The 53,260-nt window shown below is 58.9% G+C and carries 71 protein-coding genes and 1 tRNA gene (1 of these 72 cut by a window edge); 28 read left to right on the top strand and 44 right to left on the bottom strand.

All coding sequences use genetic code 11. The features are described 5' to 3' along the window. Positions 1–289, bottom strand: partial view of an AraC family transcriptional regulator gene (locus ICY20_RS24205; protein ID WP_194938790.1) — the start only. 476 nt of this gene lie to the left of the window's left edge; only the first 289 of its 765 coding nucleotides appear in the window; the start codon lies at positions 287–289; its stop codon lies off the left edge, out of view. Between the two features lie 176 nt (positions 290–465). Between ICY20_RS24205 and ICY20_RS24200 the strand changes: the two genes are divergently transcribed. From ICY20_RS24200 to ICY20_RS24190, 3 genes are read left to right on the top strand one after another with little or no spacing between them, the layout of a single operon-like run. Further along, the gene (locus ICY20_RS24200) at positions 466–1,392 is read left to right on the top strand and encodes a 4-hydroxyproline epimerase (protein ID WP_194938789.1); all 927 of its coding nucleotides are present in this window, start codon (positions 466–468) and stop codon (positions 1,390–1,392) included. Positions 1,393–1,429: 37 nt separating this feature from the next. Continuing rightward, positions 1,430–2,377 carry a dihydrodipicolinate synthase family protein gene (locus ICY20_RS24195; protein WP_194938788.1) on the top strand — a complete coding sequence of 316 codons (948 nt, stop codon included), beginning with the start codon at positions 1,430–1,432 and terminating at the stop codon, positions 2,375–2,377. 3 nt (positions 2,378–2,380) lie between these two features. Continuing rightward, a complete protein-coding gene (locus ICY20_RS24190; protein WP_159962847.1) occupies positions 2,381–3,631 on the top strand; it encodes an FAD-dependent oxidoreductase in 1,251 nt (416 codons plus the stop codon). 165 nt (positions 3,632–3,796) lie between these two features. Here ICY20_RS24190 and ICY20_RS24185 read toward each other — a convergent pair whose 3' ends face one another. The 4 genes from ICY20_RS24185 to ICY20_RS24170 form a co-directional block, all read right to left on the bottom strand. Next, positions 3,797–4,777 (bottom strand): GlxA family transcriptional regulator, encoded by a 981-nt coding sequence (locus tag ICY20_RS24185; RefSeq protein WP_159962878.1) that lies wholly within the window; start codon positions 4,775–4,777, stop codon positions 3,797–3,799. A 74-nt stretch (positions 4,778–4,851) separates the two neighbouring features. Beyond that, positions 4,852–5,520: a signal peptidase I gene (gene lepB / locus ICY20_RS24180; protein ID WP_194938787.1), complete on the bottom strand. Its 669-nt coding sequence runs from the start codon at positions 5,518–5,520 to the stop codon at positions 4,852–4,854. 338 nt (positions 5,521–5,858) lie between these two features. Further along, on the bottom strand, positions 5,859–6,467 hold the full coding sequence (locus tag ICY20_RS24175) for a LysE family translocator (RefSeq protein ID WP_159962844.1): 609 nt from the start codon (positions 6,465–6,467) through the stop codon (positions 5,859–5,861). Positions 6,468–6,745: 278 nt separating this feature from the next. Next, positions 6,746–6,910 carry a hypothetical protein gene (locus ICY20_RS24170; RefSeq protein WP_194938786.1) on the bottom strand — a complete coding sequence of 55 codons (165 nt, stop codon included), beginning with the start codon at positions 6,908–6,910 and terminating at the stop codon, positions 6,746–6,748. A gap of 176 nt (positions 6,911–7,086) precedes the next feature. Between ICY20_RS24170 and ICY20_RS24165 the strand changes: the two genes are divergently transcribed. Together ICY20_RS24165 and ICY20_RS24160 are read left to right on the top strand one after the other, a co-directional pair. Further along, positions 7,087–7,341 (top strand): hypothetical protein, encoded by a 255-nt coding sequence (locus ICY20_RS24165; RefSeq protein ID WP_194938785.1) that lies wholly within the window; start codon positions 7,087–7,089, stop codon positions 7,339–7,341. A 441-nt stretch (positions 7,342–7,782) separates the two neighbouring features. Next, on the top strand, positions 7,783–7,980 hold the full coding sequence (locus ICY20_RS24160; protein WP_194938784.1) for a hypothetical protein: 198 nt from the start codon (positions 7,783–7,785) through the stop codon (positions 7,978–7,980). 41 nt (positions 7,981–8,021) lie between these two features. Here ICY20_RS24160 and ICY20_RS24155 read toward each other — a convergent pair whose 3' ends face one another. The 35 genes from ICY20_RS24155 to ICY20_RS23985 form a co-directional block, all read right to left on the bottom strand. Continuing rightward, positions 8,022–8,279 (bottom strand): hypothetical protein, encoded by a 258-nt coding sequence (locus tag ICY20_RS24155; RefSeq protein WP_194938783.1) that lies wholly within the window; start codon positions 8,277–8,279, stop codon positions 8,022–8,024. Next, positions 8,276–8,647 (bottom strand): hypothetical protein, encoded by a 372-nt coding sequence (locus tag ICY20_RS24150; RefSeq protein WP_194938782.1) that lies wholly within the window; start codon positions 8,645–8,647, stop codon positions 8,276–8,278. The genes ICY20_RS24155 and ICY20_RS24150 overlap by 4 nt, the downstream gene beginning before the upstream one ends. After that, complete coding sequence (locus ICY20_RS24145; RefSeq protein WP_194938781.1) at positions 8,644–9,153, bottom strand: glycoside hydrolase family 24 protein; 510 nt, start codon at positions 9,151–9,153, stop codon at positions 8,644–8,646. Before ICY20_RS24145 ends, ICY20_RS24150 begins: the two co-directional genes overlap by 4 nt. Before the next feature lie 63 nt (positions 9,154–9,216). Continuing rightward, the gene (locus ICY20_RS24140) at positions 9,217–9,426 is read right to left on the bottom strand and encodes a hypothetical protein (protein ID WP_194938780.1); all 210 of its coding nucleotides are present in this window, start codon (positions 9,424–9,426) and stop codon (positions 9,217–9,219) included. A 4-nt stretch (positions 9,427–9,430) separates the two neighbouring features. Further along, positions 9,431–10,912: a hypothetical protein gene (locus ICY20_RS24135; RefSeq protein WP_194938779.1), complete on the bottom strand. Its 1,482-nt coding sequence runs from the start codon at positions 10,910–10,912 to the stop codon at positions 9,431–9,433. 10 nt (positions 10,913–10,922) lie between these two features. After that, positions 10,923–11,522 carry a YmfQ family protein gene (locus ICY20_RS24130; protein WP_194938778.1) on the bottom strand — a complete coding sequence of 200 codons (600 nt, stop codon included), beginning with the start codon at positions 11,520–11,522 and terminating at the stop codon, positions 10,923–10,925. Then, positions 11,510–12,550, bottom strand: coding sequence for a baseplate J/gp47 family protein (locus ICY20_RS24125; RefSeq protein WP_194938777.1), 1,041 nt, complete (start codon positions 12,548–12,550; stop codon positions 11,510–11,512). The genes ICY20_RS24130 and ICY20_RS24125 overlap by 13 nt, the downstream gene beginning before the upstream one ends. Then, positions 12,540–12,938, bottom strand: a complete 399-nt coding sequence (locus tag ICY20_RS24120) for a phage GP46 family protein (protein ID WP_194938776.1) — start codon at positions 12,936–12,938, stop codon at positions 12,540–12,542. Before ICY20_RS24120 ends, ICY20_RS24125 begins: the two co-directional genes overlap by 11 nt. After that, positions 12,935–13,444, bottom strand: a complete 510-nt coding sequence (locus ICY20_RS24115; RefSeq protein ID WP_194938775.1) for a phage baseplate assembly protein V — start codon at positions 13,442–13,444, stop codon at positions 12,935–12,937. Before ICY20_RS24115 ends, ICY20_RS24120 begins: the two co-directional genes overlap by 4 nt. Then, entirely contained in the window at positions 13,441–14,556 is a 1,116-nt protein-coding gene (locus ICY20_RS24110) for a phage baseplate assembly protein (protein WP_194938774.1), read from the bottom strand. The genes ICY20_RS24115 and ICY20_RS24110 overlap by 4 nt, the downstream gene beginning before the upstream one ends. Positions 14,557–14,559: 3 nt before the next feature. Continuing rightward, entirely contained in the window at positions 14,560–15,810 is a 1,251-nt protein-coding gene (locus tag ICY20_RS24105) for a DNA circularization protein (protein WP_194938773.1), read from the bottom strand. Positions 15,811–15,813: 3 nt separating this feature from the next. After that, positions 15,814–17,862 carry a phage tail tape measure protein gene (locus tag ICY20_RS24100; protein WP_194938772.1) on the bottom strand — a complete coding sequence of 683 codons (2,049 nt, stop codon included), beginning with the start codon at positions 17,860–17,862 and terminating at the stop codon, positions 15,814–15,816. Positions 17,863–17,992: 130 nt separating this feature from the next. Continuing rightward, positions 17,993–18,289: a phage tail assembly protein gene (locus ICY20_RS24095; protein ID WP_194938771.1), complete on the bottom strand. Its 297-nt coding sequence runs from the start codon at positions 18,287–18,289 to the stop codon at positions 17,993–17,995. Further along, positions 18,286–18,633: a phage tail tube protein gene (locus ICY20_RS24090; RefSeq protein ID WP_194938770.1), complete on the bottom strand. Its 348-nt coding sequence runs from the start codon at positions 18,631–18,633 to the stop codon at positions 18,286–18,288. Before ICY20_RS24090 ends, ICY20_RS24095 begins: the two co-directional genes overlap by 4 nt. Before the next feature lie 72 nt (positions 18,634–18,705). After that, positions 18,706–20,202 carry a phage tail sheath subtilisin-like domain-containing protein gene (locus ICY20_RS24085; protein WP_194938769.1) on the bottom strand — a complete coding sequence of 499 codons (1,497 nt, stop codon included), beginning with the start codon at positions 20,200–20,202 and terminating at the stop codon, positions 18,706–18,708. Continuing rightward, entirely contained in the window at positions 20,202–20,396 is a 195-nt protein-coding gene (locus ICY20_RS24080; protein WP_194938768.1) for a DUF2635 domain-containing protein, read from the bottom strand. Before ICY20_RS24080 ends, ICY20_RS24085 begins: the two co-directional genes overlap by 1 nt. Further along, positions 20,393–20,983, bottom strand: a complete 591-nt coding sequence (locus tag ICY20_RS24075; RefSeq protein WP_194938767.1) for a phage tail terminator protein — start codon at positions 20,981–20,983, stop codon at positions 20,393–20,395. Before ICY20_RS24075 ends, ICY20_RS24080 begins: the two co-directional genes overlap by 4 nt. A gap of 58 nt (positions 20,984–21,041) precedes the next feature. Beyond that, on the bottom strand, positions 21,042–21,563 hold the full coding sequence (locus tag ICY20_RS24070; protein WP_194938766.1) for an HK97 gp10 family phage protein: 522 nt from the start codon (positions 21,561–21,563) through the stop codon (positions 21,042–21,044). Next, positions 21,556–21,918: a phage head closure protein gene (locus tag ICY20_RS24065; RefSeq protein ID WP_194938765.1), complete on the bottom strand. Its 363-nt coding sequence runs from the start codon at positions 21,916–21,918 to the stop codon at positions 21,556–21,558. The genes ICY20_RS24070 and ICY20_RS24065 overlap by 8 nt, the downstream gene beginning before the upstream one ends. 2 nt (positions 21,919–21,920) lie before the next feature. Continuing rightward, the gene (locus ICY20_RS24060; protein WP_194938764.1) at positions 21,921–22,472 is read right to left on the bottom strand and encodes a hypothetical protein; all 552 of its coding nucleotides are present in this window, start codon (positions 22,470–22,472) and stop codon (positions 21,921–21,923) included. Between the two features lie 3 nt (positions 22,473–22,475). Beyond that, positions 22,476–22,784, bottom strand: a complete 309-nt coding sequence (locus tag ICY20_RS24055; RefSeq protein WP_194938763.1) for a hypothetical protein — start codon at positions 22,782–22,784, stop codon at positions 22,476–22,478. Between the two features lie 48 nt (positions 22,785–22,832). Further along, positions 22,833–24,152, bottom strand: coding sequence for a phage major capsid protein (locus ICY20_RS24050; RefSeq protein WP_194938762.1), 1,320 nt, complete (start codon positions 24,150–24,152; stop codon positions 22,833–22,835). 62 nt (positions 24,153–24,214) lie between these two features. After that, positions 24,215–25,159: a S49 family peptidase gene (locus ICY20_RS24045; protein WP_194938761.1), complete on the bottom strand. Its 945-nt coding sequence runs from the start codon at positions 25,157–25,159 to the stop codon at positions 24,215–24,217. Beyond that, entirely contained in the window at positions 25,156–26,427 is a 1,272-nt protein-coding gene (locus ICY20_RS24040; protein WP_194938760.1) for a phage portal protein, read from the bottom strand. Before ICY20_RS24040 ends, ICY20_RS24045 begins: the two co-directional genes overlap by 4 nt. 2 nt (positions 26,428–26,429) lie before the next feature. Continuing rightward, positions 26,430–26,609, bottom strand: coding sequence for a hypothetical protein (locus ICY20_RS24035; RefSeq protein WP_194938759.1), 180 nt, complete (start codon positions 26,607–26,609; stop codon positions 26,430–26,432). After that, entirely contained in the window at positions 26,606–28,429 is a 1,824-nt protein-coding gene (locus ICY20_RS24030; RefSeq protein WP_194938891.1) for a terminase large subunit, read from the bottom strand. The genes ICY20_RS24035 and ICY20_RS24030 overlap by 4 nt, the downstream gene beginning before the upstream one ends. After that, a complete protein-coding gene (locus ICY20_RS24025) occupies positions 28,392–28,925 on the bottom strand; it encodes a phage terminase small subunit P27 family (RefSeq protein ID WP_194938758.1) in 534 nt (177 codons plus the stop codon). The genes ICY20_RS24030 and ICY20_RS24025 overlap by 38 nt, the downstream gene beginning before the upstream one ends. Before the next feature lie 152 nt (positions 28,926–29,077). Continuing rightward, positions 29,078–29,446, bottom strand: coding sequence for an HNH endonuclease (locus ICY20_RS24020; protein ID WP_194938757.1), 369 nt, complete (start codon positions 29,444–29,446; stop codon positions 29,078–29,080). Next, on the bottom strand, positions 29,446–29,736 hold the full coding sequence (locus ICY20_RS24015) for a phage holin family protein (RefSeq protein WP_194938756.1): 291 nt from the start codon (positions 29,734–29,736) through the stop codon (positions 29,446–29,448). Before ICY20_RS24015 ends, ICY20_RS24020 begins: the two co-directional genes overlap by 1 nt. Then, positions 29,729–30,094 (bottom strand): putative holin, encoded by a 366-nt coding sequence (locus ICY20_RS24010; protein WP_194938755.1) that lies wholly within the window; start codon positions 30,092–30,094, stop codon positions 29,729–29,731. Before ICY20_RS24010 ends, ICY20_RS24015 begins: the two co-directional genes overlap by 8 nt. Positions 30,095–30,282: 188 nt before the next feature. Next, positions 30,283–30,765, bottom strand: a complete 483-nt coding sequence (locus ICY20_RS24005; RefSeq protein ID WP_194938754.1) for a hypothetical protein — start codon at positions 30,763–30,765, stop codon at positions 30,283–30,285. A 328-nt stretch (positions 30,766–31,093) separates the two neighbouring features. Further along, positions 31,094–33,784 (bottom strand): bifunctional DNA primase/polymerase, encoded by a 2,691-nt coding sequence (locus tag ICY20_RS24000; RefSeq protein ID WP_194938753.1) that lies wholly within the window; start codon positions 33,782–33,784, stop codon positions 31,094–31,096. Beyond that, positions 33,781–33,984 carry a TraR/DksA C4-type zinc finger protein gene (locus ICY20_RS23995; RefSeq protein WP_194938752.1) on the bottom strand — a complete coding sequence of 68 codons (204 nt, stop codon included), beginning with the start codon at positions 33,982–33,984 and terminating at the stop codon, positions 33,781–33,783. The genes ICY20_RS24000 and ICY20_RS23995 overlap by 4 nt, the downstream gene beginning before the upstream one ends. Next, on the bottom strand, positions 33,977–34,465 hold the full coding sequence (locus ICY20_RS23990) for a phage regulatory CII family protein (protein ID WP_124527667.1): 489 nt from the start codon (positions 34,463–34,465) through the stop codon (positions 33,977–33,979). The genes ICY20_RS23995 and ICY20_RS23990 overlap by 8 nt, the downstream gene beginning before the upstream one ends. A gap of 142 nt (positions 34,466–34,607) precedes the next feature. Continuing rightward, a complete protein-coding gene (locus ICY20_RS23985; RefSeq protein ID WP_065908188.1) occupies positions 34,608–34,835 on the bottom strand; it encodes a transcriptional regulator in 228 nt (75 codons plus the stop codon). Between the two features lie 99 nt (positions 34,836–34,934). On the opposite strand from ICY20_RS23985, the gene ICY20_RS23980 reads away from it, so the two are divergent. The 16 genes from ICY20_RS23980 (at position 34,935) to ICY20_RS23905 (ending at position 43,404) form a co-directional block, all read left to right on the top strand. Continuing rightward, positions 34,935–35,648: an XRE family transcriptional regulator gene (locus ICY20_RS23980; RefSeq protein WP_194938751.1), complete on the top strand. Its 714-nt coding sequence runs from the start codon at positions 34,935–34,937 to the stop codon at positions 35,646–35,648. A gap of 141 nt (positions 35,649–35,789) precedes the next feature. Then, positions 35,790–36,041, top strand: a complete 252-nt coding sequence (locus ICY20_RS23975) for a DUF1654 domain-containing protein (RefSeq protein ID WP_124527665.1) — start codon at positions 35,790–35,792, stop codon at positions 36,039–36,041. A 99-nt stretch (positions 36,042–36,140) separates the two neighbouring features. Beyond that, the gene (locus tag ICY20_RS23970; protein ID WP_194938750.1) at positions 36,141–36,338 is read left to right on the top strand and encodes a hypothetical protein; all 198 of its coding nucleotides are present in this window, start codon (positions 36,141–36,143) and stop codon (positions 36,336–36,338) included. Beyond that, positions 36,335–36,637, top strand: coding sequence for a hypothetical protein (locus ICY20_RS23965; RefSeq protein WP_194938749.1), 303 nt, complete (start codon positions 36,335–36,337; stop codon positions 36,635–36,637). Before ICY20_RS23970 ends, ICY20_RS23965 begins: the two co-directional genes overlap by 4 nt. Further along, positions 36,634–37,215, top strand: coding sequence for a deoxynucleotide monophosphate kinase family protein (locus tag ICY20_RS23960; protein ID WP_194938748.1), 582 nt, complete (start codon positions 36,634–36,636; stop codon positions 37,213–37,215). Before ICY20_RS23965 ends, ICY20_RS23960 begins: the two co-directional genes overlap by 4 nt. Positions 37,216–37,225: 10 nt before the next feature. After that, positions 37,226–37,501, top strand: a complete 276-nt coding sequence (locus ICY20_RS23955; RefSeq protein WP_194938747.1) for a hypothetical protein — start codon at positions 37,226–37,228, stop codon at positions 37,499–37,501. Continuing rightward, entirely contained in the window at positions 37,498–37,872 is a 375-nt protein-coding gene (locus ICY20_RS23950; RefSeq protein ID WP_194938746.1) for a hypothetical protein, read from the top strand. Before ICY20_RS23955 ends, ICY20_RS23950 begins: the two co-directional genes overlap by 4 nt. Further along, complete coding sequence (locus ICY20_RS23945) at positions 37,869–38,111, top strand: pyocin activator PrtN family protein (protein ID WP_194938745.1); 243 nt, start codon at positions 37,869–37,871, stop codon at positions 38,109–38,111. Before ICY20_RS23950 ends, ICY20_RS23945 begins: the two co-directional genes overlap by 4 nt. 54 nt (positions 38,112–38,165) lie before the next feature. Beyond that, the gene (locus ICY20_RS23940; protein WP_194938744.1) at positions 38,166–38,513 is read left to right on the top strand and encodes a hypothetical protein; all 348 of its coding nucleotides are present in this window, start codon (positions 38,166–38,168) and stop codon (positions 38,511–38,513) included. Positions 38,514–38,564: 51 nt separating this feature from the next. Further along, positions 38,565–39,386, top strand: coding sequence for a YfdQ family protein (locus ICY20_RS23935; protein ID WP_194938743.1), 822 nt, complete (start codon positions 38,565–38,567; stop codon positions 39,384–39,386). Positions 39,387–39,462: 76 nt separating this feature from the next. Next, entirely contained in the window at positions 39,463–39,813 is a 351-nt protein-coding gene (locus ICY20_RS23930; RefSeq protein ID WP_194938742.1) for a hypothetical protein, read from the top strand. Next, a complete protein-coding gene (locus ICY20_RS23925; RefSeq protein ID WP_194938741.1) occupies positions 39,810–40,613 on the top strand; it encodes a DUF2786 domain-containing protein in 804 nt (267 codons plus the stop codon). Before ICY20_RS23930 ends, ICY20_RS23925 begins: the two co-directional genes overlap by 4 nt. Beyond that, entirely contained in the window at positions 40,610–41,329 is a 720-nt protein-coding gene (locus ICY20_RS28190) for a hypothetical protein (RefSeq protein WP_228758559.1), read from the top strand. The genes ICY20_RS23925 and ICY20_RS28190 overlap by 4 nt, the downstream gene beginning before the upstream one ends. Positions 41,330–41,331: 2 nt before the next feature. Then, a complete protein-coding gene (locus ICY20_RS23915) occupies positions 41,332–41,568 on the top strand; it encodes a DUF4224 domain-containing protein (protein WP_194938890.1) in 237 nt (78 codons plus the stop codon). Between the two features lie 3 nt (positions 41,569–41,571). Continuing rightward, positions 41,572–42,636, top strand: coding sequence for a tyrosine-type recombinase/integrase (locus ICY20_RS23910; RefSeq protein WP_194938740.1), 1,065 nt, complete (start codon positions 41,572–41,574; stop codon positions 42,634–42,636). A gap of 72 nt (positions 42,637–42,708) precedes the next feature. Then, complete coding sequence (locus ICY20_RS23905; RefSeq protein WP_194938739.1) at positions 42,709–43,404, top strand: hypothetical protein; 696 nt, start codon at positions 42,709–42,711, stop codon at positions 43,402–43,404. 115 nt (positions 43,405–43,519) lie between these two features. Here the strand turns inward: ICY20_RS23905 and ICY20_RS23900 are convergent. Then, positions 43,520–43,593 (bottom strand) — tRNA-Cys (locus ICY20_RS23900). Positions 43,594–43,805: 212 nt separating this feature from the next. Beyond that, positions 43,806–46,094 carry a bifunctional acylase PvdQ gene (gene pvdQ / locus ICY20_RS23895; RefSeq protein ID WP_194938738.1) on the bottom strand — a complete coding sequence of 763 codons (2,289 nt, stop codon included), beginning with the start codon at positions 46,092–46,094 and terminating at the stop codon, positions 43,806–43,808. Positions 46,095–46,332: 238 nt separating this feature from the next. Between pvdQ and ICY20_RS23890 the strand changes: the two genes are divergently transcribed. Continuing rightward, entirely contained in the window at positions 46,333–46,710 is a 378-nt protein-coding gene (locus ICY20_RS23890) for a fe2+ zn2+ uptake regulation protein (protein ID WP_194938737.1), read from the top strand. Positions 46,711–46,718: 8 nt separating this feature from the next. Here ICY20_RS23890 and ICY20_RS23885 read toward each other — a convergent pair whose 3' ends face one another. Both ICY20_RS23885 and ICY20_RS23880 read right to left on the bottom strand, forming a co-directional pair. Next, on the bottom strand, positions 46,719–46,907 hold the full coding sequence (locus tag ICY20_RS23885; protein ID WP_194938736.1) for a hypothetical protein: 189 nt from the start codon (positions 46,905–46,907) through the stop codon (positions 46,719–46,721). Between the two features lie 142 nt (positions 46,908–47,049). Next, a complete protein-coding gene (locus ICY20_RS23880) occupies positions 47,050–47,964 on the bottom strand; it encodes a LysR family transcriptional regulator (RefSeq protein ID WP_194938735.1) in 915 nt (304 codons plus the stop codon). Between the two features lie 118 nt (positions 47,965–48,082). Here ICY20_RS23880 and ICY20_RS23875 point away from each other — a divergent pair, with 118 nt between their 5' ends. From ICY20_RS23875 to ICY20_RS23850, 6 genes are all read left to right on the top strand, one after another. Further along, a complete protein-coding gene (locus ICY20_RS23875; protein WP_159963366.1) occupies positions 48,083–49,078 on the top strand; it encodes an aldo/keto reductase in 996 nt (331 codons plus the stop codon). A 131-nt stretch (positions 49,079–49,209) separates the two neighbouring features. After that, on the top strand, positions 49,210–51,204 hold the full coding sequence (locus tag ICY20_RS23870; RefSeq protein ID WP_194938734.1) for a methyl-accepting chemotaxis protein: 1,995 nt from the start codon (positions 49,210–49,212) through the stop codon (positions 51,202–51,204). Positions 51,205–51,285: 81 nt separating this feature from the next. Next, entirely contained in the window at positions 51,286–51,744 is a 459-nt protein-coding gene (locus tag ICY20_RS23865) for an SRPBCC family protein (protein WP_159963364.1), read from the top strand. A gap of 98 nt (positions 51,745–51,842) precedes the next feature. Beyond that, positions 51,843–52,289, top strand: a complete 447-nt coding sequence (locus ICY20_RS23860) for a DUF411 domain-containing protein (protein WP_194938733.1) — start codon at positions 51,843–51,845, stop codon at positions 52,287–52,289. 3 nt (positions 52,290–52,292) lie between these two features. Further along, a complete protein-coding gene (locus ICY20_RS23855; RefSeq protein ID WP_194938732.1) occupies positions 52,293–52,724 on the top strand; it encodes a YqaA family protein in 432 nt (143 codons plus the stop codon). 124 nt (positions 52,725–52,848) lie between these two features. Beyond that, positions 52,849–53,260, top strand: a 412-nt coding sequence (locus ICY20_RS23850; RefSeq protein WP_194938731.1) for a hypothetical protein, incomplete at its 3' end; no start/stop codon positions are given.

Genomic DNA, 53,260 nt, shown 5'->3' with positions numbered 1-53,260 from the left:
CCAGCACGCGGCGGTCCTGCTCGGTGTAGCCGGGGCCCAGTTGTGCGGGGAAGACTTCAGCGCTGGTCTTGCCCAGCAAGGGTCGCAAGTCTTTAAGGCCGCAACGTTGCACCAGGGTGCGGTTGGCAAGCAGGTAACGCGCTTGGGTGTCCTTGAGGAAAATCGCCGCATTGGGGATCACATCCAGCATCGGCAATACCTGCACGACGCTGGCCAACAACTGCTCGATATTCTGCGGGCGATTCGCCTCTTCCCCGCTGCAAAGGCTCGCAAACGCGTTCTGCATCATGACTGTGGTGCCCCATGCTGCCCTTTCGATGTGGAGCAGATTGCACCATGCCCTGTGCGCTGTCGAGCGAAGGCAACTGTGCTGATTTCGTCATCCATACCCCTAAAAAACATCAAGCGCGGCGCCTTTCATCAGCGCACTGTGGGGCCATGCCTGCCCACTGCCTGGAGCGCGTTATGAAGCGACTGCACGTGATCGACTCCCACACCGGCGGCGAACCCACGCGCCTGGTACTCAATGGCTTTCCTGAATTGACCGGCGCCACCCTCGCCGAGCAACTGCACAGCCTGCGCACCGACCATGACCACTGGCGCCGCGCCTGCCTGCTGGAGCCCCGGGGCAATGATGTGCTGGTGGGCGCGCTGTACTGCGCGCCGGTCACCCAGGGCGCCACCTGCGGCGTGATCTTCTTCAACAACGCCGGTTACCTGGGCATGTGTGGCCACGGAACTATCGGCCTGGTTGCGTCCTTGCATTATTTGGGTCGCATCGCACCCGGCGTGCACACCCTCGATACGCCAGTGGGCTGCGTGACGGCAACCTTGCATGACGACGGCAAGGTCACGTTGGGCAACGTGCCCTCCTACCGTTATCGCCAACAAGTCGCTGTATTGGTCCCGGGGCACGGCATGGTCAAGGGCGATATCGCCTGGGGCGGTAACTGGTTTTTCCTGGTGTCCGACCACGGCAAAAGCCTGCGGATGGACAACGTCGATGCCCTCACCGACTACACCTGGGCGATGCTCAAGGCCCTGGACGACCAAGGTATTCGTGGCGCCGAGGGTGCGTTGATCGACCATATCGAACTGTTCGCCGATGACTCCCACGCCGACAGCCGCAACTTCGTAATGTGCCCGGGCAAAGCCTATGACCGATCGCCGTGTGGCACCGGCACCAGCGCCAAACTCGCGTGCCTAGCCGCAGATGGCAAGCTCAAGCCCGGAGAAACCTGGGTTCAAGCCAGCATCACCGGCAGCCAATTCGCAGGCCGCTACGAATGGGATGGCGAGCGCGTGCGCCCGTTCATTACCGGCCGCGCCTACATGACCGCCGACAGCACCTTGCTGATCGACGAACAGGACCCTTTCGCCTGGGGCATCTGAGCCTCTCGCCACTTGAACATTCCAAGGAGTTAGCGCCATGAGCGAGAACATCTTCACCGGGTGCATTCCCGCCCTGATGACCCCCTGCACCGCCGAGCGCAAGCCGGATTTCGACGCGCTGGTCGCCAAGGGGCGTCAGTTGATCGATGCCGGGATGAGCGCGGTGGTGTATTGCGGCTCCATGGGTGACTGGCCGCTGCTCACCGAAGCCGAGCGTCAGCAAGGCGTAGCACTCCTGGTGGCGTCGGGTGTGCCGACCATAGTGGGTACCGGGGCGGTGAACAGTCGCGAAGCTGTCGGCCATGCGGCGCACGCGGCCAAGGTCGGCGCTCAGGGCTTGATGGTGATTCCACGGCTGTTATCCCGTGGCGCCTCGGTTGCTGCGCAAAAGGCGCATTTCTCGGCGATCCTCAACGCGGCGCCGAACCTGCCGGCGGTGATCTACAACAGCCCTTACTACGGCTTCGCCACCCGCGCCGAGCTGTTCTTTGAACTGCGCCGCGAACACCCCAACCTCATCGGTTTCAAGGAGTTTGGCGGCGGCGCAGACCTGCGCTACGCCGCTGAACACATCACCTCTCACGACGATAACGTGACCCTGATGGTCGGTGTAGACACCCAAGTGGTGCACGGTTTCGTCAACTGCAACGCCACCGGCGCCATCACTGGCGTGGGCAATGCCCTGCCCCGCGAAGTGCTGCAACTGGTGGCCCTGAGCAAACAAGCGGCCAAGGGCGATGCCAGGGCCCGCCGCCTGGCCGTCGAATTGGAGGGCGCACTGGCGGTGCTCTCGTCGTTCGACGAAGGCTGCGACCTGGTGCTGTATTACAAACACCTGATGGTGCTCAACGGCGATACGGAATACGCCCTGCACTTCAACGAGAGCGATGTACTCAGCGATGCCCAGCGCCGCTATGCCGAGCAACAATATGGGTTGTTCCGCCAGTGGTACGCCAATTGGTCGGCGGAACAGAACATGGTCTAGCCCATGCCCGATAACGATATCGTCGTGGTCGGCGCGGGCATTATCGGCGTCGCCTGCGCCCTGCAACTGGCCCGCCAAGGCAAGCGCGTCGTCGTGCTTGATCAACAGGAGCCGGGGATGGGCGCGTCCTATGGCAACGCCGGGCACTTGGCGAGCGAACAGGTGTTCCCCATTGCTGACATGTCGATCATCAGGCGTTTGCCGACCATGCTGTTGGACCCCATGGGGCCCCTGCGTCTGGACTGGAAGTACCTGCCCCGTGCCCTGCCCTGGTTTGTTCGCCTGCTGCTGAACCTGCGCCCGGCGCAATATCAGCGCAGCGTGGCCGGTGTTCGCGCGCTTAACGAGGCCAGCCTGGGGGCGTGGCAGCAGCTGTTGCATAGCATCGAACGCCCGCAGTTGTTGCGCGAGGAAGGCTCATTGTTGGTGTTTGAGCACCCTGAATCGCGCGCGACCCTCCAAGCCTTGCGCCAGCGCATGCAACAGCAACAGGTGCCGGTTGTTTTGTGGCCCGCCGAAGCCGTACAACACGCTGCACCGCAGCTAAGTGAGCGGATTTTAGGTGGGCTGTTTTTCCCCGCGACCGGCCACTTTCTCGACCCCCATCAGGTGGTGTGTGAGCTGGTCAATGCAGCCAAGGCCTGTGGCGTGCAGTTCCTCAAGCGCCAGGTGTTGGCTGGGCGCGTTGAAGAACACGGCGTGACGCTTAGCACCGACCAAGGCTTGTTCACGGCACGCCAGGTGCTGATCGCCTGTGGCGCGCACTCCGCCAAACTGACTGCGACACTCACAGGCAAAACAGTGCCGCTGGAAACCGAACGCGGCTATCACCTGATGCTGCCCAACGAACACAATCGCCTGCCCTTCGCAGTCACTTCGCTGGAACGAAAGTTCATCATGACGCCCATGGCTGACGGCTTACGCCTGGCCGGCACGGTTGAGTTCGCAGGCCTCGAACGCCCAGCAAACATGGCGCGCGCCTGGCAGTTGCATCGGTTGAGCAAGGGGCTGTTTCGGGAGGATTTGAATGCGGACAATGCTACGCCGTGGATGGGCTTCAGACCTTCGCTGCCAGACTCGCTGCCGATCATTGACCGGGTATGCGACGGCAAGGTGTTGCTTGCGTTCGGGCATCAGCATCTGGGGTTGACGCAGGCGGCGGTGACGGCGCAGATGGTGGGGCTACTGGATCATCCGCAGGGGCAGCGAGCGCAGATACCGGCACTCGGGCCCTATCGACTGGACCGGTTTTGAGGTGATAGAGCGCTATTTAAGGTGAGCCGATGAATCGGTTGACTGCACCATCGCCATCGCAGGCAAGCCAGCTCCCACAGGGGATCTACGCCAGACGCGAGTACTGGCAACAACGCCGATCCCCTGTGGCAGCGATCAGTCAGCACCATCCTTGCGACCGCGCGCCTACTTGACCAACCGCTTCTCCTTCGAGGGGCGATAGCCGAAGTACGAGCTGTAGCACTTGCTGAAATGGCTTGGCGATACGAACCCGCACGCCACCAGCACTTCAACTTGTGACAGTTCGGTGTGCTGCAACAAGCGCCGCGCCTCGGTCACGCGCAGTTCCATGTAGTAGCGCTGCGGCGTGGTGCCCAGTTGTTCCTTGAACAGCCGTTCGAGCTGACGCCGCGAGCGGCCGGCGTAGACGGCGAGTTGGTCCAGCTCTAGAGGCTCTTCGAGGTTGGCGTCCATCAGCTTGACCACCTCGCGCAAGGGCGCGCTGACGCTGACGTTTTCAGTGGGTTTGATGCGCCGGTAGCGCGATTCTTCAAAGGCCAGGATGTCTTCAATGCCTTCTACCAGCGCTTTGCCGTGCAGGCCTTTGATCCAATCCAGGGCCATATGGAACGCGCCCGAGGGGCTGGACGCGGTCAGTCGGTCGCGGTCGATGACGTAGGGTTCGCTCGTGACTTGCGCGGCCTTGGCCACTTCCGCCAGCGCCGGGCGATGTTCGGGGTGGATCGCACAGCGGTAATCCTGCAACAGGCCTGCGCGGCCGAGAAACCATGAGCCATTCCATAGACCGGCCAGGGTGATGCCCTGTTCAGCTGCGCTGCGCAACAGGTGGGTGAAGTCTTCGCTGGCCTTGAGCTCGGTGCGAAACCCGCCGCAGATCACCAGCAGGTCAAGCTCAGGCAAAGCGGCGATGTCCAGGCGCGCATCGGGGCGGATGACCAGGCCGAGGTCACTGATCACTTCATCCGCTGCGCAGCCAAAGGTGCGTGACGCAAACAGATCGGGGCGTAGCAGGTTGGCCGTGACGAGGGTGTCGAGGGTCTGGGTGAATGCGGGCAGGGAGAAGTGTTCCAGCAGCAAGAAGCCGACGCGAGTGACCGACGCCGGCTGCTGGGTTTCATTGAGGTAGCGCAGGTTCTTACCCTTCATGCCACCGCTGAATTGACGTCTTTCCATCGAGGCTCAGCCCACTATTAATTATTGTTGATGCAGTGGGCGCCATCTTAGAGGATCGGCGCCCCAAATCGGCGAAATCGTGGCATCCAGTGATCCAGGATCTGCGCCGACGCGAGGATATGGTGCGCATGCCCAATCAGCAACCGACGCGGCACAAAGCCGATGTACCTGGAATCGGCGCTGTTGTCGCGGTTGTCTCCCAGCATGAAATAGTGGTCGGCAGGCACCTGCAGTGGGCCAAAATCGCGGCGGGCGCGTACCTGCGGCATGAACTGCACCGTGCGCTGACGTGCGGCGGCGTGTTCGGTGAGCTTGATGCCCTGGATAAATTGGCCGGGGGCAACCCGCTCGCTGATCGATTGCGCGTCGAGGTAGGTGGCCGGCACGCCATTGACCCACAACACTTCGTCCTTCATTTGCAGCGTATCGCCTGGGATGCCGACGATTCGCTTGATCAGGCGCACGCCGTCCTTGGGTGAAGTGAAGGTCACCACATCACCCCGTTGCGGGTTATCCAGCTTGATCAACGAGATATCGGTGAGCGGCAGCTTGAGGTCATAGGCCACGCGGTTCACTAAGACTACATCGCCTTCCACCAGGGTCGGGCGCATGGAGCCGGACGGGATCGGGTTCCAGTCCGCCAGGGAGGTACGGAATATGCCAAAACACAGCCAGAAAATCAGGACGTAACGGTATTTGCTCAACAGACGTTGCATATGGCCTCGCACTACGGAAACTGCCTGGTGCCTTGTAGGAAGATACAGGTTGTGGGGGCACACAACGAATTAAACCGCTGACAGCCTGACTGATCTTTAGAAAATCACCACCCTGCACAACCCATGGCCCAGCGCATGCGCGCGCATCTGATACGGTTTTTTGATCACTATCTGCGTCTGTACCGAAATCTGCCCTGGGTGGACAATAGACCCATTCCCGACACTTCTGTCGCCCTTCCCTTCGGAGGCCTTATGACCAAGATGGCACTTTTTCTGTTCGGTTTTTTGGTATTGACCATTGGTATCGGCTTGCTCGCAACCATTTCGCCAGTGTGACCTCAGCTGGCAAACAACATCGGGTACAGGGACAGTACCAGCAACCCGGCCATTGACCAGTTGAACAGCCGCAGCCAGCGCGGCTCACGCAGCACATTGCGCAGCCCTGTGCCGCAACCGACCCACACGCAGACGCTAGGCAGGTTGACCACCGCAAATACCAGCGCGATCACCAACACATTGGTGACATAACCCTCGGCGGGTGTGTAGGTGGTGATGGCGCCCAACGCCATGATCCAGGCCTTGGGGTTGACCCACTGGAACGCTGCGGCCCCCAGAAACGTCATGGGCTTGCCATGCTTATCTTCGCTGTCGGACATGCCCCCCGCCGTCGCAATCTTCCACGCCAGGTACAACAGGTACGCTGCGCCCACATAGCGCAATACGGTATAGGCCCATGGGAACACCTTGAACACTTCCCCAAGCCCCAGGCCAACCGAAATCACCAACACCATGAAACCGACGCTGATCCCCAACGCGTGAGGCATCGAACGGCGAAACCCGAAGTTGACCCCCGAGGCCAGCAACATCGTGTTATTGGGGCCTGGCGTGATCGAGGACACGAAGGCGAACAGCACAAAGGCCGATAAGAGACTGGTAGACATAATCATGATGCGGCATCCAAGCGGTGTGGTATGCCTGCGACAGTAGTGCGTTGCGGGCATTGCCGCCCCGTACAGCTAAAAGCGGATCGAGGCATACACTTTTTTGCGGCGGGTTGTTTCCAAGGCTTTTCACAAACCTTTCACAGACGATGACCTAGGGTAGACCCAGCTCCTAATGAACATCCCTTTAGCCCGCACGCCCCATGCGGGCTTTTCTTTGCCTGTGATTTACTTCAGGCAAAAAAAGAGGCAAGCCACTTGCCGTGGCTTGCCTCCATTGCCTATCAGTACCGCGGGCCGCCACCGCCGCCGCCACCACCGCCTTGGCCGTGACCGCCACCACCGTGACCACCACCCCCGCCGCCTGGTGGCATGAACATCCAGCAGCCTGACAAGGTCGACAACAGTGCGACAACAACGGCCGCCTTGGTTAGGTAATTCAACTTCATGACAACACTCTCTACTTGGCGAGATTAACTTCTCGCAAGGTAAGACAGCGCAACCACGGGTGCGTCACGGGTTTCGTGTAACGTGTTGGTAGGGTTTGTATGGCCCGAGTTACAAACTTTGTTTTTGACCGCGCACGCTACCGCGACGCTCGGTAATCGAGCCCCGGAGATAAGAGATGCAAGAGTTGATACAAGGCCTCGACGGGGCCAGGACTGCGCAGCAGGAACTGTTTTACGACTTGGAAGACGTGGCGGCCGTGATCGGATGGTCGATCGTTGAGCTGAAGGCTATAGCCGCGAGCGCCAGAACGCCGGTGGAAGCGGTGGCACTCATGAAGATCTGTGGTTTGCTTGCCGTTCAGAAAGAAAAGATGGGGGCGTATGCCGCTGAGGTAAAGAGTCAGCGTATTACGCGCGCGCAAGCGAGTTGAGCTGTGAAACGGGCTCTGCGTTAAAGAGGGGTAAATCGTCTTGCTGTTTTGCAGCCAATAAAAAACCCCGTAGACGTTAATCTACGGGGTTTTCAAGAGTGGAGGCCGAGGTCGGAATCGAACCGGCGTAGGCGGATTTGCAATCCACAAATTAGTTTTTATTATTCAATAGCTTACGTTCAAATAAATTCCGCAACACTGAAGATCTTGTATAGCTGGAGCCCTCTAAATTCAGGGGGCATGAATCCAATTGCGGAATGGATTACGACTCGCCGCGTCGGCTTCTGCCATAGCATCAGAGCTCAGCCAGGAAGAGCATTGCCGAACGTAGTCCATCCTCAAATCAGATATGCTGTCAGCGAAAACACGCAAGATTCTTGCCCATGCCTATTGGCAAGCTTTGTTAGACTTTTCGGACCGAAAAAATTAGGAGGGACTCACATGCTTGCCGGGATAAAGAAATTCTTTCAGAAAGATGAAAGCCATGAGGATTCTCGACCTGCATTCGAGGAGATCCAGCGGAACAACGACCCGAAGACAAACCTTTCGCGCTCGGGAGAAGGCTACATTGACCTTGATGTGCAGGGTAAATGGTCCGAGCATAAGGAGATTGAGCGATTGCAGAATGAGACCTGGTGAGCGGAATTTATCGCTGCAGGTCGTGGGCGCGAAACGCGCCTTTAATGACACGCAACAACCGCTGCCACCAATTGACGCTCATAACCGATCCGCTGTCGTCGCTCAGCCAGCAATGCCCGTACCTTCACCTCTAAGCTGTCGGACTTCCTGAGCCCCTGCGCTGCCCACGGGGGAATTGCCACTGCCGTCGTTTTGCACGGCACCAGCACCGGCACCTCCACCCGAACAGTGCGCACCTCGGGCTCCCTGCCCGCGCACCCAGCCAGCACCAGAGCCAGCACCACAAACAGATACCTCATAGCCCCAACTCCTGATCGATGAGCGACGCGGCAGTGTGAGCCGGGTCACCACCAGTCCGCTCCCGCAACAGCTGATTGGCTGCGGCGTAGTCTGGCTGGGCCTCTTGGCTCGCCTTCTCCTGCGCCAACGTGGCATTCCGCTCCCGCAACTCCCCGGCAAGCACCAGCTCCCCGAGTTTCCTGCCCTGCTCGCCCGCGAGCGTTACCAGGTTGTCACGGGCAGTCTTGGTGCTGGTCAGGTCGTTGTTAGCCGCCTCTAGTAGCGGCCGGTAGTGGCGAGCAGCAAGCCAGACCCCAGCGCCGGCACCCAAGACCAGCAGTAGCGCCACGGCAAGGCCAACCCCGATCAGCTTATCCAGCGGTGTCACGACATCACCCCACCCGCCAGGCGGTACCGCCTCAGCAGATCCTCCAGCCGGTGTTCTCGCTGGCCATAACCGGCCCCCGGCAGGCTGGACCAGATGCGTCGACACTTAGAGATAGCCGTCTCGATCCGTCCGGCAAAGACGTCAGGCAAGGCCCGGCACTCGCGAATGTGCTGCAATGCCAGCAAGTCCTGACTGATCGGGCTGAAGTCCGGCAGTTTGAGCAAGGCCTTGTAATGCGGCCAGTCCTTCAGCATCTGCTGGTACCGGCCAGAAGCGGGGGATGTCAGCCCCTTACTGTTGATGACCTTCGACGCGCGCCCCTTGGCGAATGGGTGATCAGTGAAGTCCTTGAACACCTCAGGCTTGCCGTCGATGCCAGTGACGATCACGTCGTAACCATCCATGGCCGTGGCTGGAGAGGTGCTGGTGCCCTCGGACCAGGCGAGCATATCGAGGAACGCTAGCGCGTTACGGCCGCCGGCGATCGATTCGGAAAGACGTGCCATTGCTTTTCTCCAGGCAATAAAAAACCGCTCATGGCGGCCGGGTTATTCATTTACAGCAAATGGTTATTCAGCTGCTGCCTGTTCTACTTCTTTCGCTGGGTCATGGGCCTCGTATACCGCCAAGACGGCTTCGGTTTGCTCTTGGGTCATGTCTTCGTTGAACGTGAAATCCCCGTCGCTGGTCCACCCAAACGGCAGCCCGAGCACCCCAGCTTCGACAAGCTCATAGTGAAAATTTGGACCGATCTGCTTTTTAGCTTTGGTCTTGGCCATTTTCTTAACCCCTCACGGTGGTTTTTACAACGCATCGATCTGGGGCAGACGACGCGCCTAAGCAAGTGAGCGTTTGACCACCGCTAGCTCTCCCAAATACGGACGTGAAATGATACCCCTCAGTAACATTTGGAGGGCTGCTTGACGCTCCGGGAATTGTTACGCCCGAACTTACCGTGGAGCAAATAAGAGAGCCGTCTTGGAGGGCCGTAGCATCTAGAGATAGCGCAATGTACATCAGGGACGTGACGGCTGCTACCGAGGTAATACTGCCGTCAAACTTCATTTTCACTTGCTCATTGCCCCAAGACAGATACTCACAGCGAAATACTGAAGAAAGTTCAACGTAAGTTGCAGAACTTGTAGATACGTTTGCTGTGAGTGGTGCCGAAGCAGTTATATTCACTCGGTTAAAGTAGCTGAGTACAAAGCGTTGAGCTGCCGTATCTTGAAAGGCGGGGCCGGCAACTGGACGCACCATGCCAACCAAAGTGCGCGAAGCATCTCCCAACTTGATTTCTACGCCAGTATCTGCGTCTGTCGCATGCCCAGCAGCACTAGCTTCGAGAGTCATAACCCCGGCAGACATGAAGGCGTATATGTAGTACAGGATGCCTGGCGTCAGCCCGGTAGGAGCAAGGGATACGCCGGTACTAGGGACGATTTGGGGTGCCCCACCGATAATAATGTTATTGCCGTTTAATTGGGACAACACGATGTTCGCGCCGACTTTGCCCAACTTGCATTGCCCTTGCGACAACGCAGCCGCCACCGGTATTTGGTTCATTACCAAAAAATCTGTGCCGTCGTAGAGGATGTCCGATATGAAACCGGCAGTCACCACAGCGCTGACTTTGGCACCTACATTGTTATATCGCTTAAGACGTTTATCGCCCAAACCGTTTACGTTGATAGTCGGGTTGGCGCCGCTGTCGATGTGGAAAGTTACGTTCAGCCGTAACTTAGTGACGTATGAAGCCAGTCCAGGGATACCGGTAAGAGTATACGCAGTGGCCGTGCCTCCCGTCGATCCTGAATTCAGGGTTTGAGTCTGGATTACAGCGGCCTGCTTTTTGGGCGTTATAGCCGTAGCATCATCGGTGCCGGAGTTGGCTTGCGACAGGGTGGCGATTTTCAGCCAACCAAATGCAACTTCCGTTGCCTGGGTTACAACCTTTGCAATCGCCTGAAAAACCCGCTTTGCGCTCATTGCCTTAGTTGTATCGGTTCCGGCTTCTGCATCTTCCTGGCTAGCGAACGTCACAGAAACTTCGTCAACGAGCCCCTTAATCGCTTTCGATAGCTGGGTATTATCGGCTTCGGCAGGCTCAAGCCCGGCATCTTTAATCACATTCAATATTTCATGCGTGACCGAGTTCCCCCAAACAGAGGGGATCAATGACCCCGGCGTTGCCGCCAACGGATCCTCGTCAATGAACTCCCCATTGACCAACCCAACACCAGGTACACTTTTTGGAAAGTCCACGTTTCACCCCTTAGTCATAATTAATGTGCACGACGGTGTGCGCCGGCGCCGGCCTGCGGATCAGGCATTCAAGCGCGTCCCCAGGGTTGGTACCGAACCGTTCACCCCAAAAGCTCGCACCGAAACGCCGGCCGGCGCGCTGGCGTCCACCGGTATTGAGCACCCACATGAACTGGGCACCCCAAGTTCCGAAGTGCGCAGAGCCAAAACGGGAACGCCCCATGCGGGGCGCTCGGTATTCAGTAATGGTTGCGCCGGGGTATCCCTGGCTCACGGCGATCTCGATGAAGTACGCGCGGCTCTGGCCACCCACTTCAACAAGACGACGGCGAACCGCCAGGCGGCGATCCTCGAACGCCGGGTTGAGGCCTAGACATTCGTCCGGCAGGCCCATCACCTTTTCCCAATCGGGTACCAGCTCACTCACCCCGCCTGGGTCCATCTCGTTGAGGATGTCGGCCGCCCTGCCCTCAAGCCTGGCGAACTCCGTGGAGACTCCCGACAAGATCAGCCCCACCTCAGGGACCAACTCCGGATCCCATGCAGGTCCGGCTGGGAGCAGCGCTTGCAGTTGGGCGCGGTACTGCTCGGCGGTTCTTAATCCAGCCATAGGCAACCCCCGAAGGTCAGCAACTGATTGGTTGCGGCCAGTACATCAGCCGTTGGCGATACCAGCTCGTGATCGGTTTCGCCCGTGGCGCTGCTGATGGACTCACGGATATGACTGATCAACAGCTTGTCGCCAAGGCCAGCTTCACGGTTGTGCAAGTCTTGCAGCTGCACCGCAACAGCAGCACGAACAGCGCTGGTGTCGGGCGTAAGGCGAATTTGATACACCACCGGCGCCTGTACGGGTGCAAGCAAAAACAGTTCTGCCGTGACTGGCCGTAGCGGCTCGATATAGGCTTTCACCTCCGCGAGCTGGGCGGCATCGGGGATCGGGTTGGCGTCATCGTCGCGCATCACGAACAAGCCAACGGTACCCGGCCCCATGAATTTCCGTCGGCACCAGGCACGAGTGATACCTGGCACTTCCAAAGCCCAGGTTTCGTAGTCGTCCGCCGAGCCGCCATGCGGAATTACGCGGTACGACCGCATCACTCGCGCGCGTAGCGACTCAATACTTTCCTGGGCAATGCCCCCGATCAAGCCAGGGGCCAACACCGTGAAGGTGCTGATCAGCCCCTCGACCGGCTGAATCAACGTCAGCACCATGCCCGCTTCGATGTTGCCCAACGTGCCCGCGTCGACCGCTTCAAGCTGGGCGGTGTTGGCACCCGCGACCGTGGTCACGCTTTCGGTGACGCGATACGCCCGGCCGTCGTTTGACTGCATCACCGTATCGACATCCACCAGCCGGCCAGCGGCAGCCGTGAAGCTGGCAGTGCCCTCTGCCGGCTGGGCGGGCTTTCGCGGTTGGCTCAAGCGCAAGTTGGCAACGCGTTCCAGGGTTTCCTCATCGGCCGTATCGGGCAGAATCTGTTGTGCAATCCAGTCCAGGTAGCCGTACAGCCCATAGGCTGTACCGCTCAATGCACGCGATAAGACCTGTGCATCTGAGCGCCGCAGCGCGTCGCTGGCCAGGTCACTCTGGGTACGGCTGACTAGCACCGGTAACGTTGGCGTTTCAAACGGCATAGATCACCTGCCACAGTTGGTTTGAGTTGATTTCCAGGCGTGCGCCGGTGCTGATGATAAGGATGACCCGCAGGTTCAGCCGGTTGGCGCCTACCTGCTCGCTGAGGATTTCGATGTTGTCAACATCTTCATCCTCGATCAGCCACTTCAACGCCTCACGAGCGTAGAACTCGGCATCACGGCGGGTATCGGCGGTCAGCTTGACCCGCCGCAGCAGCCATAACCGCGAGCCGATACGGTCATCAGCACTGCTGGGGTAGCTGTCACCCCACCAGCCGTAGCGCTCATCGTCATCGAGCGGGTCATCCGTCTCGGCGCGGCGCCAGGTAAACAGGCTGATAACCACCGCGCGCCTCAGCGAAGCTTCTCGGCTTGGGGCGAAGATCATTCAGCACCTCCAACGGGCGGGCCGCTCTGACCTTGGCCTGGCGTCACTTTGTCGTGCAGGTGCCCAACCTGACTGATGCCGCCGGCGATCTGGTCGCCATCGGAAACAATCTGACCTGTCTGGGTGATCAACGGCGTGTCGAAGTTCACCGCCACATCGGCCTTGACGTTCAGGACACGGGTTTCGATGTCGATGATCCGACCGCGCTTGAGGTGGATCTTGTCGCCCTCATCGGTATGCACGGCCACCTCACCCTCTTCCATGGCCAGGATCCGATAGCGACGATCAGCGACCACTAACACCACGCCGTGAGATCGATCACCACCCAGAAATGCGGTGATGCCCTCAGCACCTGGAAGCGGGCGGCTGGTAAACCCGTACGGCTCAAAGTGCTCCAAGTTGTCTTTGACCTCGCCAGCCAAAAGCCGCATTTGCAAGGCCTGCATCTTTTTCGCGGAGTTGGCCAGCACCACCGTTCCGCGCACAAGCAGATTCATCAGGCTCATTCGGATGGCTTCCAGTCAGCAGGGAGTAGGTATTCGAAGTTGTCGGCCTTGCCGCCCTTCTTGAGCTTGCGGTCTTTGTGCCGGTCGTTCGGTTCGGGCTCGAAACTGTCGGGCGGGCCGACCACCATCGTGGTGACGGTGCCACTTTCCGTGAGGGAATAGGTGATCTCCGAAATCAGCATGTCGCGGTCCATGCCGATGATGGGATCCACCACCCGCACCAACATGTTGTGCTTCCACAGCGCGCCGTTCGACTGGCGCCACCCTTGCACCTTGTAAGTAGTGCTCAACGCCTTGCCGATGCGGGTGACGCTTTCCCACCGAGCCCGGTCCATTGCGAGCTTGTCGCTCAGTTGGCCGGACTCCTTGATGATCATCACGCGCTTGCGGGTGGTGCGGTCATCCGTGACCACGGCGGAAACCTCAGCCGCCTTTTCGCCAAACTCGGTATCGGTCCCGCTGCGCTGGCCAAGAACCCGGTACTCGGAAAATACCCCGGAGAAATCCAAGCCCGCATCACCGGTCAGAATGTTGCGCCCTACTTCAAGCTTGTCGCTGGCCCAGCCTTCGCTGCCGGGCTTCGACAGCACTGCCATGCCCGTGGCGTCATCCGTGGAGAACACCCGGAACAGGGTCAGCAGACGGTCGATGGACTCAAACACCGTCTCACCTGGCTCAATCGTGTGATCGGACAGCGTGCCGGTTTCGGCGATCTCGCTTCGCACCTTGATGCCATACGGCGCGGCCAGCGCCTTCACGATGGCCAGCACGCCCTGGCCGCTCCACTGCCCCGGTTTGTTGACCGCCGCGCAGTCCACCAGGTCGGCAGTCAGCGAGCGGCCGGAGATTGTCAATGTGATGCTCTTATCGTCGTAGGCTATCGGTGAGGCAAATACCCAGCCGGTCAGCACCAGGTCGCCACCAATCCACACCTGGCACTTGGAGCCTTGGCGGATCGGGATCGCGATAGGCTGACCCGGCCACTTCCACGTTATGCCGAGGTTGAAGTCGCGGGCCTGGCGTTCCAGCCCTGCGGAGATCTCGACGTTTTTCCAGCCGCCATAGTCCAGGCCGTCAACGGTCAGGCTGACGGCATTCGATGCATCGAGCATGGGTTACTCCTGAGCGATCTTGAGCGACACCGGCGGTACAAACCCCGGGTGACTGATGCGGTTGCGCTGCACAATCTCCCCTGCCCGCGTGGAGTCGCCAAAGCGCCTGTAGGCGAGCACCAGCGCCGGCAACGTTTCAGCCGGCGTCATGTCCACCAAACGCACACCGGACGCGGCCACGGCGGTCAGGTGCTTTACCAGCACCTGGCGCATGGTGGTCAGCGCCCGGTAGTGATCAGGATCAGCCTTAAGCGATGCCTCCCAGATAGCCTCACTGAGCGTGTCGCGCAGCTCAAGCACGTCATCTGCCACTGGCACCTCGGGCCGATCCACCGGCGACACGGCCTGCTGATCAATCGCCGGTACCGAGTCCATCACCGCCGGGCGAATTGACACAGGCATCTCACTGATGATTAACCCGACCTGCACCAGCAAGGCGTCTTGCACCAGGTCGGCCGTAGCCTGGGCCATGGCGCTGGTATCCACCCCGTTGGCCTGGGTGACGGTGTTGATATCGTTCACTGCCGACGTGTGCTGCGATGCGGTGGCCACCGTCGCGCGGTAGCTTGAACCGGGGCTTGAAAAATCCAGCCCGGTGAAGTCGCTGAAATAGCTGGAGAACAACGCACCCAGCGCACCGGGTGAGTTGATAAGCGACTGCACAAAACCGCTGAGGTTGGTGAACAACCCCACCAAGGGAGCGAACTGGCGCTGAATCGCGCCGTACACGCCCGACAGGCTATTGCGAAGCCCGATGACACTGAGCCGCGCCTTGTCGATTTTTTCCATCGCGGCCTTGTAGCGGGCAAGGGCCGAGTCCAACAAACCTTCCGACGACTTGACCACCTGCTGCCGCGTGTTCGCCGTGGCCGTGGGAAACTTGCGCGGCGTATCGGGGTAGAACGTCAGTTCAAACCTGGCAACGCCACCTTCCCGGCGATCATGGGTCAGATCGCACTCCCCCGCCTTAACCAGCATCCGGCCAAGCCAGGGGTGCACCAGCTCACCAGCGCCTTTCGTCTGCAATGCTTCCTGCAACTTGTCGCGCCGTTCGAAGCAATCGTCACCAATCACCCAGGCGCTCATCCGGTGGACTTGCGCCTGTTTGCCCAGCGGTTCGAAGTAGGGCTCGTCCCGCTGCGGGAACTCATGCAACTGGCCCTTCTGCCCGACCGGGACGCCGGCCCGCTCGATCAAAAAGCTGATGCCCCGGTATGAGGCGGGCAACAGCTGATCACGCCACGTTTGTTCCATTGGCTACCTCTGCGTGCCGACTGTGCGCTGGCCGATATTGGGCTTGATGGTTAGGCCGCGCTGATTGGTTTGCGACTGCTCCACGGTGGTACCAGGCGGCGCGCCGTTGAGGTTGATGTCGATTTTGCCGTTTAGGTTCTGCGCGTTGGCGGCGGCTGTTTGTTGCAGCAGACTGCCCGGCGCAGGCATCTTGCTGGGCGCCTGCAGCAGTTGGCCGGGGTTGATACCTAGTTGCGAGTTGTTGGCCAACTGGCGGTTCTGTGCCATCTGCACTGCATTAGCCTGGAGAAACTCACCCGTGCCCCCACCGACTCCCGCGTTGCGCAGGCGCTGCTGATCGGCAAAGGCATTGGCCTTGCTGGTGGCCGTCTCGATGAGACCATCACCGCCCTCCCCGCCGCCGAAGAACTTCATCATAGGTTCGATGATTGGCCGCAGTTTTTCCCACAAGCTTTTGAACCAGGCACTGATGGGTTCCCAGTTCTTGACGATGTACCCCAGAGGAGACCAGTCAAACATTGTCTTGAGGAAGTCCATCACGGGCACAGAGATCGCAACCAGGACTCCCCATATAGCTTTGAAAAAATCCGTCAACGGCCCCCAGTTGGACATGATCAGACCGATGGGTGTCCATGAAACAAAGGTCTTGAACATATCCCAGGCTGCCATTGTGGGGCCTTTAATCTTGGCCCACATGGACTGAAAGTACGGGGCAATTGCAGACCAATTTGCAACGATAAGTCCTGCCGCCACCGCGATACCTGTCGCGATAAGCCCGATGGGGTTTGTTTTCAACGCGAAAGAAAGCAACTTCGTGGCCACAATGGTGGAGACGATGCCGAGCCGCAGCGCTGTAAACGCGATACCAGCAGCCGCAACCCCCCTTACGACTGCGGGGTTAGCCTCAATTAACTTTGCGAGCTGGACCACCATAGGCCGCACGGCATTCACGACATCATTAATACTTTCCAGAAATGCGCCACCAATAGCCTTTGAGACGCTCTCGGTCGCATTCTTAAGCAGGCCCAAATTGTTCTCTGTGGTGGCGGCACGCGATGCGTATTCCTTTTCCATCGAGCCCGCGTAAAGCGTGGCATCCCCCACTTTCGTCAAATTGCTCTTAAGCAAATCGAGGTTCGTGACCAACGAGACGATGGAGGTTACCGATTCGGTTCCGAACATCTGGGTCAACAAGCCAACGCGGGAGGCTGCATCAACCTTTCCAATTCGCTCCAGGATATTCAGGATGGTGCCCTGAGCATCTGTCTGCATCGACTTCGCCACCTCCTTGGAGTCAAGCCGGATCGCCTTGAACGCCTGCGACTGGGCCTTCGTTGCCGATGTCCCTTTCGTCATCGACAACATGAAGTTCTTGATCCCAGTGGCTGCCACTTCCTGCTCGACACCCACACTCGCCATCGTCGCGCCAAGCGCCGCAATTTGACCAGACGCGAGCCCCGCAACCGCACCGAGAGGCCCCACCCTTGTAACGATGTCGGAAATTTGCTTGGTGTTCGCCTTGCCGGTGTTGCCAAGATAGTTAATACGGTCGGCCAAGCTATTGACGCCTGTCTGCGTCAATTTGAAAGAGGTTCGCCAAGTCGACATCATGTCGCCGCTCTGCTCAGCAGTTTGGTCAAACGCCACGCCCATCTTTAACGCGGCCTCGGCAAACCCCAATAGCTCATCTGATGCGAACCCAGCCTGACCGCCGGCAGCGACGATTTTGGCAATATCGCCTGCCGTCATAGGAAGCACCTCTGACATCCGCGTGATGTCATCTCCCATTTTTTTAAACTGGTCCGGTGTATCGAAGTTAACGACCTTCTTTACGTCCGCCATTTGGGATTCGAATTCAATCGCCGAACGCGCCCCCACCGCAAACGGTGCGGCCAGGGCGCCGCCTGTGATCAGATCCTTGATGCCGATTTTTCCGAGGCCGGTTTTTTCAAGGTTCTTCCTAAATGTCCCAACGTTCTTTTGAATCCCAGCCAACTTCGGCGACAACTTGTCGACGCCGGTGATCAACGCCTTGAGCTGAAACTTATCCATGGCTATGCCTGCTGTGTTTTGTTGATTCGCTGGGCGTGCTCCAGTGACTCACAGAGCACGTCCAAGGGCCTGGCCATCATCAGCTCGGGGTCAGTCTTCCAGAACCAGGCGAGGTCATAAGCGACGGCTATCAGGTCGGAGACTTCGCTGATGCCGCGTTCATGAAAAAACGGGTGATGGCCCAAGCGAGGTCGTTCAGGTCTGATAGGTCCAACTGATTGACCGATGAAGCTGGGATTGCAGCGCAAACAGCGATGTATTTGGCCGCGACATCCGTGTCGATTTTGACCTCTTCGTCTTGACCGATCTTGTAGGGCAACGACTTTATCGCCCGCACCTCTTGCACTGTCGGGCGCCGGAGATTCAACTGGGTTACTGTCTCGCCGTGGGCTTCAATTGGCACTTGCAACGTTACTGTTAAGCTCATTGCCATTTCCCCTTGATGCCATCAAATTGCAGTTCAACAGTGCCGTCGTCAGCTTTGTGGGAAGGCTCATCAACCAAGTAGGCACCGACGAGAACGTACACACGCCCATTCTTGAATTCGGTGGTGACCGTCATATCCCGGCCATTTACCAACTTACTGATTGGAAAATCGGGCGTGAGAAGCGCGGTCATCTTTATGTACGGCGGCAGCTCCTCTTCCTTGTAGTAACCCGGAAAAACCGTCTCCCGCTTCACGTCCATCAAAGGGGCTTCGGCGCCCCCAGTGATAGTCAGTTGGACGCCATCCACTTTGACGTAGGTGGTACCCGCCACTAATTGACCCATGGTCATAGTCTCCAGAATGCAAAAGCCCGCACTGGGCGGGCTGGGGTTGTTCAGAAAGTGCGGCGAGTGGGGTTAAGCAACGTCGCTGTATTGCAGGCGGAACTGATTGAGCATCGCGAACACCCGCAGTCCGTTGATGTAATCAGGCGGAAATAGCACGTTGAACCGGCTCGGATCGCGGCTATCACGCTCAACAATCAAATACTCAGCGAACAACTCTGAGTTTTCTACGTGACCTTCCAGCTCCAGCTGGATGTATTGCGCGATCAGCTCGCCACGAATGACACTTGACGTCACGATCGGCTGACCCGCTCCGAACTGGGTACCATCGTTGGCTGCCTTATGGCGGCCATACTTACTGGTCACGACGCCCTGCATCCGGCGGATTACGAACGCTGACTGATGCATGGTCTCGCTGTCCAAGTAGGAGTTATCCGCTTGGCCGTAGGCATTCTTCTGGTACGTGGTGATCGAGCGCTGAATGCGCACATAACCACCTTCGTAGTACGCAGTGGCGATGCCGTAGCTGAGCAACGACTGGCGCTCCGTGAGCATGAATCGCTCACTGGCCGGGGCAGGATCCAGGCCTGGCATCGTTCCGCTTTGCGTCGGGCGGCTGGCATCAGCAGAGATGAACACCGCCGTGCGCGCAGCCAACGACGCGGCCTGCACCCAAAATGGCTGCGGCACACCAGTCTCCATTGCCTGGATGGTGACGTGCTGATCATTCCGAGCCTGACCCGCTGCTACCAAAGTACCTACCGTGCCGCGCTTGGCCCCGTACACGTGCCCGAACAATTGCTTGGCATAACTCCAGCGCCCGGTGCTGTCATCCATCGCCCCCTTCCAAGCGTCCAGGGTGTTGGTATCGGTCCAAGGCACACACAGGAACTCGAAGGGTTCGTCACCCAAGGCAGCAAGTGCATCGACCTGGTCAGGCACGCCAACCCCGGCAGTCATTTTGGTCAGGACAACCGCGAGACCAGCCGGGGTAACTTCGCCGTTGGTTTTACCCATGCGGTTGAGCTGCAGGCTGATATCGTTACCACTGTCACCCTTCCACTTGCAGGTAAGGGTAACGACGCCCGCCGATGCATCAGCGGTGACAGGCAGGTCTTGGGTGGCATTGACCTTCACAGCCAGTGCAGAGGCCGCAACGGTTGGCGTCGCAGCGGCCGTCACCGTTGCCTGCACTCGCACGCCGCCGATGTACAGATTCAGCAGCCCGGATTCCGTTGCAGAGCCCGTGATCGTAACGGTTGCAGTGGCGACAACGCCTTCGTCGTTTTGCAACGGCAAGCACCATACCTCACCGACGGGGTCTACCTTGCGCCACGCTTCGTACATTGCTGCGAGCATTGAGCCAGAGCCGCCGATGCTCTTGGCCAAGCCCAGGCTCGGGACCAGAACCAGCTCACCGACACCCTCACCGCCAGCGTCGCTATTGACCTGGGCAACGATCAGGCGGCGCATCGCCGACGACGCAGTGTTGGCCGCCGAGTTGTCCATCTCCGCGTAAAACAGCGGCACCCGCAAGTCCGCCGGGATATTGCTGAATCCAATAGCCATTATTTAGGCTCCTCGGTTTTCGCCGCCTTGACGGCCTTGGTGGGGGTTTTAACGGTGATGTCGGCATCGGCCAAGCGGCGGCGCCAATACGCGTTGTCGGGAACCTCACGACCCGCGTCGGGCAACAGGTCGCCAGCCTCCGGGTCAGGCACGGCGCGGCCATCGGCCGGCACCACAGTGATGCGCTTAGTCATGGTGTTACGTCTCCTGAGAATTTCACTTCGATGCGCCCATCCGGGCCGGGTCGTTGCAGGTTGGGGTCGGCGGGATCAATGCAGTCCATGTCAAAATCAACGCCGGTAAAACCGGGCAAGCCATCCAGCTCAAGTTCCTGCCAGGTTTCCGCCGGGTCACTCGCGGCGTTGCGCCCGATCTGGAAGCTCGCCGAGAAGGTAAAGCGGTAAACCACCCGGCTGCGGTTGATAGAAAGCAACTCGCCACCGGCGTATTCAATCGGCGTGTATTCCGGCGCGGGAACCCAGGCAACCAAAGCCCGCCAGATCTCCGCACGGAACAGATGGGTAAGATCTGCCGCCTCCTGGCCCCGCTCATCTCGGGTGTCCACCACCAGCACCACATCGAAAAAATCGGTGATGGCCTGGCGCAGCCCGTTCTGCACGTCGTTTTCAGTGAACTTGTCAGACACCGCGATCACATACGCAGAGGGGTGACTCAGCTTTGCACTGGCGGCAACTGCCTCGAAATCAATGCCGCCAGCCACACGCCCTGAGAAGCTGGGGCAGTACTTGCGCAGATGGGCGACGATTGGGGAGATCTTCATGGGCGAATTCCAGGTAATAAAAAACCCCGCCGAGGCGAGGTTATTTGTCAGGTCAATGTCAGCCGAGAGCGTCGGCAAAGGCTTGCGACAAAATCTCACGAACTGCCGACGACGAGTCCTGCAGCGCGTCGCTCATGTAGTTGGCCCGCGGCTCAATCCGCCAGCCGTTGCTCTTGCGTTCAGCGACCAAAGCAGCGCGGGCGCCCTTACGGCGCCGGTTGCTCTTGCCACGGCCTTCACCCGGTGCCAGCTTTTTGATCCGACGCCCCTGCTTGACCCCGTAGTGCAGGTAGGCCGGATAGTACTCAGACATGGCCCCCGTTTTGTACGGGGCAATCTTCACCAGGAACCCCGACCGGGACACCTTGAAGTTGATCGAATCCAGCAAGGCGCCGGTTCGATTTACTGGGTAGCTGTCTTGGCCACGGGACAATGCGACGTTTAGCTGAGCGCGCTGGCGAACCAACTTGCCCGCCTTGCGCATTGCAGCCTTGATCTTCTTTTTGTCGAAAGAGTCGCGGTGAAAATTTTCGAAGCCTTCGATGTGAATGTAGCCGTCGACGCCAACCGAGTTAGCCATAGATACTCCCACTTGGCTGAAGCGCCCCCAGCTCTTCGACCTCCAGTATCGTAAAGCGCCGAGTGCCATTCATATCAGCCACACGCTTTACCCGGTAGATCGAACCGCCGTGGACGACTTCATGCGAATCGCTCATACCCTTCAAGTAATAGAAGATGATCCGGTGGGTGATTTTCACCTCTGTCTGGACGCCATTGGCATAGACAGCCGTTCCGACCGGCTCAATCTTCGCCCACCGCCGCTTCTGGTCAGTGAACAGCGAGTCGAGGCCCTGATCAGGCGCCGGGGTGTCTGACCGCAATCGCAGGGTGATACGCCGGTCCAGTTCGCCGGCACTGGGTTCGCGCATGGCCATGGTCAGAACCTCGGCGGTAAGGTGATCTCGGCCACCAGGTGGTCAAGAAACGTTGATGGCAACTCAGAGAGCGTCTGCCCCACCAGGAACATCTCCGGGTGACGATAGATCGTCGCTGCTGCCATCAACAGCCAGTTGCGTACGCCTGGGTGGATGTCCATATCCAGTCCGGCCTTGTAGCGGATGCGGAGCCGACCAGCGGGCCGTGCTGCGGGGAAGTGTAGAAAACTTTCCCGCTGATCCTGACGCAGATCGAAGGGGCCAACTTGCTCGACCCAGCTACCGTCGGACTGCAGGGAGAATACCGAAACAATCTCGCTTGCCTGACCAACATCGAGGGCGTGCCCATTCTGTCGGTCTGCTGGCCACTCTTCTTCGTACACCGCACCGCGAATTGCCGCACCCGTCTTCGACTCGCATTGCGTGGTGACGCCGGGGATGATGATCTGTTCGATCAGCTCCGGCGCCATGTCTTCCGGCTCAACACGGCACTGGAACGCCACCTGGTCAAGCGTCAGGACCGGCGCGCCGGTGTATTCGATTCGGCGAGCCATGACTTATGGCTTCGCGTCGTCGTCATCATCGCCACCGGTGCCCGCGTCCAGATCACCGCCTTCACCACCTTCTCCGCCAGCACCACCGGATAATTCCTTCTCGTCGCCGGCACCAGCTGGGGGTTTATCAGCCGCCTTCTGGGCTGCTTTTTTCGGTGCCTTAGCCTTCGCAGCGACACCCGCGCGCTCGTAGATCTCGGCAAAGCCTTTCAACTCCAAGCCGTCAACTACAGCCGGATCAAACCCCGCCAACTCGTCCACTGAATAGCCGCGCCAGGCTTTCAGAAAACGCACCACAATTTTATCGCTCATGACATTGACCTCTGAGATGCAAAGCCCCGCCAAGGCGGGGCAAGGGGATTACATGCCCGCGCCCCACTTGACGGCGACGGCAACCACGATGCACTCCACATGACGTGGACCGAAGTCGTGCTTGGCGATGACTTTCACCAGGGTCTGATCGCGCTGGAAGGCGCTGACCATATTGCCGTCAGCATCCTTGTAGGACGCTTCGTTGCTGAAAGCGATGGTCAAGTCCATGTCTTCGCCGATCATCATGTCGGCGAAGTTCACGAAGTAGAATTCCGACTCATCACCGCCCGCACCGAGGTTCACTGGGATCTGGTTGCTCAGCCCCACCGGATAGCCCTTGAAAAGGCCCTGTTCAATTTCGGGATATGCCTTGTTGCCGTTTCCGTCGCGCAGCGTCTGCAACCAACGCAGCGTACGTGGGTGCATCAACCACCCGCAGGACTTCATCATCACGTTCGCGGTTTCGATGCGAAGCATCATTCCGCCGCAGAAGAGGTCAATCTTCTCCAGGGTGAGGTCTGCAACCGCAGGCGCCGGCAAAACGTTGAATGGTAGCGCCCAGTAACGCATGCCCTTCGGCAACGAACCGGAACCATCTGCCCGAATGAAGTGAAGATCCTCGGAAAGGCCCATAGAAACCGCCAAATCCTCTACCACCAGACTATCAATGCGTGGATTGATCCCGGCATTAGCAATCAAGTCATTCGAGATCGGCACAATCGCTGCCGCCTTTTTGGCAGACAGCTTGGTGTCCGCGAACGTCATACCGGTGATTGGAATGTCCTGCTCGGTCCCGATGTAGGTGACTACGGTATTCCCGGTGATTCGCGGCTGAGTCAGGTTGCCATTGTTCAGCGGCAAACTGCGGGTGCCCATCTTGCGCACAATCGACATGGGCCGGAGCGCTTCGATAATCTCAGACGAGAAGTTCGTTGGAATCAGTACACCCCCGGCCCCCGGCGTGACCGTGCTCAACGCCATTGCCACTTCGGGCGCGTATCCAGCCTGCTGCGCCATCTGTGCCGCCTGATGCTGATTACCCTGGGCAGCAGCCAGCAAACGTACCATTTGAGCCATTCGCACACCCGGCTCAGGTTTCTGCGCATAGGGCCCAGAAATATGCGTCGGCGGGCTATTAATACCCTGGGCGCTTTCAGCAACCGGCACTGCACCGGCGGCAACAAGGCGCTCAGTCGATTCGGCGCGGGCTAGCTTCGCTGTCAAGTCGTTGATTTGCGTTTCCAACTGGGTGAACTGTGCCAACTGCTCGACGGACAAATTCCCGCCGTCTGACTCAATCTTGGCGAGTGCCTGGACCTGAGCCACCAACTGGGCGCGTTCGCTACGCATTTGAAGTACAAGGGACATGGTGCCTCCTGGGCATTAAAAAACCCGCACTAGGCGGGCTTCGATGAGTGCCGCGAACGCGGTCAGCTCAGTGTTTGAAGATTCAGTGCTGCGGCGCGAACCGCGATGCGGCCACCCTGGCGGCTCGCACGGCTTACCGCGACAGAATGGGAAAGGTCATCAACGGCCTGTTGCGGGCTCTGCATTCGGTCAGCAAGCCCGGCGCTGATGCCAGCCTGGCCTCGGTAAAGCCCGGCCTCGGTCGCCATCACCTGTTGAACAGACAGCCCCCGGTATTCAGCCACGGCGTTGACGAAGAGCTGGTAACTCTCTTGCACCACGTCGTTGAGGTACTTGAGCGACTGGTCGCTCAAGGGTTCATGAGGGCTGAGATCGTTTTTGTGAGCGCCGGCAAACACCGTGGTCACCTTGACGCCCATGCCCTCCTCCATCTTGGAGCGATCCATGTGGCTGGCGATAACGCCGATGGAACCGACACCGCTGGTCTGGCTCACCACCAGCTCGCTACAAGCCGAACCCAACAGGTAGCCGCCGCTATAGGCCATGAAGTTGACGATGCCGGTGATCGGCTTTTGCTGGGCCATATCGCGGATATCTGCCGCCAGTTCGAAAGCCCCCACGGCAGAACCGCCTGGACTGTCGATGTCCAACACGATCCGTTCGACCATGGGGTCAGCAACTGCGTTACGAATCTGGCTCCGAAGCTGCTCATAGCTGGTCATCGTTTCGCACATGCCGATATGGCTGCCGCGACTGACCAACACGCCGCTGACGGGAATTACCTCGATACCGGTGCGAGCGATTGCGGTGCGGCGTTCTTCTTCGCGCTGAGCGATACGGTCCATCCCGTCATCCGACCACAAGCCGGCAGCGCCAGCAGCGCCAATGTTGACGATGTTCAGGCTCATCACCTGGTTGGCCCAGCGTACGCCGAGGTCCAACATGTCAGGCATTACCAACAGCGGCTGATTGAACAGCAGGCTGGAGGCTCGTAGGTAGTTTTTCATTGCGCCAGAATCCTCTCAATTTGAGCGTGCTGCATTTCCAGCTGGGCGCGCACGGCAGGGTTGGCCAAGTCAGCACCGCCCTTACCCGCGTCAACCATATTCAGCGGTTGCATGTAGATGTCACCACCGATAACAGGCGGCATGTTCTCCAGGCGCCGGATGTCATTGGCGCTGAGCCAGCCCCACTGCCGCCCAATGGCATAGGCTTCGTAACGGCTCTTCTGGTCGCCACGCAGTAACCCGGAGAGGTTGAATTCGATGAAGTAGTTGCGCCGGTCGGCGGGCAACAGGAAGTCACGCATCATCGACTGTTCGTGACGCTTAACCCACGGCAGCAACGCGAACACCACGAACTGAATCATCAGCTGCTCAAGGGTGTTGTAGTTGGACTTCTCCAGGTCGTTGACCATGGGCAGCGGGATCTTGTAGATCCGGGCGATATCGGTACCGGTGGTTTTGAGAATCCCCAGCACCTCGGCATCCACGTTGTTCATGGAAACAGGCTTGAAGGTCATGCCCTCTTGCAGCAAGGCCACCTTCTTGGCGTTGTCCATGCCGCCGAACTTCTGACCCCACTGGTCGACGATCTTGTCGATGCTGCCCTGATCCTTGATCGCGGGCGCTTCGCGTGGCCGCTCGATCACACCGGAGACCGTCACACCGTTGGCAAAGCTCTTGCCCGTGTACTGCCTGACAGCCTGGGCCAGCCCCAACGAATCGGCGTGCACCTCAATCGGCGACAAGCCGACGTAGTGGTTGGTACTGAACCAGCGAACATGGTGAACCATGCGCATCGGCAGCGCTTCACCGCCACCGATTCGGTAGTACGGCAACATATCGCCGCCCTTGAGCACCTGCACCTTGTCGTTGCACAACGGCCAGAGCGCCACCACATTGCCGTCTTCGCGGCGGTCAATGAAGCTGTAGCCGTTGCCGCGTAAGCCAGCGGCACCCTGCATGCACTCCATGAACTCGTACGGCGTCTGAAAGCCGTTCGGCTGGTACCGCAGCACGTCGTAGGCCGGATGGTTAATCGCCGATTCGCGCTGGCCTTTGTCCAGACGCTTGTACATCTCACAAGGCAACTGGCCCATGGTCTCGGCCAGCAACGTGACGCAGTTCTGCAGGATCGGCAAACCCAACGCTGACTCCGGCGTGACCTTCACCCCGGAGCTGTTGCGCCCGCTGCCAATCAAGCCGCGCCAGAAGCCGCTCCCGGTTTCAGTAAGGTTGCCGCGCCCTTCGCCGAGCACGCTTGAAAAGAACATGCTCAACCTCCTTTGGGTTTGGGTTGCAAGGCAGCAGCTGCGCGATCCGCCAGCCGGGACCAGGCCATAAGCCCGACACCCGCCACGACACACGCAGCGGGCACGTGGACCATCGCCACACCGCCGACCAGCAGGCAGAAGCCCAGCAGGCCGGACAGCCAGGACAGGATGACCAATTTCATATACCGACCCCTTCGTCGTAGATGGATTTACCACCAGCGCCGGCGGCTTTACCGCTGATGCCGGTGGCCATGATGCCGGCGACAATGCCGTCGATGCGGCCCGTAGCCTTGGCCTTGTCAGCCTTGCGGTTGTTGGCAGGGTCAGAAACGATTACCGCGTTGCCTGCGTTCCAGGTCATTACCGGGTTACCGTCGTGCCGCAGGGTTTCTACTGTCTCGCTTTCGACCAGCTCCCACTCACTGGGGTCAAGGTCAATAACTACGTCACCCTCGGGTTTGGGGGCCAAGCCCAGCAGGCGCCGCTCAAACTCATCTACGGCTGGGCCCATGTCCTTGTACCCTTGGCCGAACCCCACCATCTCGGGCAGCGTGATGTCGTATTCCGACATCAGTTGCAGCAAGTCTTCGATCCGCCAGCGGTCGTACGCGATGCGCTCCACGCCGAAGTAGGCAGTGATGGTGACCAGGCGCCGTAGTACGTGCAGCTTACTGATCGCTCGCCCCGGCGTTGTTTCAAGGTGCCCGGCCTTGACCCACATTGCATAAGGCACCTTGTCGCGATCCTCACGACCTTGCAGATCGTCGTCCGGGATCCAGAAGTACGGCAGCATCCGCCAATGCGGATCGTGCGGAGCCGGCCAGAACAGCAGAACAAAAGCCGTCAAGTCCGTGGTACTTGCGAGGTCGAGCCCGCCGACGCAGCGCCGGTTGCGCAACATCCGCATCGGCACGCGCTCTTCCGCCTGCTTCCAAACCGCCCACGATATCCATGGGGCGTCGGCCTGGGTCCACTCGCAGAAGTTCAGACGCCGCACCACCGACTCTTGAGCTGGCAACCCCCGTGCGGCCTTCACCTGCTCGCGCAAGTACTTGCGACCCGGGATGCCATCCGCCTGGCCTTCGGCGATGTGATCGAGCGAGGGGTTAACCTTCGCCCAGCAACTTTCGTCTTTGAACGGATCGTCGTCCTTGTCGAGCGAACAGATGAAGGCGAAAAAGCTGTCGTCATCCTCAATACCGGCGCAGATCCGCACGCCCAGATCATGATACTGACCGCACACCGTTTTCTTGTCGGAGCCGCTGTTGGTGATCATCACCACCATGGCCTTGCGGCGGTTCTTGGTACCGGCGCGCATCATGTTCACGGTGGCGGCGGTTTTGTGTTCGTGCACTTCATCAAGCAGGCCGATGTGTGGCCGGGGGCCTGACTTGCCTTCGTCGGCACTGATCGGCCGGAAGAACGAATTGGTGTTTGGGTAGAACAGGTTCCACACCTTTTCGTCGCGACCAGACGGGACTAAGCGAGAGCGCAGCTTGGTGGACATTTCGACCATAGACACGGCGTCACGAAACAGGATCATCGCCTGATCGCGCTTGGTCGCAGCGGCGTAGATCTCGGCGCGCTGCTCGCCATCTGACACCAAGCCATACAAGCCGATGCCGGCCACCAGAGGGCTTTTGCCAGAGCCTTTGCCGGTCTCGATGTAGCCCAGGCGGAAGCGGCGGTACCCGTCCTGCGTCGTCCAGCCGAACAGACTGCCGATAACAAACGCTTGCCACGGGGCCAGCAGGAAAGGCATGCCTTCGTAGTCGCCGCCGTTTAGGCAAAGCACATCTTCGAAAAAACCTATGGCTCGGTTGGCCTTGCCACGATCCCAGATCAAGCCACGGGCTGGCCCGTGTTTCAGGTCTTGTAGATGCCGTTTGCAGGCGTTGCGGACATCAGGACCGGCGACGATATCGCCAGCCAACACCGCCAGCGCAAACGCACTGACGCGATCATCAGGTGAAGTACTTGTCTGCGGCGTCTCGTTGCTCATTGGGGAATAGCTCACCTTGCGGCGCCGGCGACGTTTTCAGATTGCGCCGGGACATAGGCGACAGACCGAACTGGGCGCCGGCGGCGTTGGCGCGCTTTTCGGCGTCATTCGCAAGCTGGCGAAGGACGTGCATTTGCTGCGCGCCGGTTTTGAAGGTCTGGATGTCGCCGCCCAGGTCATCTTCGGAGGCGTCATTGCGCTTCGTGATGAGCCGCTGGTACCGACGCCAGTCGGCGGTCGCCTGGCAGTAGGTAGCCAGCGCCATCGAATCCAATTTAGAAACGATGCCCAGGGAGATCAGCGCTGGCACCAGCTGCTCCCACTCAGCGATTGCATCAGCAGAAAGCACGTCTGGCATCGGCGGTGCACCAACCGGTACCGGTGGAGCTGCGACCTGAGCCAACAGATCGCTGACGTTTTCGCGACCACGGTTTCCTTGCAGCAATTTCAGCGCCGCCGGCGTTCCAGGGCGACCCGAGTTTCCGTTTCCGGCCATAAATACCCCTGTCTTGTTGATACCCCCCCTCCCTCATTTATCCCGACTTTGCACACGACGGGGGGCGAGCGGTCTAGAAGAAATTTCCAAAAAGGTTTTTCACCCCCCCTACCCTCCGGGGCGCGCTTTTTTGGTGCATTTTCGACCTATGGTCACCGATTCCAGTGATGCCCAGGATCAACAGGCCGACCGTCAGGCTTGCAGCCAGGCACCGTGCCGGTCCGCTCCATCCGCTGCTTGGTCGAGTCGTGGCAGAACTTGCAGAGGCTCGCCCAGTTAGCAGGATTCCAGAACAGCTTCCATGCAGCCTTGAGGCGCACCGGATCGCCGCTGTCCTTGGCGTCCTTTAGCTTGGGGGCGACCTTGTGGTCGACAACGCTGGCCGCGACCGGCCGCTGATCAGTCGAACACATCGTGCAGTAAGGGTTCGCACGCAAGTGAGCGTCGCGGGACTTCTGCCACTTGTACCCATAACCGCGCTCCGTACTGCTACCGCGCCGGTCATCAGACACCTTGCTCATCAGCCCACTCTCCATACCCGAGCCAGGTTGCCCGAACTCTGGCACACCGACCCGACGAACACTGCCAGCAGCAGCACCAGCGGCCACGAGTTACGAGGCATGATCAACTGACCCTTGCCGATGTAAACGATGACGGCACCGGAAGCTACCATCACCAACCAGGCAAGAAAGCTCATGTCACGGCGGAACCGTGCGCCCCGCCGCTGGAAGGTGAATAGGCGAACGAACAACGCAACACACAACCAGAACGTGGCCTGGGTAAGCACCTGCTGAATCACGTGACTATCCATCCTGCCTCCCATGCGGTTCGGCATCGATACCGCGTCGCTTGATGATGGCGAGTGCGACCGTGACCACCAGCACCGACGCGCCGAATGCAGCGGGCCCGGAATGCTTGAACGGCCGAATGCCCCACAATTCCAACTCGCCAAGGCCCGGGGCGAACAGATAGCCCATGACGAAGGACACCAGAAGGAACACCACCCGCTTCCATACCGGCAACTCCTCGGTGGTGGTGAAGAACACCAGTGCACCAGCAAGAGCACCGATGACAGCCAGTGCATCAATCCCGGTGAACAGCCCAGTTACAGCAGCACCGGCACCGCCGGCCACGACAACAGTTGCAGCCGTGCTTGCTGGCTCGCCCATGCTGATACTCCATTGCAGACACCCATCGGGCAGAAAAAGAAAACCCCGCCGAAGCGGGGTTAAGTGACCGGTCTAGGGGAACCGGGTAAAGCTGCACAGCACGTGCGAGGTCAGCGCCGAGGCGCAAATTCCATATCGTGGGGACTTTTTACCCCCTGAGTACGGAACCGAAAAGGGGGCAATTTCGGTTAACTGACTCGCCGCAACTTTGACGCAGCTTTGAGGAGACTTTGAGGCAAAGCGCCCTGACCAGCGGTAAGCCACTTTCTTGCCCCAGACCGATCAGCCAATACCTGTAGCAACCGCAGATGAAGACTATGCACCCAGTCATAGTAGGTCTGCTTCGCCCGGGATGAGGAACCGACCAGGTGCAACTGCATCAACCACGTTGGGGCCGATTCATCGGTATAACGAACCACCGCCAGACGCTCCAGCATGTGACCGCGCTCATCCTGTCGACTCACCTCAGCCAGCGCCGCTGCAACCTCTTGCGCAACAGCATCAATGCCAGCACCGCCATCAAGCAGGCTCCGAGGGCCAGGCGTACCACGGGGAGCGCAACCACCCCATTCCATGATCGTGGCCATTGGACTGCCCAGACCGCCGGCAGAGCCACAGCGCCGTGTTTGCTCGCCCCAATACTTCAACAGAGTTTCCATTTCTTCGATCATCGCCCTGCTCCCACGCTCAAAACCCAACCCAACACAAAAAACACCCTACCCAACACAAACCCAACACACCTAAAACCCTTTAAATTCAATAGCTTTAAATCAAATGTGTTGAGTGTGTTGGGTGTGTTGGGTTTAACGGTTCTCGCATAAGAAAAAAATCTTGCTGCCATGGGTTCAATTAACGTCGCCCATGCGCGTGCGCGACGACAAACCCAACACACCCAACACACCAGCCGGAAAGCCGCGAAATAGAGTGCTCTAAATTGTGTGGGGTATCGAAAACCAACCCAACACACACCCAACACACCCAACACACTTTTAACCGGACTCATGCCGCTGCCGCCTTGATGTGGTCCCAGTTGTCGACGTTCCAGCCCGCCAGACGCGCCGCAGCCCGCCAAGCGACCACCGCCTTGCCCAGATCGGCCGACCTGAGTGATGGGGGCTGGGAAGCCTGGTCATCGCGGGGAAAGAAGAACGCTCCAAACTTGCGGTTGCTGCCATCGGTCCAGGGGATGGCGCGGGTCTTGTCCACCTCCGAGCTGATGAACAACGAGAATTTCGTCTGGCTCATCACATGCTCTTTGTTACGGTGGCACCACTCCAGAAACATCGCGTAGACGTCGGTCGACAAACAGGCGCCCCACATATCACGCCCAAGCTCGCCGTATTGCCAGAGGAACAGGAACGTCTGCCAACTGGCCCGACTCAACGCCACCAACCGCTCACGCGCCTCGGTGCTGGGTGGTCTGGTGCGTTGATCGAAGTCACCGAGGTCAACGGACAACAGCCACGCGTACAGTGCCGCGACACCACCGTTCTCCAACTCGCGGCCCACGGCCTTCTGGCGCTCCACCGGCAACGTCTCCATCGGCCACAGCACCAACATACGTCGATCGCTGGGTGCAATGGGCCAGGGCATAATCTCGTTACTGAGGAACGCCGCGTTCATGTGGTTGGCTTCCTCCCAACCGTTGATGAACTTGGACTCCATGCGCACCGTTTTGCCGGTGACCAGGTGCTTGATCTTGCCCACCTGGTTGTAACGCTGGTCACGGCTCACCACCTCTTCAAACACTGCCCACAGTTTTCGGCTTTGCCACGCGTTGAAGTTGCTTTCGAGCTGCGTCTGCCCGACCGTGGCGGCGTACTGGCCGTAAAGTAATCCGAAGGCATCGGCGAACAGCAGGCTTTTGCCCGAGCCTTCCATGGTCGAGTGAGCCAGCACCGCCGTATCCATCTTCGCGCCCAGGTGCTGCAACGGGTACGCCAACCACTTCACCAGCCAATCGTTCGACGATTTATCGTGGTTGCACAGGAACGAGATCAACCACCGCAGGTTCTCGCACGCGGCGTCATCACGGGCTGGCTCCATGGGCAACCCGTCGAACGTATTGATGTAAAGGTTGGGGTCTTTGGTCATCGTCGGGTCGAACACGATGTTCTCCACGTCGACCACGCGCCGCTCCGGGCTGTTCAACCACATGCCGTACATATCACCGATGGCCATCTTGACGGCGCCTTCGGCAACGCGGCGTTTCTTCTCCCGGTCCCAAACGTCCTTGGTACCGTCGATGTACACATAGCGTTCAATCGGCTCCAGGTTAAGCGCACCGCCCTTCTTGCCGGCCATCTTGCGGGCCTGCTCGATCTCCTTAACCTTGTCGTCCGAGATCAGCTTTTTACTCGTGTCGTCAATCCACTGTTTCGCCAACGGCTTACCGACGCGGGCCTCAAAAGCGGTTTTTTTCATGACCCGCGACTTGTCGAGATCCCACACCTGAGTGGTGCCCTCAACCAACACATAACGCCGGAGCACTTGCTCATAGGTCAGCACCTCCCCCGCCCCCCCGTCAGCAGCAGGAGCAGCCTCACTGGCCGGCTCGCCAGAGTCCTGCACGCGGGCATCCGCCGATGGGGCCGGGGGAAGATCTTGTGGGGCTGGGCGCGAGGCGTGCTGCATGCCCAGCATTCGGGCCGCGTCCTTCACCGCCCTAGACTGGTCGCCATCGTGGTCCAGCAGGCAAAACACCTCAAAAGCGTCATTCTGGTGACCGTTGGCCAGCGGGTCCGCGCCGTGGTGCGAATAGACCTTGCGGTCGGTGACCGTCACACCTGGTAGCCCGGTACTGCTATGGGGGTAGAGCCATTTGTTGCCGCGCTTGATGTAGTCATGGGCACGCAATAGCTCTTCCACATCGTGGCAGCGGTTGAACTCATCGATCACCGAGGGTTTGCCGTCTGCGGGTGGAGCACGCTTGATTGGTTTCGCGGCAGGCTTCTTGGGCTTCGGTGCCCAAGGGCACGCGGCCTCGGCATTGCGCTTGAAGACATCCCAATTCTGCCAAATATTCAGCAGTTCGTTGGTAAGCACCGGCAGACCATCAGCGGCACTCGGCGGCGTGCGCCAGGTATACGGCTTGCCAGTGCCCGGATGGATCGATGGCGGGAACACGTCCTGCACCAGGCCCGCACGCAGTTCAAACACCGTGAAACGCTTGTATTCGTCGGCTTCTGCCTGGGCTGCCTCCTCACCGACAGTATCGCCCTGCTCTTTCGCGGCCTTGGCCCGAGCCAATAGCCCCTTGTGAATCGATCCGTCAGGGTCTTTCTCGTTGGGCCAGGAAAGCGAGTGACGCGTCAGCTCGATGTCATCGGGCATCTTGAACAGCACACGAAACCGCAACGGGTTACCCACGATGGTCGGATAAACCACCGACATGGCATCCAGATCGAGGCCCATCTGGTCAAACAACACAAACCGCGTCCACTGCACATCGTCCACGTCCAACGAGCAGACACGGCTAGGCCCGAGCACGACGCCTAGGTTGTGGTTGGGGTTGCGTTGCCAGAATGCTTCGGCGGCTGCCGGGTCGGTAATGTAACCGCCCGGTTTGTTCCAACCCTTGCCCTTCGGTGCCTTCTCGCCCGGGTCAATCGGCACCAGGGCAAGGTTAAAGGTTTCGATGTAGCGGCGAGCCCAGGACGATATTGCAGCGCCAGTGGATTGCTCGCTCATCGCCGCCGCTCCCGCAACCCCTGGCAACTGACGCAGGTCGCACAACCCTGGATCGTCTGTTGACGAAGTAACGGGATGGGTTCGTTGCAATCCTCACAGAATTGCGCGCTGACAGAGCACGTCGGGCGCGGACGGCACGCCAATGCATGCAGGCGGAAGCGTTCGGCGGCTTCGTTGGCCATATCGATATCATCAGACATTCTGGCGGGCCTCCATCGCTTCCCTGGCCCCGGCCATAATGCCCAGCACCGCGCGGATCACGTCGGCGCCGTGCTTCTCCAGGCATTCAACCTCGTGCGGCTCCCAGATGTTGTCGGCAGCACCTTCATGCATGCTGGAAACAAACAGGCCTGTTTGGTGCAACACCTTGCTGACAGCCAGCAAGGCTTCCTTGGTCGGCGCCGCAGCTTCCGGCTTGTACCAAACCATCCCTGCGGGACGCATCAAGGCATCCAGCAACAAGGGGTTGGCCGTCAGGCGTATCACCTCTTCCAACTCATCAGGATCAAGCCAGCGCTGTTCGAAGTCGTGCTTGACCTTCTTTTGCAGGCTGTCGTAGTCCATGACCATATCGAGCGCCAGTGCGGTGACACCGCCATGGAAGTCATGCGCTGCGCGATAGATTGCCTTGCGAAGTGAAAGAACCGGCGCGATGGCCGGTGACTGTTCTGTTCGACTCATAACCGTAAATTCCCCGTTTACGGTCTAGTCATAGAAACGGGCACGCCCTATCCTACGACCACGACCGATGTGCATGTGCTGTATGTCGTCGTAGCCGGACTGGGGAAATCTTGTGGTGAGAGGCCCCAGTTCCGGCACCTGTTTAAGCCGCTTCAGAACCGCGCAGGTACGCCCAATCTATATCGGGGCGCATCACTTCGCAGACCACAGCCCCTTTGGACTCACGCTCAATGTTGACTGCGAGAGCCGCACTTGCTCGGCGATTGCAATATGCGACCTGCCGAAGCTGTCCTGCCGAGGTGTCGCATTTGCTCGCGAACGCCTCTAGATCCGTCTTGTTAAGACCTTTCAAAAATTCGTGCAGAGTCATGTGCACCTCCGTTCTGGATACGCAGATTAGCAATTGCTAATCAGCACAGCAATAGCAAACCGTAATTTACTGTTTGCTAACGTCAAGCGATCATGAGAAATGGATATCTACGAACAGCGCATTAAGGCTCTACGCCACGCAATGGCAGGGCTTACACAGAAGGACTTTGCCAATCAGCACGGGTTGGACGCGTCCTATTTGTCGCAGCTATTAACAGGCCACAGGAAGCTCGGCGAGAAAGCCGCGTCCTCGCTTGAGGCAAAGATCCAACTCGCTCCTGGAACGCTTGTAGCGCCTACTCAGCCGGTTGGTGACGAGACCGATACCAATTCGGTCCACCCTGTACTGCCTGGTAAAAAGAAGGTGATGGAGTCTCTGGGGTTTGTAACTATCCCGCACCTCAATGTCGCCGCGTCAATGGGATCAGGCAATGTACCGCCCGATCATCAGATCGAGGTCATACGCGAAATTACGGTCCACCTAGACTGGATTAAAACCCAAGGCCTCGCGTTTTCCGGGATTGAAAACCTGGCCATCATTACCGGCGACGGCGACAGCATGAATGGTACGTTTCGCGACGGCGATTCCCTGCTTGTAGATCGCGGTATCACGGACATAAGAACTGACGCGGTGTACGTGTTCACACTGGATGGAGATCTTTTCATAAAGCGTTTGCAGCGCCTTACTGGCGGCTCCTTACGCATGATTTCTGATAATCCGGTGTATCCAGCGATCATGATAGAGGGCGCTGACCTTGAGAAGGTCCATATCCAAGCCAGAGTTTTGCTGGTTTGGAATGCTAAAAAACTGTGATTGGACGCCCGACGATAGAAGCCCGCTTATGCGGGCTTTTTATTGCCTCTCACCGTAAAGAGTACATATGTGCTCTTTTTTTCTTGCCGTAGGAATCCTCTCGGAATACTGTATTAGCATACAGTAACCAAGGAGGATCCTATGGCAAAGCCCAACCCCAAAAGCCCCGCCCCAACCACGTCCATCGAGCTGCTCGGCGCGCGGCTACAGAAAATAATAAATGCCCCCGCCGCCCAAAAGGCACACGCTGCGATCATCTCGAAAGCACCAGATGAGGCCCAGGAAGATTGGGATCAGATCATAGAAGCGATTACAGAGACCGATGGTGTGCACGTCACTTTTCAAGACGATGGCGCTATTCGCGTGTATTGGGATGTACCCCAAACCGAGTAGGCCTGACACCAAACCAAACTAATTTAGCATCTGCTATTGCATTATAATTTAGCTATTGCTAATTTTGGCTCGTACTCCTCTCACCACAGGTTACGAGCCATGCAAACAACACAGCACAACAATCGCTGCCCGGTGTATCTCCACCCGGCAGCAGCCACCAGCCCCGCCGCGGTTGAGCGCATCCAGCGCAGCACCGGCCTGCTGGTCATCGTTAACCTCGGTCGCGTCACCATGTCCAGCGCCCCCGCAGTTGTCATCGCTGACGACCAGGGCCCATGGGGAGGCGATGCAGCATGAATCCCACCATCGAAGAGTTGATGCTGCAAATCCTCTCCACCTGCCTTCTGATCAACGCTCAGGGCAAATGGCATGCCTTCTACAATCTTTCCGGCCATGTTGGCACCGCTACCGTTACGTTGCGCCCAATTGATCATGACTACGATTCCAAGGGATTCTTTACGACGCCGCACATGGACGTCGTATTCGCATCCACTACCACTTGGCCAGAACGCATCACTGAAGTGGAGGGCCAACGGAATCTAATAGATTTGTTGGCGTGGACCCAGGGCTACCTCGCCGTGGAGGCCGCAGCATGAAGCCGATCCTCATTGGCCTCACCGGCCGCGCCCGCTCCGGCAAAACGACTGCCGCCGAACACTTGGTTCGCACGTACCTGCTGGAGCACTACGCCTTCGCTGATCCGCTTCGCGACGGTCTGATGGCGATCTTCAATCTCGACCCGAGCGATTTTGAAGGCGACCGCAAGGAACAGCCTCTTGCCTGGCTTGATCGCTCGCCCCGTCAATTGATGCAGTCGATGGGCACAGAGTGGGCACGCAACACCGTTCACCCCGACGTTTGGGTGAAGCTCGCACAGCAGAACCTCGACTACATGACCAAGGCTCTTGGGGCGGTACTCGGCTTCGTTGTCAGCGACGTGCGCTTTGAGAACGAAGCTGACCTCATCAGGCGCCGCGGCGGCACGATCGTTCACATTAGCCGGGCCGACGCCCAGGTCGTGAATCCCCACGTCAGCGAAGCCGGTGTCGCGGGCAACAAGGATGACCTGTTGATGTTCAACAACGGCACTGTCGAGGAGTTCTTGCGTTCGCTTGATGAGATATTCCTCATGATTCGCGAACGGCAGCAACAACCAAAACAGCTGTCTGCCTGAGGTCGCAACCATGAACCGCACCCTGGATCAAACCGCCGCTTTGCTCGGGCTCAAGCCCCGAGCCTTCCGCACCAGGTTGCGGGAGCTCGGCGTTATCAACTCATCCGGCGACCTGGCTAGCGCACACCGCGAACGCGGCTACCTGTTCTCGGACGCCCGCGTGCGCTGGAACCCCACCATCGGCAAGCCCGTGCATTACGCCGTCGTGATGGTCAAGGAAGCCGGCGTCGATTGGATCGCCAAGAAGTTGAACATCACCATCACCAAGAAGGACGCCGCAGCATGAAGCCTAACGCCATCAACGCCGCTGTAGGCGCACTGAAACTTGTGCCGATGTACCTCAACCACCCCGGCGTGATCAGCCGCGCCACGCTGATTGGCGCGTCAGCCGAAGCCGTCGAGCTATTGGAGGCATTGCCGTGCGTGTCGGTCGAGCTGGCCGAAGTGTTCCGCTGCGTCGACGCTGTTATCGCCGATGACCAGGTTGTCTACGTGACGCCGGTCAAGTGCCCGGAATACCCGTACGGCGCCGTCGTCGCAGACGCCGAGGGTAACGTCCTTGCAGCGGCCAAAGGCAAGAGTAAAGAAGGCCTTGCCGAATTGATCCGCCTCAAGCTGGTGCCCCGAAAGGAGGGGCATGGGGAGGAGTCCGCGTGACCACCACCCTGGAACAACTCCGCCGCCAGTTCGCCACGCCGTGCCCAACCTTGACCGCCGTGCGCGAACAGTACTTCACGCACATCCGCACCGACCGCTACCTGCTGAGCGAAATCAGAGCCGGTCGAATCGAGCTGGTGGTCAAGCGCCTGCACTGCTCGGCCCGCGCCAAGCCAGTCGTTTACCTGCACGACCTGGCCGACTACCTCGACGCCCAGGCGACGAAGCAAGCGGCCTGATTCAAACGGTAGCCCCTGCCGACCAGGGGCGATACATCCAATGAGGCACAGCACATGAACGCTAAAGCACGTCCCTTTATGGACACCCTGCGTGACATCGAGGCCGGCGGTTTGCTGGACGAACTCACCGAGGCCCAGCACAGCCTGATCGACGCCATCCGCATGACCGGCAAGGGTGGAGACCTGACTATCAAGCTCACCTACAAGCCTGATGGCGGTGGCCAGATGACCGTGAAGGCCGACGTTAAAACCAAAGAGCCCGTGCTCGCGCGTGGCACGTCCCTGTTCTTCCTCACGCCCGAAGGCAACATCACCCGCCGCGACCCGCGCCAGCAGGAAATCCCGCTGCGCAGTGTCGAGGACGAACCTGGGCCTGGAGCATTGCGCCAGGTCAGCCAGTAAAAACCGCCCCACCAACCTCTCACCAAACCGTCACCCACTGGAGCACATCCAATGCAACAAGCCCTACAGCACCTGGTCACACTGGCCCAAGCCCTCGGCAAGCCAATCGATGTCCCTGGCATTCCTGCGCCGCTGGCACTTGTACCGAGCGAGGTCAGAATCGAAAGCCTGGAGCATCTGCTGCCCGCACCTACGCGCATCAAGCAAAAACTCACCGTGCTCGATGCCGAGTCGTTCATCAGCTACGTGAATCGCTTTTCCACCCAGGCCACGGCTGTATTTTGCAACGGCCCCGAGGGACGCACTTTCACAGCGGTGATCGACTACCACGATCCGGCCGCACCAGCCTGGCGAGATCACGTGGCGACGTACCGCTGCCCGACCACCGTTGAATGGGGCAACTGGAAGGAAAAAGACCGCAAGCGCATGGACCAAGCCACCTTCGCCGAGTTCATCGAAGACAACGTGAAGGACATCACCCACCACCCCGAGCATGAGAACCCCCCAAGCGCTGCCGACATGCTCGAAATCAGCCGCACCCTAGAAGCCAAGAAGAACATCACGTTCCGCCAGGGCACCCGCCTCGATAACGGCCAAGTGCAACTGACCTACAACGAAGAGATCGACGGGCGTGCCGGCGAAGCTGGCCAGTTGCGTATTCCCGAAGAGTTCTACATAGCCCTCAAGCCGTTCCTCGGCGGCGACACCTTCTGCGTACCCGCCCGCTTCCGCTATCGCATTCAGGAGGGTCGCCTGGCCATGTGGTACGAACTGGTGCGCGCCGACAAGGTGCTCGAAGAAGCCTACAACGCCGTGCGCGCCAAGATCGAAGGCGACATCACCGACGTGCCGCTCTATGAAGCCACGTTCTAAATAACTCCCTGCAACACCCCGCCGCCGTCCTCTCACCAAACTGTCCGGCGGCGGGCTCTAACGAGGCATACAGCACATGCAAATCGAAACCTACATCATCGCAATAGGCCTGCTAATCGGCTGGGTTGCAACCGCCTTTTTCCTGATTAGAGCCAGCAAGAAAGCCTTCGCCCGTGGCTTTGATCGCGGCGTTACCTTGGCTCGCATGCAGCACGCCGGCTCCCCGGCTTGCACCATTGCAGACCATGAACTGATGACCAAAATCACTACGTCACTGGGATTGGCAGTGGAAACCTGGCAGGCATTCCCTGGCACAGAGATCATGGTCGCTAGGGTAAACAGACAGCGCCGCCAGCTCACGGCCTTCGCTGCGAAAATGTGGTTAGCAGCCTACCCCGCGCCACTCAGCTCGGAGGATGCGGCATGACCAGCGATCACATTGACGAGAAAAAACTTGAGCGTGCTATCCGCAAGATCAAGCACTGCCTCGCCCTATCGCAAAGCGCCAATGAGAACGAAGCGGCTACCGCCCTGCGCCAAGCTCAGTCCCTGATGCGCGAATACCGCTTGACTGAGATGGACGTCAAGCTCAGCGACGTCGGCGAAGTCGAGTCTCAGTTCTCGCGCGCCACCCGTCGCCCCGCCTGGGACCAACAACTCAGCGCGTCGGTTGCGGCAGTGTTTAACTGCTCATCACTGCGCGTTATTGAGTGGTGCAAGATCAAGCACCGGCCGTTAGAGCGCGCGTCTTTCATCGGTGTCACACCCTCCCAGCATATTGCCCTATACGCGTACGAAACCCTGCTTACCAAGCTTAAGCTGGCGCGCAAGCAATATGTCGCCGGTGTCCGTTCGGGCAAGTACCGCAGCTCTTACACCGCAGAGACGGCAGGTGATCACTTCGCCTTGGCGTGGGTAGGCCAGGTATACGGGAAGTTGCTGGCACTGGTACCACAAGGGGAAGACGATCACAGCGCAACGAGCGATGGCCGTGAGCTGGTGGCCGTACAGAGCCAAGACAAATCACTGATAGCGGAATACCTATCGAGCATCGGCATCGCAAAAACGCGCAAATCTCCAGAGATCGAGCTGGACCTTGACGCTCAGATCGCGGGCATGTTGGCGGGCAGAGGGGTTGATTTACACGCCGGCATTGCTCGGGGTGGCGATGGCCCATTGTCGCTCCCAACGAACACATCAGTGGGCCGCACCACGGAGGCAGCATGAGCGATAACCAATTGATTACCGTGCCACGCGATGAAGTTGAGCGCCTTGTGAAGCTGTTGCAATACCAAGCGCACCCCTGCACCTCCCTCAACATGCTGAATACATTGCTGAGGCTAACGGAGCTGCTCGATAAGCCCATACCCGCGGCGCACGTGCAGCACTTCTGGTCGCATGAAGCGAAGAACATCCGCTGCGTCCGCGAGGAAGACTACGACACGCTGCAACAGCGCCTTGATGCTGCCTACGCTGGCCTTAAATGGGAGTCAGAGCGCAACAAGCTGCTGCTGGAACGCGTCAACGAACTGGAAGCCGATACGCTTCCCGACCCAACGCTTTGCAGTTTCTACGATGTACCGGATTACCCCGGTCTCGTACGGGAGCTGGTCGGGCATGTCGGTCAGCTCCAGGACTCGGCCAAACGCAACGTTAAGCCCTGGGAAGATACGTTCCCGCCAACGCTCCTACCCGCCTACATCGAGCGAGTAAATATCGCTAGCTCGGCCGTGCTGCCCCCGGGAGAACAGGGCGCATGCGATCAAGATGTTTATAGCAAAGGCAAAAGCGTCTGCGTCGTGGATATCCCCAAGGAAACTGCCGAGGTCATATGCCGCAATTTTTCGGCGGTCACTGGGTGGAAGGTTGACTGGCACTACATCGGAGGCCGAGTCCACATGAAGGCTATGAGCACTAATTCCGAACAAGGCTCGGGGGCATGATGATGGAATTCCAAAGCGAGACCCTTGCCGACGAGGAGCTGGCCACTATCACTGGCTACCAGATCCCATCGAAGCAAATCCAGTGGTTGATCGACAACCACTGGGAGCACGTTCTGACTGGCGCGCGCCGCCCCATCGTGGGCCGGGTGTACGCACGCATGAAACTGGCTGGCGTTAAACCCTCTGCAGTCAATCCAGCGGCCGAAACCTGGACGCTCGACCTAGCGAACGTGAGCTGATCAATGCGCCAGAAATCAACAGCCAACCGGGATCTGCCCCCGCGCATGATCCGGCGATGCCACAAACGCAAAAGCGGGAAAGTTTGGATTGGGTATTACTACAACGGCAGGGACGCCAACGGAAAACGGAAGGAGATTCCACTTGGCGGCGACCTCGACCAGGCGAAAGTGGAATGGGCCAGGCTGGAGCGGCGCGCGGCCCCGAAGCCCAGCCATTTGCTGGGCTTCTTGTTCGACAGGTATGTGAAAGAGATCATCCCTACCAAGGGCTTGCGCACTCAGTCCGACAACATGAAGGAACTTAAACAACTCAAGAAGGCCTTTGAAAAAGCCCCCATTGATTCAATCACGCCACAAGTGATCGCGCAGTATCGGGATGCCAGAACCGCAAAGACCAGAGCCAACCGGGAAATTGCGCTGCTATCCCACATGTTCACGATTGCACGGGAATGGGGCCTTACCAACAATGCCAACCCTTGCTTCGGCGTTCGCCGCAACAAAGAGACGCCACGGGACTATTACGCTGGCGATATCGTATGGAATGCGGTGTACGACGTAGCCGTGCAGGAGCTCAAGGATGCGATGGACTTGGCCTATCTGACTGGCCAGCGCCCAGCCGACGTACTTGCGGTTGCAACTACTGACCTGAACGCTGGGTTCTTGCTGGTCAAGCAAGGGAAAACCTCGAAGAAGCTTCGCCTGCGCCTAGAAGATGAGGGCGTGCAGTCTGTATTAAGTACCTTCATCAACGACCTACAAGAACGCCGTGCACTCAACGGCATCAAAACATCACGACTGATCACCAACTCGTCCGGCTTGCGCATGAGCCAGCAGATGCTCCGCAATCGCTGGGACGACGCCCGTGAGAATGCCGCCATTAAGGCCGGAGCAGCAGGCGATGCTGCACTAGCTGTACTGATCCGTCAGTTCCAGTTCAAGGACATCCGACCGAAAGCCGCCAGCGAAATCGAGCTGACGCACGCTAGCCGCCTGCTTGGCCACACAACGGAAGAAATGACCAAAAAAGTCTACCGCCGTGTAGGGGAGATTGTTAAACCAACAAAATAGAGTCGGCTCCTTCTCCTAAATTCGTCAATAGATATAATAGATTAGTAACCTCAATTGCATGAATGGATTCCTATGAGCAACGAACCTGCACATATCTCGGAAAGTTTTGACTCCGAAACGTTATCAGCGATGCGACAAAGTGCCAGAACCTATCAAAAGTTAGACCTGACTTATCTCGCAGCGGCAGGGACATTAATCACCGCACTTAAAATCAGTAATGACACACTGATCGAGCTGGGCGGCGGATTTTTTTTTGGCGCAATCGCTTTCATACTTCTATTGGCAAATGATACCTATACCGAGCAACTCATCTTTAGTGACTGGATCGAAAGCAAAAAAACGGAAGCCAACCGCGAAAGTACGAAAACGATTGAGCGCACCCTAAAACGACAACCTCTTTTTCATCTTCTATTCCTGTCATGTGTGCTTATGTATTTTTTTGGAATGGCAAAGGGCATCACTGACTTTCGAGGTGATATGCATGCACGCTCCGCCATACAAGACTACACATCACTTTTCTTTGATAAAAAATCCCGACCACCAAAATCTATGGGGGAGCTCGTTGGCCAATACCCTCGCGCGGCCGATGCTCATGCGAAAATTGATCACGAGCCATTGTCGTTCTCGGTCGATGAGGAAAGCAGCTACAAAATAATCTTCGCGGGACGTGATAGAAAATTCGGTACAGCTGACGACGTTGCGGCGACCAGTGACATTTCGCTTGCCCGCATAATGAAAGCCACCAAAAACACGAAGTCGGATGACTAGCTATGAGCGTTCCGCAACTTAGGTTGCGGAACTCATCTCAAAAGTTGCGGAACGGTTCATAAATCGCACGCAATAAAAAACCCCGTAGACCATTGATCTACGGGGTTTTCAAGAGTGGAGGCCGAGGTCGGAATCGAACCGGCGTAGGCGGATTTGCAATCCGCTGCATAACCATTTTGCTACTCGGCCTCAAACGATCAATGTCAAAACTGCTAACACTCACCGCATAAAAACTTGAGTGGGCTATAAAACCCTGTCTCTACTCTAACTCATTGAATACATTGAAGTTTTTAATACTTCATTGCGTTCGATGGGCGCCATTATGTACGTATTTACCAAAGCGTGCAACCCCTTGATTTCAAAAATATTTCGTATTGGCATCAAGGGGTTGCGTGGCTGCCCTACTCCTTGATCCGTTGCTCCTGATAGTGGGGGTCAGCCTTGATCTGGGCTTCGGTGAAGGGCACCACGCTGAGCTTTTTCTGGGAGAAGGCTTGGGTCTGATCCTTGGCGTGTGCGGACGCAGGGTTGCTCGACTGTGAGAACGCGAGTACGCCCTCGGCGTGTGGGCCTTTTTCGTCGAAGGTCACGATTTGCAAGTAGCTGCTGCCGCTGATCACTTCGCGCTTGCCGTCGGCACGAGGCACGGTTTGCATGGCGTTATAGATGCCGAGTGCCTGTGGGCCTCCGTGGATCGGGGTTTGGCCTGAGACCTGGAGGTCGCCCCACCGGCTATTGGCGGTAAGGCCAAGCTTGGCGACGTCGCTGGCGGAGGCCAGCATGGCTTCCCTCAGGGCTTTGGCCACAGGCTCACGGTCGATAGCCACGCCCCGTGGCGTGGTAAGCGGCTGGTCTGGGTCGAAGGCGACGCGCCAGGCATCGGGGATTTGCTGCAGGTGGCCCATCAGGTTGATGAAGTGCACCAGGCCCACGCCGCTATCGAGGTTGGCGTGCTGGTCCCAGTTTTTCAGGCTGGTGCACACCGGCTGCAAGGCGCTGGCGTCGGTGCCAAGCTGTTTGGCGCAGAACGCCAACAGGTCGGGCATGACTTGGCCGGCCAGGTACACCTCGTTGTCCATCACCATGTGTTGCAGGTCGGCGACGCTGATGGGTTGCTTGTCGAGGGACTGCAAGCGTTGCAGGGCGAACCGTGCGCGAGCGCCGAGGCCGATGTGGTCCTGGCTGATCACCGGCGAGAACCCGGTCAGCGGCGCCTTGCGGTTGGCGAGCCACGCAGAGTCATTGGAGTGCTGCACATAGTCGGTGCGCTGCAGCTGCGGCAGTTGGTCGGCCGCAAAGATGCCGGCCTGAGCTGCACGCGGGTCGACGTCCCAGGCGCAAGCGCTGTGTGCACCGTCGAGCATGATCATTTTCAGGCCCGCACGCGGGTCGCTGCATTGCGCCAGTTTGGCCGCGCTCACGTTGGGCACCACAGAGAGGTTCATGTACAGGCTCTGGCCCTGGTCATCGGCGGCCAAGGTGTTGACCCACGGGATGCCTTGCAGGGTATGCACCGAAGCTTGCAGCTCTTTTAGGCTGGCGGCGCGGTTCATGGCGTACCACTGTTGCAGCACGCGGTCGTTGCCCAGATTGGCATCGCGCAGGCTGAACGCGTAGTGGCTGTCCCAGTCCAGCTTGCCGGGCCATTGCACCACCGGGCCGAATTGCGAGCTGTAGACCGTGTGGGATTGAGCCTTGAGGCTGCCATCAGCTTGTTTGACCTGCACGGTTACCGAGGTTTTATCCAGCGGCAGGGATTTGCCGTCGAGCAGGTAACGCGTGGAGTCCTTGGGGTCCAGGGTCAGGCGGTACAGGGTGAAATGTTTGGAGGTATCGACTGTGTGAGTCCACGCCACATGCTGATTAAAACCGATGTTGATCACCGGCAGGCCCGGTAACGCGGCGCCCATTACATCCAGCTGGCCTGGGATAGTCAGGTGCATTTGATAGAACCGCATGCCGCCCACCCACGGGAAATGAGGGTTGGCCAACAGCATGCCACGGCCATTGAACGAGCGATCACGCCCCACGGCCACCGCGTTACTGCCGCGGTCAAAACTGAAACGCTGTTGATTGGCGGCGGCCAGATCGAAGGCCTTGACGCCCAGTTCTACGCTGGCGGTGGCCTGCGGTGGCTTCGCGCCGACCAGCGCTTCGGCGAATTGGCCGACACCACCTTCTACCAGCAGCCTACGGGTCAACTTGACCAAATCCTCGGCCACTAGCGGCCGCACCCAGGCCGCCTGACACTGCGCCGGTGCGCCCTGCTCTTTTAGATAGCGGTTGTAGCCGGCCACATAGCCTTCAATACGCTGGCGAATCTGCGGGGTCTGCGCCTTCCAAAATGCGGCAACGGCGTGTGGCGTGTTGAGCCACGTGAAAAACACGTCACTGGCCAGGTTGTTGCGCTCTTCCAAAGTCGCTTGCTCGGGCCCGAAGTAGCGCGCGCGCTCCCCGTTCACCGTGACCACTTCATTGGCCAGCAGGCACAGGTTGTCCTGGGCGTACGCGTAACCAATACCCAAGCCCAGGCCACGTTCGTCAGCTGCGCGGATGTGCGGCACCCCGAAACTGGTGCGACGGATATCCGCCGAAGCCTGCGTCACCTGCTCCCGTGCCGACGCGGCCAGGCTCAACCCCAGCAACACCCCTGCCACGCATACCCTGGATAACCCTTTGGAAATAATCACGCAGACTCCACAGTCAAATTGAACATCCTCACCAGGGGCAACTCCCCCACCGTAAGGACGCAAAAAACCGGGAAAAATTTAGCGTCGACGGATGTTTATTCCGTGCGAAAAAGGTGTGACAAAACCGATACCGACAAAATTTCTACATGCATCACTTCATGATTTCGCACGCTCGTTCGTCTTATTACTTAAGAGCGCTCATTTTTTCCTGATCAGGCTCTGATAAGGAGTGTTTTGCATGTACAACCCGCAAGTGCCCACGGATGGACATTCACCGGCCGCCGATGCCAGTTTCGGCAGCGGCTCACAAACGTTCGGCAAAGCGCCCGAACAAGGCAACCAGCGCATTCGTCATTTGCTCAAGTGCTTCGGTTTACGTACCAGCCTGATTCGGCTGAAGGTGATCGACGCCCTGCTCACTGCGGCCGACAACCAGCGCACCCTCGGGGTACGCGGTGTGCATAGCCATTTACTCGAACTGGGCATCCCGTTGTCATTTCTCAGCGTGCGCGAGGTGCTCAAGCGCCTGTGCAGCGAGGGTGTGATCACCCTCAACGCGGATAAAAGCTACAGCCTCCATGAAGAGGCTGCCAAGGTACTCGAAGGTCGCGACTGACTTCGACGTTAAAGCTTGACCTTGCGACGCATGATGCCATTGATCACTACAACGACCACGGCGACGGCAATGGCGATGATCTGGAAGGTTTTCTCGCTGATAACCCCGGTGTTCTGCAAATAGGACAGGCCAAACATCGTCGCCAATACGGCCAAGGCAATCAGAATCGAATATTTCAAACGCTGCTTTTGTGTCATGACGGGTTCCTGAACCTGAAAAAATATATCCACTGTGTAGCGCCGACCACGCCAAACACGTACCCAGTGATAGGGTCGGCTTGGGCTGGCGGGCTCTTATATTACAGGCGATGACAAAATTTGGCTCGCCCGGCGCCTGATCTCACCCCCGATGCAACCCTATATCCGGCCGTGCACACAACTCAACCAACCAGTCGACAAACACCCTCACCCGCTGAGACAGCTGCCGATGGGGCGGGTACAGTGCCGACAGTGCCATCTTGGGCACGGCCAACTGTGCAAGCACCTCTACCAGTGTCCCCTCGGCCAACTGGCGCTTGGCGTGATAGTGCGGCGCCTGGATCAAGCCGTACCCGGCCTCACACGCAGCAAAATAACCGTCTGAGCTGTTGACCGAGACCCACTTGGGTAAATTGACCGGGCGTAATTCGCTGCCGATAAAAAATTCCAGCCCATAGCGTTTGCCACTCGCGCTGGAGACATACTCAACCATCCGGTGGGCGGCCAAGTCATCAATCGACTGCGGTGTGCCCATGCGCGCCAGATACGCCGGGCTTGCCAAGGTCAACTGGTCCATCTGCGCCAAGGGGCGCGCCACCAGCGATTCATCCAGGGCCAGGCCACCGCGCAGCACGCAATCCACACCTTCGCGGATCAGGTCCACGGGCCGGTCGTTGAGGCCGATCTCCAGCTCGATCTGCGGATAGCGTGCAGTGAAGGCAGGTAATGCGGGAATCACAACCAAGCGTCCGATGCCCGACGGCATATTCACGCTCAGCGTGCCGCGTGGGCTCTGGCGCTGAGCAGAAAATACCGCCTCGGTTTCCTCCAGATCCGCGAGTAGCCGCACACAGCGCCGATAGTACGCGGCGCCGTCAAGCGTGGTACTGACTTGTCGCGTGGTGCGCTGCAACAGCTGCACCCCCAGGTGCGCTTCCAGCTGTTTGATCAGGATGGTCACCGACGCGCGGGGCAATTGCAGGCTGTCGGCAGCCTTGGCGAACCCACCCAGCTCGACAATCCGAGTGAACACGCGCATCGCGTTGAAACGGTCCAAGGGGCGGCTCCTCATTCAATTGTTTAGATATTACGAATAGTGATAGTGCTTTTAGCCGGTTTATCCAGATTTTGTCGAGGATAACAATAGAGCCCTTCAACAACCCGGAGCCAAACCCATGCAAACCCGTCAACTCGGCCTCAACGGCCCCCACGTCAGCGCTATCGGCCTCGGCTGCATGGGCATGACTGACTTCTACACCACCGGCAGCGACACCACAGAAGCCGTTGCGACCCTGCACCGCGCTTTGGAATTGGGCGTGAATTTCCTCGACACCGCCGACATTTACGGCCCGCACACCAATGAGCAACTGATCGGCAAAGCCCTCGCCGGCAAGCGTGACCACGTGTTCCTGGCCAGCAAATTTGGCATTGTGCGCGACCCGGCCAACCCCGCGCTGCGTGGTGTAAATGGCCGCCCCGAGTACATCCGCAACGCCATCGACGGCACCCTGCAACGCCTCGGCGTAGAAACGTTGGACTTGTATTACCAACACCGCATCGACCCCGATGTGGCCATCGAAGAAACCGTTGGCGCCATGGCCGAACTGGTGCATCAAGGCAAGGTGCGTTACCTGGGACTGAGCGAAGCTTCGGCCGCAACCCTGGAACGCGCCCACAAGGTGCACCCAATCAGCGCCCTGCAAAGCGAGTACTCCCTATGGAGCCGCGACCAACAAGACAACGGCTGCCTCGCCGCCTGCCAACGCCTGGGCATCGCCTTTGTGCCCTACAGCCCGCTGGGCCGTGGCTTTCTGACCGGTGCCCTGAACAGCCCGGACGACTTCGCTGCCGATGACTACCGCCGCTTCAGCCCACGCTTCCAAGGCGAAAACTTCAGCAAAAATCTGCAATTGGTAAAGCAAGTCCAGGCGTTGGCGGCTGACAAAGGCGTCACCGCCGGGCAACTGGCACTGGCCTGGGTATTGGCGCAGGGGGACTACATCATCCCTATTCCCGGGACCAAGCAGCGTAGATACCTGGAAGAAAACGTGGCGGCCGTGTCCATCAACCTCAGCGCAAACGAGCTGGCGGCACTGGAAGCGATCTTCCCCGCCGACGCCACCGCCGGCCTGCGCTACCCGCAAGCCGTGATGGCCATGCTGGATATCTGACAAGGGAGCGCCTGAAAAGGCGCTCTACTTTCTTGCACGATCGTACCTAAAGCTCTTTCTTGCCAAGCCGATAGCCCGACGAAGCTCTAACAAAGCCGCGTCGATAATAAACGCTTCGTAAGGACGGCCCCATGCCCCCACTGCGCTCTATCCAAGCCCGTTACACACTGTTTCTGGTGCTGTTTGTCCTGGTGTTATTTGTATTGACCGTGGTCGGTATCGGCCAATTGGTTGCGCCCAAGCTGCGCCAAACCGAAGAACAGGTGGTGCTCAACCGCGTCAGTGAAGTTGCCGAACAGATCCAGGGCGAGTTGAACAAGGTTCAGGCCCAGCAACGCAGCATCACCCAGACCATCCCATTGCTCGACAGCGATGCCATCGATAAGGTCCTGCCTGGCCTGGTCGATCAGTATGGCGAACTGAAAGTCTTCGGCGGCGGCATCTGGCCCTTGCCCAACCAGCGCACGCTGGGGCGCAACAAGCACAGCACGTTCTGGCACCGCGACGCGTCGGGCAAACTCACCGTCAATACGTTCTGGAACAGCGACCCCGCCCCGAATTATTACGACCAGAGCTGGTACAAAGGCGGTCTCGCCTCGCCACGTGGCCAATGTGCATGGGCCGCAGCCTACAAAGACGATGCCAGCCAGGAGCCGCGCACCAACTGCGCCATGGCTATCGCGCGTGACGGCGCAGCCTATGGCGTCGCAACCATCGATGTCACCTTGGGCTTCTTCAACGATTTGGTAGCCAGCAAGGAAAAAGACATCGGCGGGCAAATGCTGATCGTCGAAGCCGACGGCAAAATCATCAGCAACAGCTCGCGCATCAGCGGCCCGGTGGTGTTGAAGAACATCAGTGAGCTCACCGGCACCTCGGCGTTTGCCGTCCAGGTCAGCAAAGCCTTGGCCCGCCGCGACCAGGCGCTGCAACGTAGCGAGTTCGATAATGGCGGCGTGGCCAGCACCTTCTATATGCGCCCCATCGAAGGCACGCCGTGGTTCCTTGCCACCGCCCTGCCCACCTCTTTGATAACTGCCCAGCGTGACGACGTGCTTGGCACCCTGGCGCTGTTGCAAATCCCTATGGTGTTGTTGCTGGTACTGCTCGCAGCGTATGCGATTCGCCAGTTGGTGCAACGCATGAAGTCGCTCAAAACCAATATCGATGCTCTGTCTGCCGGGGATGCCGACCTCACGCGTCGCATTGTCATTCGCGCCGAAGACGAACTGGGCGCCATCGGCCACTCGGTCAACCGCTTTATCGTCTACCTGCAAAACATGATCGGCGAAGTGACCCAGGCTACAGGCGCGATGTCGTCGGGCCTGGAGCAGTTGCAGCACACATCGGCGCAAACCAATCGCATCCTGGTGCGTCATGCGTCGGAAACCGATCAGACGGTCACGGCCATCACCGAGATGAGTTCGACCGCCGACACCGTCGCGCAGAATGCTGCCGAGACGGCTGCCTTCACGCAACGTGCCAATGAGCACGCCGACCGCTCACGCGTCGTGGTAGGCGAAGCCTCCAGCAGCGTCAGTGCGTTGATCGGCGAAGTGTCCAGCGCCACCCACACCGTGGAAAACATGCGCCAGGACGCCGCCCGCATCACCGAAACCCTCGGCGTGATCGGCGCAATCGCCGGCCAGACCAACCTGCTCGCCCTGAACGCCGCCATCGAAGCCGCCCGCGCCGGCGAGCAAGGCCGTGGCTTTGCGGTGGTGGCCGACGAAGTCCGTGCGCTGGCCGCCCGCACCCAGGCCAGCACGTCGCAGATCAATGAGATGCTGGCGCGTCTGACCACGGGCGTGAGCTCGTCAGTGACGGCCATGGAAAACACCCAGGCCAGTTGCCAGTCAGCCGCAGACGCCACCGCACGAGTGAACACCGGCCTGGATGAGATGGCCGGCTCGGTCAGCCATATCAACAACCTCAGCACCCAGATCGCCACCGCCGCCGAACAGCAGAGCGCTGTGACCGAGGAGATCAACCGCAGCATGGTGCAGATCCGACATATGGTTGAAGAACTGGTGCAGAGCGGCCATGCCACTGAAACCAATACACACAGCCTGTTGGAGGCCAACGGTCGGGTGATTGCATTGATGAGCCGTTTCAAGGTGAGGTGATAAATGGCTGAAACACTCCCGTGCAATGTGCGGGAGTAGGACTATTCTGACATCTCCTAGTCGCGACACAGGAGGTGTGCCATGCGCGCAGCCGAGCAATCGGTCCGCTTGGAGCGGATCAGTCAGGAACGCTTTATCAAAGCCCCCATCGATGCTGTTTATGACTATGTGACCCAGCCGGACCGCTGGCATGAATGGCATCCCACCTCCCTGAGTGCCGACACCGGCACCTGCGGGTCACTGCCCGCAGGCACCCGTTTTACCGAGTACATCGACCTGCTGGGCGTGCGTGTGCCCATGAGTTATCGCGTGCAGATCGCGCGCCGCCCGGCGGAATTCAAGACGGTGTTCACCTCCCTGGCCGTCGATGGTTCCATCCATTACTTTCTACTGCCCCATCAAGGCGGCACGCTGTTCAAGCGCGTGTTGATCTATGAAACCGAATTGCAGTTGGCAACGCTGCATGAGCGCATGATCGAACTGTCTGCCATCGCCTTGGACCAGCTCAAGCACCGGCTGGAAAACCCAACCTTCGTATAATTTTGAAACATTACTACCCGGTGGGGGCTGGCTTGCCTGCGATGACGTCGTCATGATCGCCGCGTTCTGACGACGTTCCCCGACCTGCGAGCCCTAACATGAAAACCCCATTGCGATTGGCCCTGATGGGCGCCCTCTTCACGGCCACCCTTGTTCAGGCGGCCGACCTGATCCCCATCGACGTGCACCGCGATGCAAACTGCGGCTGCTGCAAAAAATGGATCAGCCATCTGGAAAGCAACGGCTTCAAGGTCAATGACCATGTGGAAGCCGACATGAGTGCCGTCAAGCAGCGCCTCGGTGTCGCGCCACGCCTGGGCTCGTGCCATACCGCCGTGATCGATGGCAAATTTGTCGAAGGTCATGTACCCGCCGAACAAGTGTTGGCCCTGCGCAAACGCGATGACCTGCTCGGCATCGCTGCACCGGGCATGCCCATGGGTTCACCGGGCATGGAAGTTGAAGGCCGCAGCGAGGCCTACCAAGTTATCGGCTTGACCCGAGACGGCAGCGATGTGGTGGTGGCCGAATACCCGGCGCACTGATCAGTGCTGATGGGTTACCTGGGGTTGTTCGTCGCGGCGTTTGGCGCTGCGACCTTGTTGCCCCTGCAATCGGAAGCGGTGCTGGCGGGTCTGTTGATCAGTGGGCATTACAGCCTGTGGCTGCTGTTGGGTATTGCCACGCTGGGCAATGTGCTGGGCTCGCTGGTGAACTGGTGGTTGGGGCGTTGGGTAGAACACTTCAAGGACCGGCGATGGTTTCCGGTCAGCGACAAGCAGTTGGACAAGGCCCGCGCCCACTACCATCGCTGGGGCTACTGGACACTTTTGCTCAGTTGGGTGCCCGTGATCGGTGATCCATTGACCCTGGTTGCCGGCATTATGCGCGAGCCGCTATGGCGGTTTTTACTTGTGGTCACTTTCGCCAAAGCGATGCGTTATTGCGGTGTTGCGTACCTTATGGGATTGGAGGGCTAAGCGCTTGCGGCTCAACTCTTCCCCCTGTCAACTTTGACAGTAGCCGCACTCACCAAAGCAGTGTCTGATTCCACTCACAGCCAAGTGCCGCATATGCGGCCTACTTGCCCGAGAGGAAATCGCCATGACCAAGCGCCGCCAGCCGCCAAGCCCCTTCAACCCGGACTTACCAGCCGTCGAAATCGGCCTGCTGTACCCACCGATTCCCGGCGATCGCGAGCGCGCCGACGGCGGCCTTGGCCTGCGACATGTCGAGGTGCCTTTGGTGGTGCATATTGCCCGCCCTCTCAACACGCCGATCGCCACCACCTTCCAGCTTTATTGGGCCGGCGTTCTGGTAGCGCTTAACCAGATCCGCGACGGTGACGAGCACCTGACCCGCATTCCGTTCACCGTGCCCCTCAACGTTGTGCGTGAAGCCTGGGCCGACCCGGTATTTGCCAACGTCATCCGTACCAGCGGCAACAATTCGCAAACACTGCCCCTGCGTTTACGGGTCAACCTACGCCGCCCAGGCGGGCAAGCCCCTGAACCGA

The sequence above is a fragment of the Pseudomonas pisciculturae genome (assembly GCF_015461805.1).
Taxonomy (GTDB): Bacteria; Pseudomonadota; Gammaproteobacteria; order Pseudomonadales; family Pseudomonadaceae; genus Aquipseudomonas; species Aquipseudomonas pisciculturae.
The sequence above is the reverse complement of the archived record's forward strand: the minus strand, read 5'-3'. Positions and strand labels throughout refer to the sequence as shown.

Coding starts and splice junctions, on each gene's coding strand:
- ICY20_RS24200 (WP_194938789.1), top strand. CDS start 466: ATGAAGCGACTGCACGTGATCGACTCCCACACCGGCGGCGAACCCACG.
- ICY20_RS24195 (WP_194938788.1), top strand. CDS start 1,430: ATGAGCGAGAACATCTTCACCGGGTGCATTCCCGCCCTGATGACCCCC.
- ICY20_RS24190 (WP_159962847.1), top strand. CDS start 2,381: ATGCCCGATAACGATATCGTCGTGGTCGGCGCGGGCATTATCGGCGTC.
- ICY20_RS24185 (WP_159962878.1), bottom strand. CDS start 4,777: ATGAAGGGTAAGAACCTGCGCTACCTCAATGAAACCCAGCAGCCGGCG.
- lepB (WP_194938787.1), bottom strand. CDS start 5,520: ATGCAACGTCTGTTGAGCAAATACCGTTACGTCCTGATTTTCTGGCTG.
- ICY20_RS24175 (WP_159962844.1), bottom strand. CDS start 6,467: ATGATTATGTCTACCAGTCTCTTATCGGCCTTTGTGCTGTTCGCCTTC.
- ICY20_RS24170 (WP_194938786.1), bottom strand. CDS start 6,910: ATGAAGTTGAATTACCTAACCAAGGCGGCCGTTGTTGTCGCACTGTTG.
- ICY20_RS24165 (WP_194938785.1), top strand. CDS start 7,087: ATGCAAGAGTTGATACAAGGCCTCGACGGGGCCAGGACTGCGCAGCAG.
- ICY20_RS24160 (WP_194938784.1), top strand. CDS start 7,783: ATGCTTGCCGGGATAAAGAAATTCTTTCAGAAAGATGAAAGCCATGAG.
- ICY20_RS24155 (WP_194938783.1), bottom strand. CDS start 8,279: ATGAGGTATCTGTTTGTGGTGCTGGCTCTGGTGCTGGCTGGGTGCGCG.
- ICY20_RS24145 (WP_194938781.1), bottom strand. CDS start 9,153: ATGGCACGTCTTTCCGAATCGATCGCCGGCGGCCGTAACGCGCTAGCG.
- ICY20_RS24140 (WP_194938780.1), bottom strand. CDS start 9,426: ATGGCCAAGACCAAAGCTAAAAAGCAGATCGGTCCAAATTTTCACTAT.
- ICY20_RS24130 (WP_194938778.1), bottom strand. CDS start 11,522: ATGGCTGGATTAAGAACCGCCGAGCAGTACCGCGCCCAACTGCAAGCG.
- ICY20_RS24125 (WP_194938777.1), bottom strand. CDS start 12,550: ATGCCGTTTGAAACGCCAACGTTACCGGTGCTAGTCAGCCGTACCCAG.
- ICY20_RS24120 (WP_194938776.1), bottom strand. CDS start 12,938: ATGATCTTCGCCCCAAGCCGAGAAGCTTCGCTGAGGCGCGCGGTGGTT.
- ICY20_RS24115 (WP_194938775.1), bottom strand. CDS start 13,444: ATGAGCCTGATGAATCTGCTTGTGCGCGGAACGGTGGTGCTGGCCAAC.
- ICY20_RS24110 (WP_194938774.1), bottom strand. CDS start 14,556: ATGCTCGATGCATCGAATGCCGTCAGCCTGACCGTTGACGGCCTGGAC.
- ICY20_RS24105 (WP_194938773.1), bottom strand. CDS start 15,810: ATGGAACAAACGTGGCGTGATCAGCTGTTGCCCGCCTCATACCGGGGC.
- ICY20_RS24100 (WP_194938772.1), bottom strand. CDS start 17,862: ATGGATAAGTTTCAGCTCAAGGCGTTGATCACCGGCGTCGACAAGTTG.
- ICY20_RS24095 (WP_194938771.1), bottom strand. CDS start 18,289: ATGAGCTTAACAGTAACGTTGCAAGTGCCAATTGAAGCCCACGGCGAG.
- ICY20_RS24090 (WP_194938770.1), bottom strand. CDS start 18,633: ATGGGTCAATTAGTGGCGGGTACCACCTACGTCAAAGTGGATGGCGTC.
- ICY20_RS24085 (WP_194938769.1), bottom strand. CDS start 20,202: ATGGCTATTGGATTCAGCAATATCCCGGCGGACTTGCGGGTGCCGCTG.
- ICY20_RS24080 (WP_194938768.1), bottom strand. CDS start 20,396: ATGACTAAGCGCATCACTGTGGTGCCGGCCGATGGCCGCGCCGTGCCT.
- ICY20_RS24075 (WP_194938767.1), bottom strand. CDS start 20,983: ATGAAGATCTCCCCAATCGTCGCCCATCTGCGCAAGTACTGCCCCAGC.
- ICY20_RS24070 (WP_194938766.1), bottom strand. CDS start 21,563: ATGGCTAACTCGGTTGGCGTCGACGGCTACATTCACATCGAAGGCTTC.
- ICY20_RS24065 (WP_194938765.1), bottom strand. CDS start 21,918: ATGGCCATGCGCGAACCCAGTGCCGGCGAACTGGACCGGCGTATCACC.
- ICY20_RS24060 (WP_194938764.1), bottom strand. CDS start 22,472: ATGGCTCGCCGAATCGAATACACCGGCGCGCCGGTCCTGACGCTTGAC.
- ICY20_RS24055 (WP_194938763.1), bottom strand. CDS start 22,784: ATGAGCGATAAAATTGTGGTGCGTTTTCTGAAAGCCTGGCGCGGCTAT.
- ICY20_RS24050 (WP_194938762.1), bottom strand. CDS start 24,152: ATGTCCCTTGTACTTCAAATGCGTAGCGAACGCGCCCAGTTGGTGGCT.
- ICY20_RS24045 (WP_194938761.1), bottom strand. CDS start 25,159: ATGAAAAACTACCTACGAGCCTCCAGCCTGCTGTTCAATCAGCCGCTG.
- ICY20_RS24040 (WP_194938760.1), bottom strand. CDS start 26,427: ATGTTCTTTTCAAGCGTGCTCGGCGAAGGGCGCGGCAACCTTACTGAA.
- ICY20_RS24035 (WP_194938759.1), bottom strand. CDS start 26,609: ATGAAATTGGTCATCCTGTCCTGGCTGTCCGGCCTGCTGGGCTTCTGC.
- ICY20_RS24030 (WP_194938891.1), bottom strand. CDS start 28,429: ATGAGCAACGAGACGCCGCAGACAAGTACTTCACCTGATGATCGCGTC.
- ICY20_RS24025 (WP_194938758.1), bottom strand. CDS start 28,925: ATGGCCGGAAACGGAAACTCGGGTCGCCCTGGAACGCCGGCGGCGCTG.
- ICY20_RS24020 (WP_194938757.1), bottom strand. CDS start 29,446: ATGAGCAAGGTGTCTGATGACCGGCGCGGTAGCAGTACGGAGCGCGGT.
- ICY20_RS24015 (WP_194938756.1), bottom strand. CDS start 29,736: ATGGATAGTCACGTGATTCAGCAGGTGCTTACCCAGGCCACGTTCTGG.
- ICY20_RS24010 (WP_194938755.1), bottom strand. CDS start 30,094: ATGGGCGAGCCAGCAAGCACGGCTGCAACTGTTGTCGTGGCCGGCGGT.
- ICY20_RS24005 (WP_194938754.1), bottom strand. CDS start 30,765: ATGATCGAAGAAATGGAAACTCTGTTGAAGTATTGGGGCGAGCAAACA.
- ICY20_RS24000 (WP_194938753.1), bottom strand. CDS start 33,784: ATGAGCGAGCAATCCACTGGCGCTGCAATATCGTCCTGGGCTCGCCGC.
- ICY20_RS23995 (WP_194938752.1), bottom strand. CDS start 33,984: ATGTCTGATGATATCGATATGGCCAACGAAGCCGCCGAACGCTTCCGC.
- ICY20_RS23990 (WP_124527667.1), bottom strand. CDS start 34,465: ATGAGTCGAACAGAACAGTCACCGGCCATCGCGCCGGTTCTTTCACTT.
- ICY20_RS23985 (WP_065908188.1), bottom strand. CDS start 34,835: ATGACTCTGCACGAATTTTTGAAAGGTCTTAACAAGACGGATCTAGAG.
- ICY20_RS23980 (WP_194938751.1), top strand. CDS start 34,935: ATGGATATCTACGAACAGCGCATTAAGGCTCTACGCCACGCAATGGCA.
- ICY20_RS23975 (WP_124527665.1), top strand. CDS start 35,790: ATGGCAAAGCCCAACCCCAAAAGCCCCGCCCCAACCACGTCCATCGAG.
- ICY20_RS23970 (WP_194938750.1), top strand. CDS start 36,141: ATGCAAACAACACAGCACAACAATCGCTGCCCGGTGTATCTCCACCCG.
- ICY20_RS23965 (WP_194938749.1), top strand. CDS start 36,335: ATGAATCCCACCATCGAAGAGTTGATGCTGCAAATCCTCTCCACCTGC.
- ICY20_RS23960 (WP_194938748.1), top strand. CDS start 36,634: ATGAAGCCGATCCTCATTGGCCTCACCGGCCGCGCCCGCTCCGGCAAA.
- ICY20_RS23955 (WP_194938747.1), top strand. CDS start 37,226: ATGAACCGCACCCTGGATCAAACCGCCGCTTTGCTCGGGCTCAAGCCC.
- ICY20_RS23950 (WP_194938746.1), top strand. CDS start 37,498: ATGAAGCCTAACGCCATCAACGCCGCTGTAGGCGCACTGAAACTTGTG.
- ICY20_RS23940 (WP_194938744.1), top strand. CDS start 38,166: ATGAACGCTAAAGCACGTCCCTTTATGGACACCCTGCGTGACATCGAG.
- ICY20_RS23935 (WP_194938743.1), top strand. CDS start 38,565: ATGCAACAAGCCCTACAGCACCTGGTCACACTGGCCCAAGCCCTCGGC.
- ICY20_RS23930 (WP_194938742.1), top strand. CDS start 39,463: ATGCAAATCGAAACCTACATCATCGCAATAGGCCTGCTAATCGGCTGG.
- ICY20_RS23925 (WP_194938741.1), top strand. CDS start 39,810: ATGACCAGCGATCACATTGACGAGAAAAAACTTGAGCGTGCTATCCGC.
- ICY20_RS28190 (WP_228758559.1), top strand. CDS start 40,610: ATGAGCGATAACCAATTGATTACCGTGCCACGCGATGAAGTTGAGCGC.
- ICY20_RS23915 (WP_194938890.1), top strand. CDS start 41,332: ATGGAATTCCAAAGCGAGACCCTTGCCGACGAGGAGCTGGCCACTATC.
- ICY20_RS23910 (WP_194938740.1), top strand. CDS start 41,572: ATGCGCCAGAAATCAACAGCCAACCGGGATCTGCCCCCGCGCATGATC.
- ICY20_RS23905 (WP_194938739.1), top strand. CDS start 42,709: ATGAGCAACGAACCTGCACATATCTCGGAAAGTTTTGACTCCGAAACG.
- ICY20_RS23890 (WP_194938737.1), top strand. CDS start 46,333: ATGTACAACCCGCAAGTGCCCACGGATGGACATTCACCGGCCGCCGAT.
- ICY20_RS23885 (WP_194938736.1), bottom strand. CDS start 46,907: ATGACACAAAAGCAGCGTTTGAAATATTCGATTCTGATTGCCTTGGCC.
- ICY20_RS23875 (WP_159963366.1), top strand. CDS start 48,083: ATGCAAACCCGTCAACTCGGCCTCAACGGCCCCCACGTCAGCGCTATC.
- ICY20_RS23870 (WP_194938734.1), top strand. CDS start 49,210: ATGCCCCCACTGCGCTCTATCCAAGCCCGTTACACACTGTTTCTGGTG.
- ICY20_RS23865 (WP_159963364.1), top strand. CDS start 51,286: ATGCGCGCAGCCGAGCAATCGGTCCGCTTGGAGCGGATCAGTCAGGAA.
- ICY20_RS23860 (WP_194938733.1), top strand. CDS start 51,843: ATGAAAACCCCATTGCGATTGGCCCTGATGGGCGCCCTCTTCACGGCC.